The 57,671-nt window shown below is 45.7% G+C and carries 47 protein-coding genes (1 of these 47 running past the window's edge); 22 read left to right on the top strand and 25 right to left on the bottom strand.

The annotated features are described in order from the left end of the window. Positions 1 to 53 carry the end of a hypothetical protein gene (locus H9J30_RS00905; protein WP_011073015.1) on the top strand. The gene continues 382 nt to the left of window position 1, outside the view, so the window shows 53 of its 435 coding nt (coding positions 383–435); its start codon lies beyond the left edge, outside the window; the stop codon is at positions 51 to 53. A 102-nt stretch (positions 54 to 155) separates the two neighbouring features. Here H9J30_RS00905 and H9J30_RS00900 read toward each other — a convergent pair whose 3' ends face one another. The 3 genes from H9J30_RS00900 to H9J30_RS00890 all read right to left on the bottom strand — a co-directional run bounded on the left by H9J30_RS00900 (position 156) and on the right by H9J30_RS00890 (position 2,173). Beyond that, entirely contained in the window at positions 156 to 827 is a 672-nt protein-coding gene (locus H9J30_RS00900; protein WP_240129298.1) for an RluA family pseudouridine synthase, read from the bottom strand. Positions 828 to 906: 79 nt separating this feature from the next. Further along, positions 907 to 1,461 carry a protein disulfide oxidoreductase gene (locus H9J30_RS00895; protein WP_427915888.1) on the bottom strand — a complete coding sequence of 185 codons (555 nt, stop codon included), beginning with the start codon at positions 1,459 to 1,461 and terminating at the stop codon, positions 907 to 909. A 97-nt stretch (positions 1,462 to 1,558) separates the two neighbouring features. Further along, positions 1,559 to 2,173 (bottom strand): acyl carrier protein phosphodiesterase, encoded by a 615-nt coding sequence (locus tag H9J30_RS00890; protein ID WP_240129296.1) that lies wholly within the window; start codon positions 2,171 to 2,173, stop codon positions 1,559 to 1,561. Positions 2,174 to 2,357: 184 nt separating this feature from the next. Between H9J30_RS00890 and H9J30_RS00885 the strand changes: the two genes are divergently transcribed. From H9J30_RS00885 to H9J30_RS00845, 9 genes are all read left to right on the top strand, one after another. After that, positions 2,358 to 2,567, top strand: a complete 210-nt coding sequence (locus H9J30_RS00885; protein WP_240129295.1) for a hypothetical protein — start codon at positions 2,358 to 2,360, stop codon at positions 2,565 to 2,567. A gap of 64 nt (positions 2,568 to 2,631) precedes the next feature. Further along, positions 2,632 to 3,669 (top strand): tRNA preQ1(34) S-adenosylmethionine ribosyltransferase-isomerase QueA, encoded by a 1,038-nt coding sequence (queA, locus tag H9J30_RS00880; protein WP_240129294.1) that lies wholly within the window; start codon positions 2,632 to 2,634, stop codon positions 3,667 to 3,669. 161 nt (positions 3,670 to 3,830) lie between these two features. After that, positions 3,831 to 4,955: a tRNA guanosine(34) transglycosylase Tgt gene (gene tgt, locus H9J30_RS00875; protein WP_011622165.1), complete on the top strand. Its 1,125-nt coding sequence runs from the start codon at positions 3,831 to 3,833 to the stop codon at positions 4,953 to 4,955. 26 nt (positions 4,956 to 4,981) lie between these two features. Continuing rightward, complete coding sequence (gene yajC / locus H9J30_RS00870) at positions 4,982 to 5,314, top strand: preprotein translocase subunit YajC (protein WP_011073008.1); 333 nt, start codon at positions 4,982 to 4,984, stop codon at positions 5,312 to 5,314. Positions 5,315 to 5,331: 17 nt separating this feature from the next. After that, positions 5,332 to 7,182: a protein translocase subunit SecD gene (secD, locus tag H9J30_RS00865; protein WP_240129293.1), complete on the top strand. Its 1,851-nt coding sequence runs from the start codon at positions 5,332 to 5,334 to the stop codon at positions 7,180 to 7,182. 12 nt (positions 7,183 to 7,194) lie between these two features. Then, on the top strand, positions 7,195 to 8,142 hold the full coding sequence (gene secF, locus H9J30_RS00860) for a protein translocase subunit SecF (RefSeq protein ID WP_240129292.1): 948 nt from the start codon (positions 7,195 to 7,197) through the stop codon (positions 8,140 to 8,142). A 260-nt stretch (positions 8,143 to 8,402) separates the two neighbouring features. Continuing rightward, positions 8,403 to 8,720 (top strand): putative signal transducing protein, encoded by a 318-nt coding sequence (locus H9J30_RS00855; protein WP_240129291.1) that lies wholly within the window; start codon positions 8,403 to 8,405, stop codon positions 8,718 to 8,720. Positions 8,721 to 9,055: 335 nt separating this feature from the next. After that, positions 9,056 to 9,967 carry a precorrin-2 dehydrogenase/sirohydrochlorin ferrochelatase family protein gene (locus H9J30_RS00850; RefSeq protein WP_240129290.1) on the top strand — a complete coding sequence of 304 codons (912 nt, stop codon included), beginning with the start codon at positions 9,056 to 9,058 and terminating at the stop codon, positions 9,965 to 9,967. 85 nt (positions 9,968 to 10,052) lie between these two features. Next, complete coding sequence (locus tag H9J30_RS00845; protein WP_240129289.1) at positions 10,053 to 10,598, top strand: YaeQ family protein; 546 nt, start codon at positions 10,053 to 10,055, stop codon at positions 10,596 to 10,598. 44 nt (positions 10,599 to 10,642) lie between these two features. On the opposite strand, the gene H9J30_RS00840 is transcribed toward H9J30_RS00845, so the two are convergent. The 17 genes from H9J30_RS00840 to H9J30_RS00760 form a co-directional block, all read right to left on the bottom strand. Beyond that, positions 10,643 to 13,075: a S8 family serine peptidase gene (locus H9J30_RS00840; RefSeq protein WP_240129288.1), complete on the bottom strand. Its 2,433-nt coding sequence runs from the start codon at positions 13,073 to 13,075 to the stop codon at positions 10,643 to 10,645. Between the two features lie 576 nt (positions 13,076 to 13,651). After that, positions 13,652 to 14,050: a rhodanese-like domain-containing protein gene (locus H9J30_RS00835; RefSeq protein ID WP_240129287.1), complete on the bottom strand. Its 399-nt coding sequence runs from the start codon at positions 14,048 to 14,050 to the stop codon at positions 13,652 to 13,654. Positions 14,051 to 14,075: 25 nt separating this feature from the next. Further along, on the bottom strand, positions 14,076 to 14,288 hold the full coding sequence (locus H9J30_RS00830) for a YgaP family membrane protein (RefSeq protein ID WP_240129286.1): 213 nt from the start codon (positions 14,286 to 14,288) through the stop codon (positions 14,076 to 14,078). A gap of 41 nt (positions 14,289 to 14,329) precedes the next feature. Beyond that, the gene (locus H9J30_RS00825; protein WP_240129285.1) at positions 14,330 to 17,578 is read right to left on the bottom strand and encodes an efflux RND transporter permease subunit; all 3,249 of its coding nucleotides are present in this window, start codon (positions 17,576 to 17,578) and stop codon (positions 14,330 to 14,332) included. Positions 17,579 to 17,614: 36 nt separating this feature from the next. Beyond that, positions 17,615 to 18,628, bottom strand: a complete 1,014-nt coding sequence (locus tag H9J30_RS00820) for an efflux RND transporter periplasmic adaptor subunit (RefSeq protein WP_240129284.1) — start codon at positions 18,626 to 18,628, stop codon at positions 17,615 to 17,617. Positions 18,629 to 18,816: 188 nt separating this feature from the next. Beyond that, positions 18,817 to 19,533, bottom strand: a complete 717-nt coding sequence (locus tag H9J30_RS00815) for an SIMPL domain-containing protein (RefSeq protein ID WP_240129283.1) — start codon at positions 19,531 to 19,533, stop codon at positions 18,817 to 18,819. A 157-nt stretch (positions 19,534 to 19,690) separates the two neighbouring features. Beyond that, positions 19,691 to 20,077, bottom strand: a complete 387-nt coding sequence (locus tag H9J30_RS00810; RefSeq protein ID WP_240129282.1) for a VOC family protein — start codon at positions 20,075 to 20,077, stop codon at positions 19,691 to 19,693. A 105-nt stretch (positions 20,078 to 20,182) separates the two neighbouring features. After that, entirely contained in the window at positions 20,183 to 21,499 is a 1,317-nt protein-coding gene (locus H9J30_RS00805) for an OmpP1/FadL family transporter (protein WP_240129281.1), read from the bottom strand. Positions 21,500 to 21,839: 340 nt separating this feature from the next. Continuing rightward, positions 21,840 to 23,291 carry a sodium/proline symporter PutP gene (gene putP, locus H9J30_RS00800; protein WP_240129280.1) on the bottom strand — a complete coding sequence of 484 codons (1,452 nt, stop codon included), beginning with the start codon at positions 23,289 to 23,291 and terminating at the stop codon, positions 21,840 to 21,842. Positions 23,292 to 23,449: 158 nt separating this feature from the next. Beyond that, positions 23,450 to 24,154 (bottom strand): DUF3379 domain-containing protein, encoded by a 705-nt coding sequence (locus H9J30_RS00795; RefSeq protein ID WP_240129279.1) that lies wholly within the window; start codon positions 24,152 to 24,154, stop codon positions 23,450 to 23,452. Then, complete coding sequence (locus H9J30_RS00790; RefSeq protein WP_240129278.1) at positions 24,147 to 24,710, bottom strand: sigma-70 family RNA polymerase sigma factor; 564 nt, start codon at positions 24,708 to 24,710, stop codon at positions 24,147 to 24,149. The genes H9J30_RS00795 and H9J30_RS00790 overlap by 8 nt, the downstream gene beginning before the upstream one ends. Positions 24,711 to 24,776: 66 nt before the next feature. Next, positions 24,777 to 26,444: a BatD family protein gene (locus H9J30_RS00785; protein WP_240129277.1), complete on the bottom strand. Its 1,668-nt coding sequence runs from the start codon at positions 26,442 to 26,444 to the stop codon at positions 24,777 to 24,779. Continuing rightward, positions 26,438 to 28,459, bottom strand: a complete 2,022-nt coding sequence (locus tag H9J30_RS00780; protein ID WP_240129276.1) for a VWA domain-containing protein — start codon at positions 28,457 to 28,459, stop codon at positions 26,438 to 26,440. Before H9J30_RS00780 ends, H9J30_RS00785 begins: the two co-directional genes overlap by 7 nt. Continuing rightward, positions 28,459 to 29,475: a vWA domain-containing protein gene (locus H9J30_RS00775; RefSeq protein WP_240129275.1), complete on the bottom strand. Its 1,017-nt coding sequence runs from the start codon at positions 29,473 to 29,475 to the stop codon at positions 28,459 to 28,461. Before H9J30_RS00775 ends, H9J30_RS00780 begins: the two co-directional genes overlap by 1 nt. Then, complete coding sequence (locus H9J30_RS00770) at positions 29,469 to 30,056, bottom strand: DUF4381 domain-containing protein (RefSeq protein WP_240129274.1); 588 nt, start codon at positions 30,054 to 30,056, stop codon at positions 29,469 to 29,471. Before H9J30_RS00770 ends, H9J30_RS00775 begins: the two co-directional genes overlap by 7 nt. 74 nt (positions 30,057 to 30,130) lie before the next feature. Beyond that, a complete protein-coding gene (locus tag H9J30_RS00765; protein WP_240129273.1) occupies positions 30,131 to 31,114 on the bottom strand; it encodes a DUF58 domain-containing protein in 984 nt (327 codons plus the stop codon). A gap of 105 nt (positions 31,115 to 31,219) precedes the next feature. Further along, positions 31,220 to 32,176 carry an AAA family ATPase gene (locus H9J30_RS00760; RefSeq protein WP_240129272.1) on the bottom strand — a complete coding sequence of 319 codons (957 nt, stop codon included), beginning with the start codon at positions 32,174 to 32,176 and terminating at the stop codon, positions 31,220 to 31,222. A 272-nt stretch (positions 32,177 to 32,448) separates the two neighbouring features. Between H9J30_RS00760 and fadI the strand changes: the two genes are divergently transcribed. Further along, the gene (gene fadI / locus H9J30_RS00755; protein WP_240129271.1) at positions 32,449 to 33,759 is read left to right on the top strand and encodes an acetyl-CoA C-acyltransferase FadI; all 1,311 of its coding nucleotides are present in this window, start codon (positions 32,449 to 32,451) and stop codon (positions 33,757 to 33,759) included. 5 nt (positions 33,760 to 33,764) lie between these two features. Continuing rightward, on the top strand, positions 33,765 to 35,882 hold the full coding sequence (gene fadJ / locus H9J30_RS00750; protein WP_240129270.1) for a fatty acid oxidation complex subunit alpha FadJ: 2,118 nt from the start codon (positions 33,765 to 33,767) through the stop codon (positions 35,880 to 35,882). Positions 35,883 to 36,637: 755 nt separating this feature from the next. On the opposite strand, the gene H9J30_RS00745 is transcribed toward fadJ, so the two are convergent. From H9J30_RS00745 to H9J30_RS00735, 3 genes are all read right to left on the bottom strand, one after another. Next, the gene (locus tag H9J30_RS00745) at positions 36,638 to 37,303 is read right to left on the bottom strand and encodes a hypothetical protein (protein WP_275679478.1); all 666 of its coding nucleotides are present in this window, start codon (positions 37,301 to 37,303) and stop codon (positions 36,638 to 36,640) included. 109 nt (positions 37,304 to 37,412) lie between these two features. Next, positions 37,413 to 41,645: an EAL domain-containing protein gene (locus H9J30_RS00740; RefSeq protein WP_240129269.1), complete on the bottom strand. Its 4,233-nt coding sequence runs from the start codon at positions 41,643 to 41,645 to the stop codon at positions 37,413 to 37,415. A 284-nt stretch (positions 41,646 to 41,929) separates the two neighbouring features. After that, on the bottom strand, positions 41,930 to 44,719 hold the full coding sequence (locus H9J30_RS00735; RefSeq protein WP_240129268.1) for an insulinase family protein: 2,790 nt from the start codon (positions 44,717 to 44,719) through the stop codon (positions 41,930 to 41,932). Positions 44,720 to 44,888: 169 nt separating this feature from the next. Between H9J30_RS00735 and sixA the strand changes: the two genes are divergently transcribed. Continuing rightward, on the top strand, positions 44,889 to 45,359 hold the full coding sequence (sixA, locus tag H9J30_RS00730) for a phosphohistidine phosphatase SixA (protein WP_240129267.1): 471 nt from the start codon (positions 44,889 to 44,891) through the stop codon (positions 45,357 to 45,359). A 76-nt stretch (positions 45,360 to 45,435) separates the two neighbouring features. Here the strand turns inward: sixA and smrB are convergent, their stop codons facing one another. Beyond that, complete coding sequence (gene smrB, locus H9J30_RS00725) at positions 45,436 to 45,966, bottom strand: endonuclease SmrB (RefSeq protein WP_240129266.1); 531 nt, start codon at positions 45,964 to 45,966, stop codon at positions 45,436 to 45,438. An 80-nt stretch (positions 45,967 to 46,046) separates the two neighbouring features. On the opposite strand from smrB, the gene prmB reads away from it, so the two are divergent. From prmB to H9J30_RS00695, 6 genes are all read left to right on the top strand, one after another. After that, positions 46,047 to 46,991, top strand: coding sequence for a 50S ribosomal protein L3 N(5)-glutamine methyltransferase (gene prmB, locus H9J30_RS00720; protein WP_240129265.1), 945 nt, complete (start codon positions 46,047 to 46,049; stop codon positions 46,989 to 46,991). Positions 46,992 to 47,119: 128 nt separating this feature from the next. Next, positions 47,120 to 48,214 (top strand): chorismate synthase, encoded by a 1,095-nt coding sequence (aroC, locus tag H9J30_RS00715; protein WP_240129264.1) that lies wholly within the window; start codon positions 47,120 to 47,122, stop codon positions 48,212 to 48,214. 77 nt (positions 48,215 to 48,291) lie between these two features. Then, the gene (locus H9J30_RS00710) at positions 48,292 to 49,461 is read left to right on the top strand and encodes an MFS transporter (RefSeq protein ID WP_240129263.1); all 1,170 of its coding nucleotides are present in this window, start codon (positions 48,292 to 48,294) and stop codon (positions 49,459 to 49,461) included. A 63-nt stretch (positions 49,462 to 49,524) separates the two neighbouring features. Further along, positions 49,525 to 50,709 (top strand): ATP-NAD kinase family protein, encoded by a 1,185-nt coding sequence (locus H9J30_RS00705; RefSeq protein WP_240129262.1) that lies wholly within the window; start codon positions 49,525 to 49,527, stop codon positions 50,707 to 50,709. 30 nt (positions 50,710 to 50,739) lie between these two features. Next, complete coding sequence (locus H9J30_RS00700) at positions 50,740 to 51,021, top strand: YfcL family protein (RefSeq protein WP_023267701.1); 282 nt, start codon at positions 50,740 to 50,742, stop codon at positions 51,019 to 51,021. A gap of 3 nt (positions 51,022 to 51,024) precedes the next feature. Further along, on the top strand, positions 51,025 to 51,633 hold the full coding sequence (locus H9J30_RS00695; protein ID WP_240129261.1) for an RNA methyltransferase: 609 nt from the start codon (positions 51,025 to 51,027) through the stop codon (positions 51,631 to 51,633). Positions 51,634 to 51,830: 197 nt separating this feature from the next. Here H9J30_RS00695 and mnmC1 read toward each other — a convergent pair whose 3' ends face one another. Beyond that, complete coding sequence (gene mnmC1, locus H9J30_RS00690; RefSeq protein ID WP_240129260.1) at positions 51,831 to 53,948, bottom strand: FAD-dependent 5-carboxymethylaminomethyl-2-thiouridine(34) oxidoreductase MnmC1; 2,118 nt, start codon at positions 53,946 to 53,948, stop codon at positions 51,831 to 51,833. 138 nt (positions 53,949 to 54,086) lie between these two features. Between mnmC1 and fabB the strand changes: the two genes are divergently transcribed. From fabB to H9J30_RS00675, 3 genes are all read left to right on the top strand, one after another. Then, positions 54,087 to 55,298, top strand: coding sequence for a beta-ketoacyl-ACP synthase I (gene fabB / locus H9J30_RS00685; protein WP_208662232.1), 1,212 nt, complete (start codon positions 54,087 to 54,089; stop codon positions 55,296 to 55,298). A 146-nt stretch (positions 55,299 to 55,444) separates the two neighbouring features. Next, complete coding sequence (locus H9J30_RS00680) at positions 55,445 to 56,575, top strand: 4-phosphoerythronate dehydrogenase (protein WP_240129259.1); 1,131 nt, start codon at positions 55,445 to 55,447, stop codon at positions 56,573 to 56,575. Positions 56,576 to 56,577: 2 nt separating this feature from the next. Further along, positions 56,578 to 57,594, top strand: a complete 1,017-nt coding sequence (locus tag H9J30_RS00675) for an aspartate-semialdehyde dehydrogenase (RefSeq protein WP_240129258.1) — start codon at positions 56,578 to 56,580, stop codon at positions 57,592 to 57,594. Positions 57,595 to 57,671 lie beyond the last annotated feature (77 nt).

Below are 57,671 nucleotides of genomic sequence, written 5' to 3'. Positions count from 1 at the left end.
TTCAGGTTGATAAATTAATTGCAGATATCGATTTTAATCAGCGTGTAGCCTAATGAATATATAAGTTCATCAAGCTAATCAGTTGGTAGGCGGACAGATACTCAGTCTGCCTAAAGTAGAGGTCGCTTAGGGCGACCTCTTGTATTTGGCGCCGATTATTCAGTGAATGGATGCTTACTGTAAAAGTGCATAGTTTTACCCGAATAGGGATGGGTAAAACGTAAGCTTTGTGCGTGCAGGCATAATCTCGCTCTTGCCTTAATCACTTTGGCATCACCGTAAAATTCATCTCCCAAAATGGGATGCCCTAGGGCCAACATATGCACCCTAAGCTGGTGGGTACGGCCGGTTTCTGGGGTTAATTCCATTAAGGTGCTGTTTGCTCGCCTTGCTAACACGCGGTAATGAGTAAGTGCGCTTTTGGCGTTAGCTGTTCCTACAGGTTCAGTCTTTTGATAGGGCGGATGCTCAGGATCGGGGGCAATGGCTAAATCAATAATACCTGCATCCTGCTCGACCAGTCCCATGACCTCTGCAATGTACACCTTCTCGTTTTGCCTATCTTGGAATTGGGTTTTTAAGTGGGATTCCGCTTTTTTATTGCGCGCAAAAACCATAATACCTGAGGTGGCGCAGTCGAGTCTGTGCACCAGAATGGTTTCGGGATACAAGCTTTGTAGCCGAGTGAGGGCACAATCGAAGGTATGTGCTGCCCTGCCAGGATTAGACAATAAGCCCGAAGGTTTATTAATAATGATCACATCTCTATCTTGATAGCGAAGATCTAACCAAGGGACGGAAGGGGGGTGGTAATCAAATATCTGCATCGTATCCTCATCTTTTGCGCGGCCATACTAGCAAAATATCAGTCACTAAGCAGTATATTCTCAAACAATGTCATTGGCATTAAAGCTGCGCTAACCATAATCTGAACTTCATTCCCCAAGTGGATGTGACACCCGAAGTGACATAACGAATATCTCCTTGCGTATCGACAATATAGATAGCTGGAAATGCCATCGCACCCCACTTAGCACTTTGCTCGCCACTGTCATCGTTCAGCACTGGAAAACGATATTGATGATCGTCCATATAGGTTTGAATGCTGCTATCACTGCCTGAAGCTACGGCGACTGAAATCACTCGATGATCTTGGTTGATGGTCTCAACCATAGGCGAAGTTACGCGGCATACTGGACACCAAGTCCCCCAGAAATACACTAAGGTGGGCTTGCTTTGCGCGGTATCTAGCGCAAGATGACTGCCATCAATGGCGATACCGTTGAGTGTTGGGGCTTCTCCGGTGACCATATCCCGTTGTAAATAGAGGCTTACCCCATAGAGTAGTAGCGCCATAATGGCCAGATCCCTAAGCTGCTTTAGCCAAAATCTAGGGCTTTGAAGTGTTTGTCTCCACCCCTTTGATTGAGATGACGTAGCCGTTGGGGTTACACGTGTCACAGTGACTTTATCCTAGGTTTTATGAATTATCGCAAACTGGTTCGCTCAAACTCGTAGGCTTAATGCTCGTATAGTGAAGCTTAATCCTTTGGTTAAATTACTCGGGTAAGTATTCACTTGGGGTTTTACGACTCCAAATACGGGTATAGGCCATCAGTTGGGGGTAAAAGGTGCGAAATGCAGTTTCCGTTTCGATTTGCATTTTAGCTAAAATCTTATCCGCTCCGTTAAATAAGGCACTTTGTGGGTGACCTTTTGCCCTTTGCGCTAATGCCTGTTGGATGCCTTTGGCGCAAGCATAATGATTTAACCAATCTTCACGGCGCATATCGGCGATGATATTTAGGTATGGCTGAGGATGATATTCATCGGCTTTTGCGGCATATTGAGCCAGTTCAGCATAGGCTTTTTGGCTAAATTCTGGCAGTGGAAGGTGATGATATTCTTCCCAGTAGAAGGCTAAATAATGATCGAAACTGACGAACATCAAGTCTGCTGCTATGCTATATAACTGTTTAGGAAAGTGATCCATCAGTTCTTGAGTTAGTTCATGGGTCGCGCAGAGCTGATTGATTTCATGGTTTAACCAGAGGCCTTGGCGTAGTGCTCGTGGAGCATTTTCTATAGGCGCAGTGATAAAATTGCCTGCTAAATTGGCACCAAGGTGAGTTTTACTGATCTCAGCCAGATGTAAGTGTGTAAGAATGTTCATTTTTCGTGCTTGGTTAATCGCGTTAGTTCACGTTATCATGGGCAGGCGCGCTGAGGAAAGTGCAAATCGGCAAAAATAGAAGGCTTTTGTTAGGTAGCGCTTAAGTTGGTATTTTAATAGCTGGGTAAATATTGACGCTAGCGCCTGCAAATGTGCTAATCAATTAACCTGTTAAGGATCATGGATGATGTGGAACTGGTTCATCAAAATGCTCGGTAAAGACGAGCGCCCTAAACGTAAAAAAGTCCTTGTCGATATTCCTTACGAACAACATAGCTTCAGCATGGAGCATTTTGTCCGCACTCGAGCCCAATATGATGTGGATGAGGCATTGACCTCAAATACACTCAATGAGCCAGAGACTGTGGTAGAGATGGATATCGCGAATAAGTAATCTTGATCTTATGGGTCTCTAACCATAGACTAGCCGCCGTTCTAAGCTATCTAGAGGCCATTGCATGCGCGTAACAGACTTTTCCTTCGATCTTCCTGACGAACTTATCGCTCGTTATCCTATGGCGCAGCGTAATGCGTCACGTCTGTTAACCTTAGATGGCAACACGGGGACGCTCGCGGATAAACAGTTTACCGATCTACTCGGAATGATTAATCCCGGCGACTTAATGGTATTTAACAATACCCGCGTGATCCCTGCGCGCTTATTCGGCCAAAAGGCCAGTGGTGGCAAACTGGAGATTTTGGTTGAGCGTATGCTCGATGATAAACGTATTCTCGCGCATGTGCGCAGCTCAAAATCCCCCAAGGTGGATAGCATTATTCATCTCGATGGCGGTTATGAGATGAAGATGATGGCGCGCCACGATGCTTTATTTGAACTTCAACTCTTATCAGAACTCACCATTTTAGAAGTGCTTGAGGCGGTAGGGCATATGCCTCTGCCACCTTATATCGACCGTCCCGATGAGGATGCTGATAAAGAGCGCTATCAAACCGTGTATAACCAAAATCCCGGTGCGGTGGCTGCGCCAACGGCGGGCCTTCATTTTGACGATGCAATGCTTGATGCATTAAAGGCAAAGGGCGTAAATATTGCATTTGTGACTTTGCATGTGGGCGCGGGGACTTTCCAGCCAGTGCGCGTGGATAATGTGCTTGAGCATAAAATGCATTCCGAGTGGGCTAATGTGCCACAGGATGTCGTGGATTTAATTGCCAAAACCAAAGCAGCAGGTAATCGTGTGGTGGCTGTTGGCACAACATCAGTGCGTTCATTAGAAAGTGCCGCCCGCGCGAGTGCTGGTCAACTCAACGCTTTTAGTGGTGATACGGATATTTTTATTTACCCCGGTTACCAGTTCCAAGTGGTTGATGCCATGGTGACGAACTTCCACTTACCTGAATCGACCTTAATCATGTTGGTCAGTGCCTTTGCTGGCTATGAACATGTTATGGCGGCGTATCAACATGCTATCACGCAAAAATATCGCTTCTTTAGCTATGGCGATGCCATGTTTGTGACGAAAAAAGCTCACTAGACCAAGATTTTGTTTTAAAATAGCCGCCCACATTGAGTGTGGGCGGATATTTTTTTCAGCCAAAGGTTGAACCTTTTAGATCTGTCCCTATCTCTATTGTTAATCAAAATGGCGCTTGCCATTACAAATGTAGTCAGACTGTTTATCTGGCGAGGTGAAATATGAAATTTGAACTTGACACTACCGACGGCCGTGCGCGCCGTGGTCGGTTGATTTTTGAACGCGGTACGGTAGAAACACCCGCATTTATGCCTGTAGGTACTTACGGTACCGTGAAAGGCATGACGCCTGAAGAAGTTCGTGCAACTGGTGCAGATATTCTGCTCGGTAACACCTTCCATTTATGGTTGCGTCCCGGCGAAGAAATCATGCGTAAGCATGGTGATTTGCACGACTTTATGAACTGGCAGCGTCCTATTCTGACTGATTCGGGCGGTTTCCAAGTGTTTAGTTTGGGCGACATTCGTAAAATTACCGAAGAAGGTGTGCATTTCCGCTCACCAATCAATGGCGAAAAAATCTTCTTAGATCCTGAAAAATCAATGCAAATTCAACATGCGTTGGGCAGTGATGTGGTGATGATTTTTGACGAATGTACCCCCTATCCCGCGACAGAAGATGAAGCGCGCAAATCAATGCAGATGTCACTGCGTTGGGCTAAGCGCTCGCGCGATGAGTTCGACCGACTGGAAAACCCTAATTCTTTGTTTGGGATTATCCAAGGTAGTGTTTATGAAGATTTACGCGACGAAAGCTTAAAAGGCTTAGTCGAAATTGGTTTCGACGGTTATGCCGTCGGCGGTTTGGCCGTAGGTGAGCCTAAGGAAGATATGCATCGCATTCTTGAGCATGTCTGCCCACAAATTCCTGCGGACAAGCCACGCTATCTGATGGGGGTCGGTAAGCCAGAGGATTTAGTTGAAGGTGTGCGTCGTGGTATCGACATGTTTGACTGTGTGATGCCAACCCGTAACGCCCGTAACGGTCACCTGTTTACCAGTGAAGGTGTAATTAAGATCCGCAATGCGCGTCATCGTGATGACACTTCACCACTTGATCCTAAGTGTGATTGTTATACCTGTAAAAACTATTCACGGGCATACCTTTACCACTTAGATCGTTGTAATGAGATTCTGGGTGCGCGTTTAAACACCATTCACAACTTGAGATACTATCAAATGTTAATGGAAGGTTTGCGCGGTGCGATTGAGACAGGTACATTAGACGCCTTTGTGAAGGACTTCTATACCAGTCAAGGTCGTGAAGTACCAGAGTTAGTCGATTGATTTTTTGCTAATAAGAAGAGAAAACTATGTTTATTTCAAATGCATATGCAAATGCTGCTGGCACTCCACAGGGTGGTGGCACTATGGAATTGATTTTCATGCTGGTGATTTTCGGCCTGATTTTCTATTTCATGATTTTCCGTCCACAATCAAAGCGCGTTAAAGAGCACAAAAATCTGATGTCATCCCTCGGCAAAGGTGACGAAGTCCTGACCAGTGGCGGTATCTTAGGCAAGATTGCAAAGATCAGCGATGACAATGACTACGTGTTACTGAGCTTGAACGACACAACTCAAATTACAATTAAAAAAGATTACATTGCAGCTGTATTGCCTAAGGGCTCTATCCAGTCGTTGTAAGCCAAGAGGGCTCAGGCGTGTTAAATAAATACCCAATGTGGAAGAACATTATGGTGGTGCTTGTCATCGCCATAGGTTGTTTCTATGCCGTACCTAACCTGTTCGGTGAAGATCATGCGGTGCAAGTAGTGGCGACTCGAGGTGCTGAAGTCACAGCATCTACCCAAGCCAGAGTGAACGAACTGTTAGCCAGTAAGGGCATTGCGGTAAAGCGCTCTGAGCTTGAAAAAGGCCAATTGTTGGTCCGTGTACAAAGCGCGGATCAACAATTACTTGCAAAAGAAGTGATTGCCGAAGCGCTAGGTGACAAATTTACCGTGGCACTTAACCTTGCTCCAGCGACACCGCAGTGGCTCGAGTCTATGGGTGGTAGCCCAATGAAACTCGGTCTTGACCTTCGTGGTGGTGTGCACTTCCTGATGGAAGTGGATATGGGCGAAGCCATTCGTAAAATGGAAGAGGCCAAAGTGGCTGATTTCCGTTCACAATTACGTGAAGAAAAAATCCGTTATGCAGGCATTCGCATTAATGCTCAAGGGATTGAAATCAAATTCCGTGATGCAGAAAGTGTAGCCAGTGCAGAACGTTTCTTAAAATCCCGCAGCAACGATATGGTGTTCTCCGATGTCAGCAAAGGTGAAGATTTCGCCCTGCAAGCTGTGATGAGCGAAGCCTATCTTAAGCAGGTGAAAGAGGAAGCTCTGCAGCAAAACATTACCACAATCCGTAACCGTGTTAACGAGTTAGGGGTGTCTGAGCCTGTGGTGCAACGTCAAGGTGCTGAGCGTATTATTGTCGAGCTTCCTGGTGTTCAAGACACTGCCCGTGCGAAAGAAATTCTAGGTGCAACGGCATCGATTGAATTCCATATGGTCGATGACAAAGCTGACGCTAATGCGGTGCAAGCGGGTCGAGTTCCTGCGGGTTCTGAGGTGTATCAACGCCGTGAAGGCGGTCAAGTAGTGCTCAAGAAGGAAGTGATGCTAACGGGTGATCATATCACTGGCGCACAACCTAGTTTTGACCAATATAGCCGTCCTCAGGTGAGCATTAACCTCGATGCTAAAGGCGGTACCATTTTCTCTAACGTGACCAAGGACAATATCGGTAAACCGATGGCGACCTTGTTCATTGAATATAAAGACAGCGGTCAACGCAACGCTGATGGCAGCGTTAAGATGCTGAAAATCGAAGAAGTGATTTCGGTAGCGACCATCCAAGCGCGTTTAGGTCGTAACTTTGTGATCACAGGTTTAAGCCATGGTGAAGCACAAAACCTCGCATTATTGCTGCGTGCGGGTGCTTTGATCGCGCCAGTATCGATTGTAGAAGAACGTACTATTGGTCCAAGCCTTGGGGCGGAAAACATCGAAAGCGGTGTGCAAGCCATGATCTGGGGTATGGCAGTCGTACTTATCTTCATGCTGGTTTACTACCGTGGCTTTGGTTTGATTGCCAACCTTGCATTAACGGCAAACCTTGTAATGGTGGTTGGGGTGATGTCAATGATCCCTGGCGCAGTCCTTACCTTACCGGGTATTGCGGGGATGGTGTTAACTGTAGGTATGGCGGTTGACGGTAACGTGCTGATTTACGAACGTATCCGTGAAGAGTTACGTGCTGGTCGCAGCGTGCAACAGGCTATTCACGAGGGTTACGGTAACGCCTTCTCGACTATTGCCGACGCTAATATTACTACCTTTATAACAGCATTGATCCTGTTCGCAGTAGGTACGGGCGCGATCAAAGGCTTCGCGGTGACCCTGATGATCGGTATTGCGACATCCATGTTTACTGCAATCGTGGGTACCCGCACAATCGTGAACGCGATGTGGGGCGGTAAGCGCATGAAGACGCTGTCTATCTAAGGGGAAGCCATCATGTTAGAAATTTTATCTTTAAAACGTACGGTTAACTTCCTCCGTCATGCGCTGCCCATCAGTATTATGTCGGCCATTTTAGTATTGGGCTCGCTGGTTTCTCTGGCGACTAAGGGTATCAACTGGGGCTTAGACTTTACCGGCGGTACCGTGGTTGAGATGGAGTTCACTCAGCCCGTCGATTTGAACGTACTGCGTACTAAATTTTCAGCGCCGGAATTGGATGGCGCGATAGTACAAAACTTCGGTTCTAGTCGCGATGTGCTAGTGCGCCTGTCTGTCAAAGAAGGTGTAAGTAGCGATACTCAAGTTAAATCTGTCATGACAGCTTCACAACAGCTTGATGCTGGTGTGCAACAAAAGCGGGTTGAGTTTGTTGGCCCACAAGTGGGTAAGGAATTGGCCGAACAGGGTGGTTTAGCGGTATTGGTCGCCCTGCTTTGTATCATGATCTACGTTTCATTCCGTTTCGAATGGCGTTTAGCCTTCGGTTCGGTGGCGGCATTGGCCCACGACGTGATTGTGACCTTAGGGGTATTCTCTGTATTCCAACTCGAGTTTGATCTGACGGTATTGGCGGGTTTGCTCACCGTTGTAGGTTACTCACTTAACGATACCATCGTTGTATTTGACCGTATCCGTGAGAACTTCCTTAAAATGCGTAAGAGCGATCCAGAAGAAGTGGTTAACGTCTCTATTACGCAAACCATGAGTCGTACCATTATCACAACGGGTACCACTTTGGTCACAGTGATCGCATTGTTCCTTAAGGGCGGCACAATGATTCATGGCTTTGCGACAGCACTCTTATTGGGTATTTTCGTCGGTACTTATTCTTCTATCTATGTGGCGAGTTACCTTGCCATCAAACTTGGCATTTGCCGTGAGCATATGATGCCAGTTGAGATAGAAAAAGAAGGCGCTGATCAACCATCAATGATGCCATAATTTCTATTAATGGTACTGAGTTTCAGGTAGTAATATAGTTGAGGAAAATGCCACTTTTTGAGTGGCATTTTTTTCACCTAAATTTTTGGTGGGCTATTATCTGCTAGCAAACTCACATTTTTATGGATACTAATGCTGCCAAATGTAAATGTTAAATAAATTAACAACTGTTGTAAAAAACAGCACTCGACAGGCAAAGTTATTTCACAGTAGCATGTCGGTTGCCTCTATTTTTTAAGATAAATGCAGTAGGAAGTCGCATGGAAGAACGTAAGACGTTAATTGCTGGTGGAAACCTGTTACAGGCCCATACATGGAAAGGATTATTAGAAGCCTGTGGCATTCATGTTGAATTACGTGGCGAGGCTTTATTGGGGGGCGTGGGTGAGTTGCCAGCCGCTCTTCACAATGTGGAGCTTTGGGTACGAGAGTCGCAATTGGCTAAAGCGCAAGCACAGCTAAGCGCTTTAGATGTGATTAGCCCGCAATGGCAATGTCTTCAGTGCCATGAGATCAACGAGGGCAGCTTTGAATTGTGTTGGCATTGCAGTGCCGAGCGTAGCGAGAGCCATAATTAACCTATGAATCTATTAGCTTGCACATTTAGGCTAGCCACTCCCTCCCTCATTGCGCAAAGCGCTTAGATAAAAATTGTCTAACATATTCATATTATTGAGTATTCATTGTAGATTATCATGATAATCTACAATGAATGGCAGTTTCTCAACACGATAATATACGCCTAAGTATTTTCCCTAAGATAATCTATTTACTCATGTTATGGGGTTTATTGTGCGGCATAACTCGAGCTAGTCGATCCGAATGTTGAGAAAAGTTAGAACAGGGAGTAACTCTGGTACTTCTGTTAAATGATTTAAGCTTGTTTTTACTCAATATTTTGTAGGCCTAAGCGATGCAATATTTCCCGTTATTTATTGATACCGTTAATCTCAATGTCCTACTTGTTGGGGCTGGGGATGTCGCGAGTCGTAAACTCGCTTTGTTGACGCGTACCGAAGCGAATATCCATGTTATTGCGCCAGAGGTGAATACTGAGGTGCAAGCCTATGCTGATAAAGGGCGAATATTATTGTCTCAACGGTCCGTCGTACAGGCGGACATTCAAAATTACGATCTTATTTATCTCGCAACGGCTGACGATAAACTCAATAGTGAATTAGCAACCTTAGCCACAGAACGTGGAATTTGGGTCAATGCCGTTGATAATCCTGCTTTTTGCCGTTTTATCACCCCATCCATAGTGGATAGAGGGCGCCTTGTGGTGGCGATTAGCACCGCGGGGGCTGCGCCTGTGTTTGCCCGAACCATTAGAGCAAGGTTAGAAACCAGTCTGCCACAATCCCTAAAACCCTTATTTGATTTCGTGGCGGATAAACGCATCGAAGTGCAACAAAGACTGACCAAAACTGCCACCCGTCGATTATTTTGGGAACGATTTTTCGATACTAATGGCGATAGGTTTGACGCGCGCACGCTAGAACATTATCAAAATGCCTTTAATCATATCGTCAGCCGCGGAGAAATCTTATTACTGGATGAGGCTACTCCTGTCGAATTATTGCCGCTGGCGGCCATGCCCTTATTGCAACGCCTTGATTGGATTTACAGCCAAGAGAGCTTAACGAGTGAATTGTCAGAATTTGTTCGCCGTGATGCTAACCGAGGCGGATTACCCGCGCTGAGTGAAATTAGCCATGAATATGAGCAGGGCACAAGGATGCTGATTGTTGCAGATACGCAAAAAATTAATCAGCTAAAGGCACACTTCCCAGTTGCGAAGCATTTGCGCCCTGGTGCGCTTTAAGTATTTTCAATCGACTTTGTTTGAGCTGGCGGCGAGTCTTAGGTAGACTCGCCGTAATTTTTTGTCGTTAACGTTAGGACTTACTATGGCGCTTAAAGCGACCGTGTTTAAGGTCAACCTTCAGATAGCCGATATGGACCGGGGTTATTATCAAGATCATCAGCTGACATTGGCGCAGCATCCCTCGGAAACCGATGGCCGCATGATGGTTCGCCTGTTGGCTTTTATCCTCAATGCCTCCGAGACCTTAAGTTTTACTAAGGGCCTGTGCGTCGACGATGAACCCGAGCTATGGGACAAGAGCCTCTCTGGAGAAGTAGACCTGTGGATTGAGTTTGGCCAAGCGGATGAAAAATGGCTGCGAAAAGCCAGTGGCCGTGCCAAAGCGGTGCAACTCTTTGCCTATGGTGGTCGGAGTGTTCCCATTTGGTGGAAGCAGAATCAAGCGGCATTAGAACGTTATAAGAATCTGAAAGTGTGGAATATTGCCGAAGAGTCGGTGACTGCGATGGAAGTATTAGTGAATCGTACTATGTCGCTACAGGCATCCATCAGTGAGGGGCAAATTTGGTTATCCGACAATGACCACAGTGTGTTGATTGAGCCTGAAATACTCAAAGATTATCAATAAGCAAAGAGCCTGCAATTGCAGGCTCTGATGTTTTTCCGTTCTGATTATTGGAATTTCAGTTCCCAACTATCGATATAACCGGCGTCACCACGGGCTGCGTCAACGGCTTTTAGCTTCCAAACACCGCTTGATTCAACACCTGTCATATCAACGGTGTAGCTTTTATTGATATTGTCGGTGCCAGCACCTGTTCTATTGTGCAATGTTGATATTTGGCCGCTTGGGCTAATGAGTTGCACTTTTAAATCGCCGATATAGGGATGAACAATATTGACTACGGCTGTAACAGTACCTGAGTTACCCGTGCGGGTTACGGTAATGGGACTGCTGATCCCTGCTGTTTTGTTGTCTGGAATATTGTAGTTATCGGTATTGCTATAGCTTGATGGTGCCGTTGGTGGTGTACCACCATCGTTTGGCGCTGTGTAGCTTGCTGTTAGCGAGATGCCGCTAAAGGTGGAATAACCTTTAACCATCACATAATAAGTACCTGATTGGACGTTGCTGATAGGGCAAGACTCGCTATTGCCCCCTTTGTATGGACGGCAATCGTAGTTTGAGGTTGTTGGTGCTGCACCGTACTGTACGTACAGATCCGCATCTCCTGTACCACCGTTCATGACAAAACCTAAGTTGGTCGCCCCCTGTGGCACTTCAAAGGAGAAATGCAGTTCTTCACTGGCAGCGCCAGCTAATCCTGTTTTAGGCACACCATTCACCAGCACGCCATCTGTTGGTGTGGGATCAACAGGATCTGTTGGGCCATTACACGAAGCATCTAAGAAGGCTTTAGCTGCCATGGCATTGACTAAACCGTAGCCGGTTTTATCATCACGACCAGCAGTACCTAAGTCTTCTGCGGTTTGTTTCAGCGCATTACGTACTTGTGCCGCGCTACATTGTGGATGGTAGCTCCACACTAATGTCGCTACACCTGACACGTGCGGAGTCGCCATTGAGGTGCCGTTGTAGTACTCATAGTCCTTATTGCCTTGGTTGCTGACGGTTACTGTCGCCCCTAATTGATTGCGTAGTGCTAAACCGGTTGTGCGGTCAACAGAGACGGATACCATATTGATTTCGCTATTGGCATCAACGAGGAAAGGATTCTGTAATCCAGGTAGGGCGCTGTTACTGTAAACAATAACGGCGCTCGCTCCCGCAGTTTTACAGGCTTTAACAGCATTAATTTCTGGGTAGGCAGTACCTTGGTTACCTACACGCTCAACTAAACACACTTTGTTGGTCATGTTGCCGCAATTAAAGGTTGAACCGCTGACTGTACACTCGGCTAAGGTTGCCGTTGCCGTGCCATTGTAAGGATTTGGTGTATAGTTGCTGCCCGATGGCGTAAAACGATTATGCGGAACTACGCCTGAGTTAAAATAAGACTGACCACCGATAGTGATATCCGCCAAACGGCCTTCTCCGCGGGTCACGGTTGAGAGGATGGCTTCTCCGGGACCAGATATTTCAACTTGGTTAGTGTATTGAGAGAAAGCTGAATGGTCTTTGTTGCTATCGACAGACGCCACTGACATGACAGAATCGTAGGAGGCTGGATAGCTATGGGTATTGTTACCATCGTTACCAGCAGCAGCAATAAGAAGTACGCCATTATTGTAATGGGCTGCTAGAGCATTGCGCTCGGTGGTACTTGAGCCAGAACCGCCTAAACTCATGGTGACCACATTGGCGCCGTTATTTACGCAGGTATCAACTGCCGATACTAGCGAAGACGAATAACCCCAACCTGCCTCGTTAAATACTTTAATCACATGGATATTGGTATTTTGATTGGGCATCACGCCTATCACCCCATCATTGTTCGCAATTGCTGCAATGGTTCCGGCAACGTGAGTGCCGTGAGCGTTATTATTACCGGGTTCAAACCAGTTACCCGTACCAGCGTTATTGGTTCCTGTGACATTGTTACCGCTTAAATCTGGATGTGCGCGATCATAGCCAGAGTCAATAATACAGATAGTACGGTTTCCCGCTTGGCTATCACTTAATTGAGTCGCGCCAACAAAGGTTTGTCCCCAAGGGGTGGTTTCAGTTAAAAAGCGACGTGGCACGTCTTCTTCAACATACTCTACATCAGTACGTGCTTTTAATGCCTTAAGACTGGTGTTATCCAGTTTGACCGAGTAGCTGTTACTGCGGCCAATTCGTTTCATTTCTCTGGCGTTGGCTTTATTGAGCACGCTGTGCTGCGCGCTGATTTCTGCCAGCTGAGGTTGGTAATTCATGGTGGTTGGGAGTTGCTCGCTTGCTTGAACATTTTCAGTAGAAATTTGTACTGCAGCATCAGCGTTTTTAAATTTAACGATATAGCGTTTAGGCAATGGTGAGGTCTGTGATTGCATTGCAGCGGCAAAACCAAGTGCTTCTGGTGCCGCATTAACACCAGCCGAGATTGCAATCGCTAAGCTGGATAAACTTAACGCTATCTTTGTGGTTTTATCGATTCTCATATTTTTCTTCCATGTTAGATTTAGTGTTAATCATTATTATTTTTTGCTTTTAAAGAATAACTACAACATAGATGCCATTCATTTAGTGAATCTATCTTTGGCTATGAGTGTTGTAAATTAATTGTTAACGGTATGGCGACTTGTAAGGTTAGGACGTGTTTATGCAGCAATGTGGAATAAATAATCATATGTAACAAGTTGTAACGCATTTTTTTTGATATTTATGTGATAATGATGAATAAGGTTAAGCGAATTTTTATTTCCAAAAGTATCTTGCTGATGAGTTGGTGGTTTTTTAGTTGTTGAAAATAAAGCTTATACTCTTTTGGAATTAAATATATCTGCACTTATCTTTTATTTGGTGTTTAAAACGTAGACTTTTATTCAAGTGATTGATTATGCGGTTTTATTGAATTTCGGTGTCAGAGGTTTATCATTTGCCAATTTTTTGGCTTCATCATGATGAGTGAACAGTATTATTGGCTGAATGCGATGTAGTTAAAATTGTGGGTAACAAGCTGATAAGTAAAAAGCGCCAAAGGGCGCTTTTTAGAATGGTAGCAGTATAACAATCGTTTACTCTGTTTTGGGCTGGGTCTCGGCTAAGGTTTGATAGCCTCCACCGTTGTAGGTTTTGGTATAACCAGCTGCCACTAAGGCGTCGGTGGCAATACCGCTGCGTCTGCCACTGCGGCAATATAAGACCACGGGCGTATCTTTGGCTATCCCACGTTTAGCAAACTCTGCGGCCACTTGTTCAAAGGGAATATTGACAGCATTAGCTAAGTGTCCCGCAGCAAATTCCTCTGGTGTTCTGACATCGAGCACCATCGCGCCAGAGGCAATTTTTTCCCATGCAACGTGAGGCGCTTGATCGGCCGCATTTGCCGCACTAGGTACTATCGAGAGTGAGAATAGACTCAATAGGGCGACTCCAAGTAATTTTTTACTGCTAAACAGTAACTTGTTGAACACTGACGTTCTCCTTTACGAATGTTGATTAACCTTGTCTAGCGATTTCAGCTTCCGATCTGACGCCTAATTTACGTAATACCATGGCGGCAGGGCAAAAGCCGGTGAAAGCACTTTGGAATAGATTAGCGCCAACAAAGGCGGTTAACCACATAAAGTTGTGATGTACAAAAGCAGTTAATACCAAAGACACTAACACCATAAATCCAGCAAAAGCCATAATGCTACGTTCGAGTGACATACCTTGCTCCTAGCGGCAGCACAAAGGCTGCTTGTTGTTGGTTAATCGATTGTTTTAGTTAATTTTATGCTATTTTTCATTACTGAGTAGTAAAGCACTGGGATGACGATTAAGGTTAATAATGTCGAGATAAAAATCCCGAAAATTAGACTAATCGCAAGCCCATTGAAAATCGGATCATCCAGAATAAACAGGGCACCAATCATGGCTGCAAGTGCGGTAAGCATAATTGGTTTAGCACGTACTGCGCCCGAGTGGATGACTGCGCGCTCGAAGGGCACACCAGCAGCGGTTTCCTGATTAATAAAATCCACTAATAATATTGAGTTACGCACGATGATCCCTGCTAACGCTATCATGCCTATCATCGAGGTTGCGGTAAATTGCGCACCGAGTAGGGCATGCCCAGGCATAACACCAATCACGGTTAAGGGGATCGGCGCCATTATGATCAGTGGCACGAGATAGGATCTAAATTGGGCGACCACCAATAAGTAAATCGCAATCATCCCTACACCATAGGCAATACCCATGTCTCTAAAGGTTTCATAGGTGATTTTCCACTCACCATCCCACAGCACGGCCACTGAGTCCAGCCCCGTTGGTTGATGGATATAATGTTGATCGAAGCCTAACCCACCTTCACTGTCAATTTTGCTCGCCATATCGAACATACCATAGAGTGGGCTGTCCAGCGGGCCAGCCATATCGGCGACAACCATAATCATTGGGACCATATTTTTATGGATAATAGGTGCATCAATGTTGCCACGCTTAATGGTCACCAACTCAGACACAGGCACGGATTGCCCTGTTTGGCTTTGTAACTTCATGTTTAGCACTTGTTCTAAATCGATTTTAGCGCCTTCTTGCAGCTGTAGGCGGATCGGAACAGGTTGCTTTTGCTGGGCTATATGTAAGTAACTTACATCCTTGCCACCAACCGAAGTCGCAATTAAATCAACGATATTGCTATAGGGGACTGCCATGAGGCTAGCTTTCGAGCGGTCGATCATCACTTGCCACTTTTGCTGCGCGGCAGGTAAAAAGATATCGATATCGACTACATCTTTGGTTTCACGGAACAGCGATTGCATTTCATAGGCGGCCTGCTCGCGGATAGCAGGGCTTGGGCCATACACTTCAGTCACGATAGGTGACCAAACTGGAGGGCCAGGTGGTACCTCTACCACTTTAATATTGGCTTGATATGGAGCACCTATGTCTTGTAGCTCTTCTCTCACTGAGAGTGCAATGCTATGACTATCAAGTTTGCGGTGCTTTTTATCGACTAAATTGACCTGAATATCCCCTAGCTCTTGGCTATTTCGCAGGAAATAGTGACGAACTAGGCCATTGAAATTCATCGGTGCATTGGTGCCTGCATAGAGTTGCAAATGCTCAACTTCTGGCACGGTAGCAAGATAACGACTCAGCTCCTGAAGCACGCGTTGAGTTTGTTCCACCGGAGTGCCTTCTGGCATGTCCACCATCACTTGAAACTCTGACTTGTTATCGAATGGCAGCATTTTTAGCACGACGAGCTGAGCTACCGGCAGAGCGACAGCGATACCGATAAGCACAAATACGCCTGCTGCGAGTCCGATACGGGCTTTACGGGCACTTTTGCCCAGCAGGAAGGGGCCAATCAGACCCGTAAACAAACGGACCATTTTGTTCTCGGTTTCATTTGCCCCAGCTTCTTGATGGTGGCTTTTATCTGTCGAAGAAGCATCATGGTGTTTTAGCAGTTTACGGCTTAGCCACGGCGTCACCACAAAGGCAACCACGAGGGAGATCAGCATGCCCATACTGGCATTGATGGGGATTGGGCTCATATAAGGCCCCATTAATCCTGACACAAAGGCCATCGGTAATAGTGCTGCAATCACGGTAAAGGTGGCGAGAATCGTCGGTCCGCCTACTTCATCAACTGCAACGGGAATGAGTTCGCTAAAGGATTTTTTACCCAGTGCCATATGCCGATGGATGTTCTCCACCACCACAATGGCATCGTCAACCAAGATCCCGATAGAGAAAATCAGTGCAAACAGAGATACGCGGTTTAGGGTAAATCCCCACGCCCAAGAGGCAAACAGAGTGATCGCCAAGGTGATGATAATGGCAACGCCTACCACCAATGACTCGCGGGCGCCCATGGTCAAAAATACCAGCACGACAACGGCAGTGGTAGCAAAAATAAGCTTAAGAATAAGTGTATTAGATTTATCTGCCGCGGTTTCGCCATAGTTGCGCGACACTGTCACTTCAACATTATTGGGGATAAGCACGTTATCGACTTTAGCGATGCGTGCGAGCACTGCATCGGCAATATCGACGGCGTTTTGCCCTGGTTGTTTACCAATGGCAATAGTAACAGCGGGATAAATATCGGTTTTATCAGCGTGCCATACGCTTTGTGACGGAATATCACTCTTTAAACTGATGTCAGCAATATCGGCTAAATAAACGGGGATGGGTTTACCCTGTTTATCCTGCGAAACACTCACAACGAGCTGTTTAACATCATCAATGGATTGTAAAAATTGCCCAGCTTGAACCTTAATTTCTTGATTACTCTGCACTAAAGAGGCTGGCATCGAGATATGGTTATTATCATTCAGGCTTTGTCTTAATTTGTCGTAGGTCAGATTAAAGCTATTCATTTTAGCGGGATCGATCCGCACGTTAGCTACCATTTCATGTTGGCCAACGGTGTAAATTTCGCGCGTACCTGGGATACGTTTTATCTCTGTTTCCAAGCCGAGAGCGACATGGGTGAGCTGCTCAGCAGATACCTGCTTGTCCTTTGACCACAATGTCAGGCTCACAATGGGCACATCATCAATGCCCCGAGGTTTAATTAATGGCTCACCCACACCCGCGCCCTGCGGCAGTTTATCCATATTGGAATAAATCTGGTTGTAGAGGCTCACAATGGCATCGTTGCGGCTCACGCCGACTTCAAAAATCACGATGATCATCGCGCCATCGGGTTGAGAGAAAGAGTAAAGCGTATCTATCCCTTTGATTTCGGATATAACTTGTTCAGCGGGTAGGGTGACTAAGTTTTCAACTTCTGTCGGTGTCGCGCCAGCAAAGGGAATAAAAACGTCGGCAAAGGTGACGTCAATCTGGGGTTCTTCTTCTTTTGGGGTGACTAAAATAGCAAACAAGCCAAGCAAGAGCCCCAAAAGTGCCAGTAGCGGTGTGATGGCACTATTTTGAAACGCGGCCGCAATTCGGCCTGAAATGCCCAGTGTCATCGGAGATTCAGTAGCGTGTTTCATTCAACAACCTCTTCAAGCTGGATATCGCGAGGGAATTTATTGCTTTTGATTCAGCAACACTTGGTAAGCGTCCATGGCGACAATATCACCGGATTTTAGGCCCGCGAGCACTTCCACTTCACCATCTAAAGGCTCGGTGACGCGAACTTGTGTGAGTACAAACTGGTCAGCTTTTTTAAGGTACACGCTGCTGAGTTCATTCATGGTGATTAACGCAGAGGTCGGTAGTTGGATTTTTTCCCGCTCGCCATTTTTAAACAGTGCTTTTACCCATGTTCCGGGTTGCAGATTGGCTTCATCCTTGGGCAGATTTATTCGCACTTGATAGCTGTGGGTGACAGGATCGGCAAAGCTAAAAATGGTCAGATCCTGTGAGGTGAGTTCTCGGCCATCATTTAAGCGAACGATAAATTCGGGGGCGTTTTTTAACTGCTGAATGTAGCGCTGTGGTACTTGAGTAATCGCCCGCATTTGGCTAGGTGAAAACCCTGACAGTAGCGGTTGACCGACACTGACGGTTTCACCTAATTCAACTAAACGCTCGGTGACTATGCCGCTGAAAGGGGCTGATACCACAGTATATTTTAAGGACTCAGTGGCTTTAATGACCCTCGCTTTAGCCGCACTGACCGCTTGCTCGGCAGCTTTGGCATTGGCGGTGGCCTCATCCATTGCGCCCTTAGAGATTGCGCCTTGGGGAAAGAGTTCGGTATAGCGTTTATATTGGGCCTGCGCCTCTACATTTAACGCTGTCGCTTTGGCAAGATCCGCTTCATAGCTTGCTAGCTCAGCACCTTGTTCCTTACTGGTGATTTCGAGTAACGCTGCACCTTCGGGCACGACATCATTAACATCGTAATTGAGTTTGACGATACGCCCTGAGGTTTGCGCCGACACTGTCGCGGCTTTTACCGCCTCAATACTGGCGTCCAAGGTGACCCAATTAGCGTGCGGCTTGCTCATTACTTCAAGGGTTTCCAAAGACGCAGCCTGGGTAGTCAAGGTAGAAAATGCTAATAATGTGAATAGAGTACGTGAGATTGCAGTCATACCAAATCATCCCAAAAATAATTCATGAGTAAATTCTAATGGAGTTGGTATCAATAGGCAATCAATATTTATTAGAAAAATATAATGCAATCGATTTAACTAATTTAGGGAAAAGGCGAGTGAATCTTCCCTTACATCAATCGCCAATGAACATAAAATTTCAGTAATAATCTTAATCAGTTAAAATTTTAGTCGTTTAAATAATAGGTCAGCGTCGACACAATGCGAATTTGTTTGATATACGGCGTGCTGCTATCGCGGTCTGAAATGGTGAATTGGCCTTGGCTAGCACTCTTAATTTTACCTAGGCGGGATTCTGAGTCTTTGGCGAACTTTTCTGCCACTTCACGCGCATTTTGAGTGGCTTCTTGCACCATAGTCGGTTTGACGTCATTGAGCTGAGTAAATAAAAACTCAGTGCGGTTTTCATAGTCCTGGCTGGCGATAGCAATGCCTTCTTTAACCAAGTTAATCATTTGCTTACGTGAACTTAGCATTAAGTCAATTTGCGAGGTATAGACAGAGAGATTCACTTTTGCCGAATAACGGTATCTGACATTGGGGTCGACATAACCTTGAGCCTGCCGATCTTCAATCGAGGGTAGCGAAACAGTAATTTCACTGTCGCTAAAGCCGCGCTCTTTAAGGAAAGCGACTACTTTGTCGGTTTTTAGTTGTACTGTTTCATAAAGCTTGGGTAGGTTGTTGTCGACTTCGGTAAAGTTAATCGGCCAGATGGCGATATTGGCTTTGACTTCTTTTTCCGCAAGGCCTTTTACTGTGACGGTGCGCTCAAGCGCCTTCATTTCCAATAACGCTGAGTTGGCGCTCTGTCCAACATAAACCATGCCTGCACATAAAAAACCACCGAGCACGATGGCGGAAAGTAGATAATTGCGTTGCATAACAGACTCTCTTGATAGAATTCCTTAAGCTACCTTACTTCAATTAGATGGCTTTGTGCATAGATGAATGCGTAACACATTCAACTTTATACTATATGCTCAGGTGCCATTCAGGATCCGTGTCGTGTTGTTGCAAAAGTAACTTCTATTTAACCACTTAGTTGGCGGGCGGAGTTGTGCTTGGTTGCCATAATTCGACTTTATTACCATCGGGGTCGACAAACCAGCCAAAACGGCCAAATTCAGAGTCTTCAATATCGCCGATTTGCTTACCACCACCCTGGGTAACTTGAAGCAAGGCCTGCGCAAGGTCGTCCACGATAAAGTTAACCATAAAGCTTTTATCCGTCGGGGCAAAATAGGTTGTGTTGTGGTCAAACGGCGTCCATATATGGTAACCGGGAGTGGATTTATCGCGGTGATAAAACGCCGCGCCACCCCAGTTTTCGATGGGGATCTCAAGGTGAGTTTTGTACCAAGTTGCTAAGGCAACAGGATCAGTACTTTTGAAAAAAATACCACCAAGTCCAATGACTTTTGCCATAAGAGTCATAGTGTGAGTGAAAGATGAATTAACTTTAGGCAATAAATGCTTAAGACACAAAAAAGCCGCAAAAAATGCGGCTTTTTTGTGTCTTAAGCGTGTCGCTTAGAACTGGTAGCTGTACTGTACAGAGTAGTACATACCGCTTGATTCAGTTATCGCGTTTACAGGACCTGTAATGGCACTGTTTTCGATCAAGTGAACTTCTTCACCTTTGATAAAGGCGATACCAAAGTCAAGGGTGTTTTGTGGGTTGATATGATAGCTCATACCTGCTGTGTACCAGTTGCGGTCTGAGTCAGGGAATGAAATTGAGCTAATTTCGTCCACAACGCCTTGGTCATGCATATAACCTGCGCGAACAGTAAATTGTTCGTTAATGGTGTAAGTGCCACCTAGGCTGAATAACCATGAATCTTTCCATTGGTATTCTTTAAGGGCGATATCACCTGCTGGAAGCGTGATCCCCGCACCCGCTTGACCTGGGATAATCGTCGCTACGCCATCTTTAGCCGTGATTTGCTCGAATTTGCTCCACTGGGTGTATTGCGCAGTATAGTGCAGTGCAAACTTAGGTGTGATTTGATGGAAGCCCGCAACTTGGAAAATATCTGCAAGTGGAACATCTAAGCTGTCAAAGTTTGTCGCTAGGGCTGTTTTTGAACCCAAGCCAGCAGCAGATAAGTCTTTAGTGCTGATGGTATTGATATCCCCTTCAACATTCACTGTTGGGCTGAAACGGTAGCTGATACCGAAGCGGTTATCTTTATCTAACTCAACTGTGGCACCCACGATACCACCGAAAGCCCAACCGTCAGCATCCACATCAACGAGAGGTGTTGCGCCCGCGTTACGGGTTAAACGACCTTCACCGTAGATGGCATCAACACCTGCACCGATGCTGAATATATCGTTGATGCGGTAAGACACGCTGGCGTTAAAGTTAACGGTTGTCACTTCTGTTTCGCCAAGCAGATCATAAGGCGCTGGTGAGCCTGCTGGTAAATTCTTTGACAGTGAGCTGGCATCGGTACCAGTACCGAAGTTAGAGAATGCGGCAAAACCCACGGCGAATTTATCGTCGATTGGGTGAATATAAAAAATATTAGGGATAACTTTAGAGCTACCCGCATCGTCGATGCTGCCTAAGTCAACGGCACCGCTTGCAAAGTTAACGTCTTTCACATCAACGGTAATATCGGCATAGGTTAAGCCGAAAGAAATCGCATCTTTATCGAATAATGCCATCGCAGCAGGGTTACGTGACAAAACAGTGGCGTTATCGGCAATAACCGCATCCCCTGCAAAAGCACGGCCCATACCTGTAGCTGATTGGCTATTTAATTGGAAACCTGAAGCGAAAGTTTGTGAGCTAGCCAGTGCGACGGCAACAGCAAGCAGCGTCTTGTTGAATGATTTCATTATTATTCTCTCATTATTTTGATATTGGATTTTGTTCGGTCCTAGTTACCAGAACAACGCGCAAATCCTTTTATAGTCTGCGGCATGTTAGGGATTGTGTGTAACCTCAACAAGTCCGACCAGATTTTAAAATTGTTAATATTCAGTTAATTAAAACATTGCTGTACTTTAGCATGAGTGAATGGTCTGGCCAGATGCTTGGTATCTTTGGCTTTTATTTAAAGGCAGGGTTTTAATTAAGGTTAATACTTTGTGATGACGCGAGGGTTAATTAAATTATACAAATTGTAAAAAGCGTACACCTGTACGCCTTTTACAATAGGAAGGGGGTTTTGGGCTGTTACAACGCGGACTTAAATTGCTCAAATTCAGCTGTGATGTCTTCGTCGGGTTGAGAGTATTTACTCACAATTACACCAGCGATAACGGCAAACACAAATCCGGGTAATATTTCGTACAACTCAAAAATACCGCCGGAGAGATGCTTCCAAAACACCACGGTTAAGGCACCAACAATAATGCTTGCGATAGCACCATTGCGGCTATATTGCTTCCAAAACAGCGACAGAAGTACGACTGGCCCGAAAGCGGCGCCAAATCCTGCCCATGCATAACTCACTAGGTTTAATACACTGCTTTCTGGATTCAGAGCGATAATCCCGGCTATTACGGCAATAGCAAGCACTCCCATACGGCCAACCATCATGAGTTCACGGTCGTCTGCTTTTGGGCGTAACCATTTGCGGTAAAAGTCTTCGGTGATCACGCTCGAGCATACTAATAACTGTGAATCAATGGTGCTCATAATGGCTGATAAAATCGCAGCAATCAGTAAGCCTCCAATCCAAGGATTAAATGCCGCCTGTGCTAAGTGAATAAAGACAGTTTCTGCATTGGCTAGTGGTTCATTGGCAAAATACACAGAACCCGCCAAGCCTGTTGCTAAAGCGCCAAGCAGGGATAAAATCATCCAGCTCATTGCAATACGGCGTGATGTGGGCAAGGCATCTACAGTGCCGATAGCCATAAAGCGCGATAAAATATGCGGTTGACCAAAATAACCCAGTCCCCAGGCTAAGAGTGATAACAACCCAATCGTTGTGGTTTTATCGCTGATTAATGCCAGCATTGCAGGATCGATAGATCCAATTCCAGCATGACTTTCTGGGTGGGAGAATACCGCAAACGGGATGATCAGCAGGGCAATTAACATCAAACTGCCTTGGAAGAAGTCGGTCCAGCTCACGGCAAAAAAACCGCCAATAAAGGTATAACCGACAATAATGGCTGAGCCTATCACCAAGGCGACGTTGTAATCTAAGCCAAAGACCTTTTCGAACAGTATGGCACCACCCACCATGCCAGAAGATGCATAAAAGGTAAAAAACACCAAAATAGTGACCGCTGAAACCAGCTTGAGATAGCCCTGTTTATCGTGAAAACGTTTCTCGAAAAAGTCGGGTAGAGTGAGAGCGTTATCTGCTAATTGGGTATAAATGCGCAAGCGTTTTGCGACAAATAACCAATTCAGCCATGCACCTATCACTAAGCCAATACCAATCCAAGCTTCCCCTAAACCGCCCAAATATATGGCGCCGGGTAAGCCTAGCAGTAACCAGCCTGACATATCGGAAGCGCCTACGCTCAGAGCGGTGACAGCGGGGCCCATCTTACGGCCACCCAAAATATAATCATCCACAGTATCGGTGGCACGGTAAGCCCAAAACCCTATGCCCATCATCAATACTAAATAGCCAACAAATGTGATTAAAATCGGAGTTTCAATCGTCATATTGTTTTTATCCCATCTTGTTATTATTAAAAGTGGCAAGCATGCTACCAGATGTTTGAGCAAGAACCCATTAGTAGATGGATATGTGATCGAAATCCGACCTCCGAACATGAGAAAATATCGGAGGCAGATTTAAGAAAGAATTGAATATTAGAGAGTTAAATAAAGGTATTCTTGATTTCGTCTTTTACAAAGCTAAGGTCCGCTTGATCCTCTCCGATAAGCAAAATATAGGCATCGCGGGTCTCAAAACCCATTCCTTTATATTTGCCATCGGCAAAGGTATTATCGAGTACCATGCGTTTTTCGATAGGCACAATAAACAGAGTGACTTTGCCTTTTTCAGCTTGCAACACTAAATGCAGACTCTTAACACCTTGAAAATCACAGTAAGAGGTGTAGTAAACCTTGCCGGGCTGCTCGATAAATTTTGCGTGTTCGAGGTTTTTCATCGCGGCGAGCTGCGCATTCACTTGGCTGAAATTAACATTCTGATCAACCTGTAATGCCACACCTTCATGGTAAACATGGGCTAACGCATGCTCAGCCAAATCCACTGGACCTAAACGTAACAGACTAAAACTGATGCCCACGATAAAGGCGACGGAAGCGGCCATTGCCACTAAAAAGCCTGTTTGACGGCGCTGTTTATGGTGTTGTTGCAGTTGTTGGCGCAGGATCAGTTTATCAGCCAAGTCTTCCGGCACTTCTATTTTTAAGGCTTGGCTGAGTTTAGTGTCTAAGCGTTTTAGCTCGGACACTAAGGCTTGATGCTCAGGTGTAGCCTGCATTTGCTCAAGAAACTCTGGGTCTTGATTACGAGGATCTTCATAAGCTTGACGTCTAAATTTAAGCTCATCCATTGGATTGACCCCTTACCGCTGTTTTCTCAAGTAGTTCTTTCAATTGGTTCCTCGCCCGAAATAATCGTGTCATTACAGTATTACGATTTAGCTCCAACAGCTCGGCGATTTCATCACCACTAAACCCACCAATTAACTGCAGTAGTAATGGCTCCCGATATTCGATATCTAGCTTGGCAATTTGCCTTCTCAGCAAATACTGCTCAGTTTGTTCTTCAGTACTCGAGGCTAGGTGATCTTCTAAGCTCTCTTGCTCGACATCGGCATAATCAAATTGTTTGCGCTCGAATCGACGGGCATTTTCACGTCTTAAAATTGTGATAAGCCAAGCCTTCGCCGCTTTATCATCCTGCAGGGAATCTAAAGCACGCCACGCCCGCAAGAAGGTTTCTTGGGTGATGTCTTCTGCCACCTGTTTTTCGCCGCACAACCAAAAGGCATAGCGGAAAATGTCGGCGTGCAGCGCCTTGACTAGGCTGTTGTATCGTCGTTGTTTACTCAGCATGTCAGAAGAGACCGCAGGCTCAACGGATTTCTTTCGCCAGTTAGCAAACATTTTTTTGATTTTTTCTTTTTATTTTATAATTCAAATTATTACTCCTTGCTCGCACGCTTGAACTACCTACTCACTAGGGTTAAGCGGACGTAATGGGGATGGTTGATGCGCCATCGCATTGATATTAAGGTTCTTAACTGCGATTAACAGGGCTTTAACGGCCGTAGCTTGCTGTGGTTCCGTGCTAGCATTTGATTTTCCACCGTAGGCTAATGTTTGCAATTGGCGGATCGCCTCTGCTAATTCATCAGACTTAGCTGCAATTTTATCTAAGGTCATTGGACGAGCGTCCTGTTCACTCATATATCGCTGTAACTGCTTTAATATCTTACTGGTATTGCCTTCGGCACAGGCTTGCTCTAATGCTTTCAGTCCATTGCTAAGCAATTGAGGTTGGGTCGGTAGTGGCGCCATAGTCTGTACTTGGCGCTTCACTGCGCGGCGCCAAGCAATAAAGGTTACTCCCCATGCGACCAGCGTCACAAGCCAAAGCAGGGCAAAGAGATTAGCATTCCAACTGTTTTGGTTGCTGCTCACTGTACTACTTTGCGATGCGACTTGCGTTGGTGCATCAACTTCAGCGCCACCTTTAACGTTAATCGTGCGCGCGGGCAGGGTCGCGATTTCTTGGCGTTTGAGATGTGGATTCCACCAAGGGAGTTTTACCTCGGGTAAGGTAAAAGTGCCTGCTTTACTGGGCACAATCGCTGCGGTAATGCTGTATTGGGACACAATCTGGGCATCGCGCACAAAGCTATGGCGCTGAGGTTTTTCGGGATAGGATTTAAGCTCAGCGGGTAGATTTTGCGAAATATCCGGCAGACTATTTTCATCGGCATTGGATGCTAATACTGTGATAGTACGGGTAATAGGGCTACCGACAGTAAATTCTTTTACATCATCAGGAAAACTTTCTTTTAGTACCACTAAATCCGCTACAAGCCATTGGCCTTGGAAGCTGCTTGGCGCAGGTTCAACTTGAATGCTTAAGGAGGGCGCGCCTGCTTGCATTGGGCGGCTCTCATTAAAACCAAACATGCCACCACGGCGTTGGGATTCCACTAATACATCGCCAGAAAAAGTGGCGCCTTTGATATTCACTTGGCCGGGTAAATCGGGAATGATGCCATAGGTGCGCTCAATGACGCGGTAACGGCGGCCATCGATAATCTCAGAGCCGTCTTTATCTTCGCCAATTTGCTTAATCTGCGCGCCTTCGATAACGGGAGCATTAAGCACGCCCCGTTGCAGTTCTACGGCGAGGTAGAGCTTTACTTTATAGGTGATAAGCTGGCCGACATAGGCCTCATCGCTCGATACCTTGGCATCGATAAACAGATTTTTTGCTTGCTCAGGTTGCGCGCCAGCCTCGACCACCTTAAGCGGGATTTCGCTGGAGCTCACACCATCGATACTGAAGGACGGAATAGTCAGTTGGCCCTTTTGCTTGGGGGCAAGCAGCACTTGCCAGCGGGTTTCTTTGACTGCGTCAAAGTTAATGATCTGGGTGCTGCGACTGACGCTGGTACGGCCTACGATAAAATCCTTAAGTAGGATCGAGGTATCGAGTTTGCCAGTATCGACTTCATCGTCGGCACTGATATTGAGCACAAAGTACTCTCCCTCCATGACAGGATTGCGATCGACCGAGGCCTCGAGTTTACTCAAGGCAAAGGCGGGCTCAATGACCGCGATGCAAAGAATGAGGAGGATAAAAAATTGTCTGATCACCACTGTTCGTTATCCCTTGATATTTGGCCATTTTGACGGCGTTTTTGATATTCGAGTTGCATCTTGTTACGCAGCAATACTTGTGGGTCTTCACTCACGCCGCGCAGTGCCCGTTGCATGTCAGCGGGTAACGGGTCGCTGTTGCTGGGCGGTGGTTCGAGAGATTCAACGGCAGTTTGCGGATCTTTCTCTGTCGGTGACTGTTTCTCTTTATCCACATGTTGCGCTACGGCTTGTTGCTGTTCTTGTTCAGCTTTTGACTTATCATCTTCGACCTTTGCCTGCATTTTGGCTTCGTTGCTGGCTTGCTCTTGCGCATTATCTTCAGCATTGTTATCGGCGCCATTTTGCTGATTGGCTTCTTGCTGTGCCTGCTGTTGTTCATTTTTAGCTTCTTGCTGATCTGGTTGTGCGTTATCAGCATCTTGCTGTTTATCCTGCGACAGGTTTTCGTCCGCTTGGTCTGGCTGCTGCTCTTGGGGCTGCTCATCTTTAGACGGATCTTGAGCTTGGTCATTTTGCGAGGATTGCTGCTCTTTTTGCTGATCTTGCTGCTGGTTTTGCCCCTGCTGCTGATCGTTTTGGTTTTGCCCCTGTTGGTTTTGACCGCCCTGAGACTGCTTATCTTGATTATCAGCATTTTGCTGGGATTGTTGTTGCTCTAGCAGTTTTTCCGCTAACTCAAGGTTGGCCTTTGCCTGGGGGAAATCGGGCTGCTTATCGAGCGCCGTCTGATAGCGTTCTTTAGCTTTTTCGGGTTTGCCCATTTGCATCAGCGCGTTGCCTTGGTTGTAAAGCCCGTTGGCGGAGTTATCTTGCTCAAAGGCTTTTAGCGCTTGTTCGAAATCGCCGGCTTTGTAGTGCGCAGCGCCTTGCCATTGGGGCGTTTCAAACTTTTGCGCAGCACTTGCATAATCCTCGGCTTGATAGGCCTGCATCGCTTGCTGCTCTTGGGTGTGCCAGAGTGAGTCCCAAACATTAGCATGGGCTTTTTGTGGCAGTGCGCCAAGTAGTAGACTAGCAAATCCCATTAGCATCCAACTGGCGAGCATACCTTGCCTAAAGCTCAATAGGGCTGGGGCAAGTAACAACAGGGCGATATATGGGCCGAGATCTTGCCAGGTTTCGCCATCGAGATCTGTGGCTTTAGCATCGCCACTATCGCTTAACCAATGTTGAAGTTGCACAAGATCCTCACCATCGGCGCGATTGGGGATCATAATGCCATTATGGTTATCGGCTAATTTTTGCAGCAAGCCAAAGTCAGTTTTGGCGACCACGACCTCATTGCTGCTATCCCTTTGCAATTGGCCATCGGGTAAGCGAATTGGCGCGCCTTGTGGGCTACCAAATCCCATAATCGCGAGGCGATATTGGCTGCCCGTCAATACTGAATTGGCTTCATCAAACTGTTTTGGGGTGATGCCATCGGTCATTACGATAATATCGCCGCGAAGATGTCCGCCCTGTGCCAGCAGGTTTTTGGCTTGGGTTAATGCGGCGGCTAAGTTTGACCCTAGCACGGGCATAATCTCAGGGCTTAAGGTCGGCAATAAATTGAGTAGGGTGCCAGTATCTCGGGTTAAGGGGCTGATCGTAAAGGCATCGCCCGCGAAGGCGATAAGTCCAGTTTCCCCTTCTTTTAAGTTGCGCAGCAAATCTGTCGCCCTAAATTTGGCTTGGGTTAAACGGTTCGGTGCCAAATCGGTGGCAAACATGGAGACGGACATATCCATCACCAACACTCGGCCTTGCTCTGCGGCGAAAACGGGCAAAGATTGCTTATTGAGGGCCGGTCCCGCTAACGCTAAGGTGGCGATAAACCAAGAAAAGGCCAAGATATGCAGCGGCCTGCGGGACTTTTGCGAACCTTCTGTGACCAATATTTTTGCTAAATGTGGCGCAATATAACGATTCCACGCACTGTTAGTTGCATGCTGGCGCCAAAGCATCCATAAAATAAGCGCCAATGGCAGTAGGGCGAGTAACCATTCTGGACGAATAAAATGCAGGCTCATTAACGGACATTCCCCCGCGGTGTGGCTGATAAAACAAGGGTTTTAGCGCGAGTAAAAAACGGTAACTGCGCTAGTGCAATCCAGAGACTGGTGAGCAGTGCCAACGCGAGCGGCCAGTAAAATAGCTCTGCTTGAGGGCGATAACTGAGTTGATCGCGGCTAACGGGTTCAAGTTTATCGATTTCTTGATAAATCTGTTCTAGTTCCTCACTATTACGGGCGCGGAAATAGCGGCCGTGGGTGGCATCGGCAATCTGCTGTAGTTGGTTTTCATCCAGATCCATTGACGGATTCACCCGTTCACGACCAAAGAGGGTGCGTCTTTCCATCACATCGGCGCCGACACCTACGGTATAAATGGTTACTTTGCGGTTTGCTGCGATTTGGGCCGCTTGCTGTGGCTCGATATTACCGGCGTTATTTGAACCATCGGTCAATAGGACTAAAACCCTGTTACTCTCATCCATTTTATCGAAGCGTTTTACCGCCAGTGCAATCGATTCGCCGATCGCCGTTTGTTTACCTACAAGGCCAATCTGTGCCTCCTTTAAAAACTGGGCCACGGAACGTCTATCTTGGGTGAGCGGTGCTTGTAAATAGGCGTGATCGGCAAATAAAATCAAACCGATGCGGTCACCTTTACGGCGTTCAATAAACTCACTGACCACGTGTTGGATGAGGGTAAAGCGGTCGACCACTTTGCCGTCGATCACCATATCTTCAATTTGCATACTGCCGGATAAATCCACCGCCAGCATGAGATCGCGCCCTTGGCTGGGGAGCTCAATTGGATCGCCAAGCCACTGTGGACGGGCGATAGCAAGCACTAACAAGCACCACATTAACCAATAGCGCTTACGGGGTTGACGGTTTTGGCTGGTTAAGTTGGCATTGCCCGTTTGGCTAATGCCCGGTAATTGCAGGCGCCCACCTTCGGCGTGCAGCGTTTGGCGCCGCCAGAAAAGCAAAGGTAAAGGCAGTAAAATCAATACCAATGGCCATGCGACAGTTAACATTGTTCCTCCGCAGTCTTGGTGCTCGCTTGGGATAATGGTGCGCTCGCAAAGGATGTTTGGCCTGAATTAACCCGCGGTGAGCTAAATTTGGCTTTTGAGGCAAACCAGCTTTGGGCAAGGTTGTGTAACTCGCGGGCTTCATCGGCGCTAAGCGGCTTAGCTTGGTGGCGTTTATCCAATAAGGGGCCAATGCGACCACGATATTGTTTGGGTAAATGGGTGTCGAGCCAACTTGCCCAGGCATCACCATCAAGTTTTGCGATCACTTCCCTTGGCAGGTAACTCAGCGCGGTACGCTTTAATAGCTGATTGACCTCGGAAGGATAATGGCTGGAATGTAGGTCTAAGTTTACCAATAAAGCCTGCGCCGCTTTTTTAGGCGCGAGGTAGGCGGCACGTTTTTTAAGCCAAAGAATTGCGCCGATAATAAGCACCAGCAGGATAGCAAGTACCAACCAATAGCCAATTGCCCATGGCCAAGCGCCTATGGGGTCTGGCAGAATAATATCCTGTAAATCCGCCAACGCGGGATTTGGCGTTACAGCCTTATCCGAGGCTGGCGGTAAAGTTTGTGGGTTCACGCTTTGGACTCACTTATTCTTTCTGTTGCATTTTTTATGTTCAATAGTCTATTGAATCGTCTTTTAGCCAGTGGCTATTGCAGTAATGCTAATTGCTCTGCAAGGGAGCGGCCAGCATCGATAAATTGGGTGTGTACTCTTAGCTTTTGCATCATGGCGATAAAGTCATTTTGCTGCTGGTGTTGCAGCGCGAGCCATGCCTGATAGCTGTGGTGAGTTAACACTAAGTCTTGCTCTGCATCTCGGACAGGTAAACTGAACTGTTTAGGTAAGTTCAGGCTACCTTGCCTTAAAGGGTCAGTTATCAAATACGCACCAATATCGCAATGGCGCTTGAGTTCTGTCAGCGGCGCAATACATTGCGGTGTAAAATGGCTGCCATCGGTGATAATCCAAATCAATGAGCCGGGTTTAGCGATACGTTGCAAACGCTGGCAGGCACGCAATATATGGTCTGGATCGCGCGGATGACTGCCAAGTTGATTGAGTTGCTGCTCGTGCACTCGGCATAGCCCTGAGATCAGCTGCAAAATACCTTGCCTTCGACTGCGGGGCTTTAATTCAAGATGCTCCGACTCACAGGCGATTAAGGCTCCGAGCCTATCGCCGTGATTGATTGCATTCCAACCAAGCGTGGTGGCGAGATGCCCAGCTTGAACTGACTGTAACAGCAAACTCGAGCCAAAATACAGACTCTGGCTTAAATCGAGCAGCAGCAGAATAGGGCGCTCGCGCTCTTCGATAAAGAGTTTGGTGTGGGTTTGCCCTGTACGTGCGGTAACACGCCAATCAATTGTGCGGACATCGTCACCTTGCTGGTAATGGCGCACTTCGGCAAACTCCATGCCGCGGCCCTTGATTAGACTGCTACGATGACCCGCCAGATTGGCGCGTGCCCGGCTGTGACGCTCTGGGATAGCCCGAGCTATGGTCTGGCAGGCGAGCAGTTCCTTCTCGGTTAAATGCAACCCATCGGCAAACAAGGGCAAACCATTAAGAGGTAAGCCATGTTGTGCAACATCATTGTTTTGGGACGCGTTTAGCGCACTGTCATTCATTCAAAGTCACTCATTTAAAGCTATTTATTTAACGCCATTTATTGAACGTTAGTTTGTTCGCCACCTGAATACTTCGACTATGGGACTGTTCTCTGGCATTCAGGTCTAAGGCACGGCCACTTGAGTCAAAATATGGTTGATCACTTGGTCGCGGCTAACACCTTCAGCTTGTGCCTGATAACTCAGCAGTAGTCTGTGCCTTAGTACATTGGGCGCAACGGCTTGAATGTCTTCGGGTGACACAAAATCTCGTTCGTGTAGCCAGGCTCTGGCGCGGGCGCAGCGTTCAAGTGAAATCGTCGCGCGGGGGCTAACACCATACTCTAACCATTTGGCTAAGTCGTCGCTGTAACGGGTCGGCTGGCGGGTTGCCATAATAATTTCGACTATGTATTTCTCTAGCGGCTCAGCCAGATAAATTTCCATTGCTTCATCACGGGCGGCAAAAATATCCGCCTGAGCAATCGGCTCAGTGGTTGGCAGCGCGTGGGTGAGTGCTTCCTTACGGGATTGACGTAGAATTTCGATTTCAGTGTCGCCACTGGGATAATCCAAATTCAGGTGCATTAAAAAACGGTCGAGCTGGGCTTCAGGCAGCGGATAAGTGCCTTCGTTTTCTAAAGGGTTTTGCGTTGCCATCACCAAGAATAGCGGCGGTAATTTATAACTGTTTTTGCCAACAGTCACTTGACCTTCTGCCATGGCCTCTAATAACGCCGACTGCACCTTAGCCGGCGCGCGGTTGATTTCGTCTGCGAGGATTAGGTTATGGAAAATCGGACCTGCCTCAAATTCAAATGTACCGGTTTGGGAGCGATAGATATCCGTGCCCGTTAAATCGGCAGGCAACAGATCGGGGGTAAATTGGATCCGATGAAAATCCCCTTCAACTCCGTCGCAAAGGGCTTTAACTGCGCGGGTTTTGGCAAGTCCTGGTGGACCTTCTACTAATAAATGGCCATTGGCAATGAGGGCTATGAGCAGATTTTCGGTCAAAACTGGCTGCCCTAAAACAACCTTATTTAGGTAAGTGCGTAATGCATGGAAGCGACTCAAAGGCATGATGCTACTCGTTTTTAGGTTGAAAATATTGATTGAAAATACGTGTGTGGGCTTAAGACAACGAATATGGTAAAGAATTCCCTAAGGGTTTGGCTAGTGTTAAAAAAACAAACAGGTGTTTAAAACTTGCTGACAAGAAGTTAGAATCAGATCACACTTTAATGGTCAGACCTGTTATTAGGCTTTTTTAGTGCCAAACAGCAGGGCAAACATGGAAATCGATAGCGCCGCCTGAAATCTCTCAGCGATAGCGCACATAAAGAGGGTGACAAATGAGTGATAGACAACAGGTAACTAACGCAAGGGGTGAGCGTATCGCCATTGTGGCGGGCTTAAGAACGCCATTTGCGAAACAGGCGACCGCATTCCACGGTATTTCGGCCCTCGATATGGGCAAAATGGTGGTTAACGAACTGCTTGTTCGTAGCGAACTGGATCCTAAATTGATTGAGCAATTGGTGTATGGTCAAGTAGTGCAAATGCCTGCTGCGCCGAACATTGCCCGTGAAATTGTGTTAGGAACCGGTATGGATGTGTCAACCGATGCCTATAGCGTGACCCGCGCCTGTGCGACCAGTTTTCAATCCGCGGTGAATGTGGCCGAGTCAATCATGACGGGCAATATTGAGATTGGTATTGCCGGCGGCGCCGACTCTTCTTCTGTATTACCTATTGGTGTGTCTAAAAAGCTCGCCCATGCCTTAGTCGATCTGAACAAAGCCCGTACTTTGGGTCAAAAATTACAGATTTTTCGCCGTTTAGGCATTAAAGATTTATTGCCTGTGCCGCCTGCAGTGGCCGAGTATTCAACGGGTTTGTCAATGGGACAAACCGCTGAGCAAATGGCCAAGACTTACAACATCAGCCGCGCCGACCAAGATGCGCTGGCGCATCGCTCTCACACCTTAGCGAATGAAACCTGGGCTTCGGGCCATCTGCGTGACGAAGTGATGGTGGCCCATGTCCCCCCCTACAAACAGTTTATCGAGCGCGATAACAATATTCGTGAAAACTCTGATTTAGCCTCTTACGCCAAACTGCGTCCCGCTTTCGATAAAAAGCATGGTAGCGTGACTGCTGCGAACAGCACGCCGCTGACCGATGGCGCCTCGGCGATCATTTTGATGAGTGAAGGCCGCGCTAAAGCTCTTGGTTATCAACCAATTGGTTACATTAAGAGCTACGCATTTACCGCTATTGATGTATGGCAAGACATGCTAATGGGTCCATCTTATGCGACACCATTGGCATTGAAACGTGCCGGCATGGAATTAGAGGATTTAACCCTCATCGAAATGCACGAAGCTTTTGCAGCGCAAACCCTAGCCAATATGCAGATGTTTGCTTCCAAAAAATTTGCCGAAGAAAAACTTGGCCGCAACCGCGCCATTGGCGACATCGATATGAGCAAATTCAACGTACTCGGTGGCTCCTTAGCCTATGGTCATCCTTTTGCGGCTACAGGTACGCGTTTAATCACTCAGGTTTGTCGTGAGCTTAAACGTCGTGGCGGCGGAACGGGCCTGGCAACGGCCTGTGCTGCGGGTGGTTTAGGGGCTGCAATGATTGTAGAAGTGGAGTAATGGCGATGGAAAAGACATTTAATTTAACCCGCCGTGAAGACGGTATCGCCATTCTAACGATGGACGTACCTGGCGAAACCATGAATACCCTCAAGGCGGAGTTTGGCCCTGAGATCAGTGAGATCCTATCTGAGGTTAAACGCGATAGCAGTATCCGTGGTTTAGTGCTGATTTCGGGCAAAAAAGATTCATTTGTTGCCGGTGCCGATATCTCTATGCTTGATGCTTGCCAAACGGCGGGCGATGCCAAAGCGTTATCCCAGCAAGGGCATGTGGTGTTTAACGAGTTGGAAGCATTAAACATCCCCGTTGTCGCTGCAATTCATGGTGCTTGCTTGGGCGGCGGTTTAGAGCTCGCGCTTGCCTGTCATCAACGTGTGTGCAGTGATGATGGCAAGACCATGCTGGGCGTACCTGAAGTGCAGCTCGGTTTATTACCCGGTGGCGGCGGTACCCAACGGTTGCCACGCTTGGTAGGGATTACCACTGCGCTAGATATGATGTTGACGGGTAAACAAATTCGCCCGAAACAAGCGTTAAAGATGGGCTTAGTTAACGATGTGGTGCCACAAACGATTTTGCTGCAAACCGCAGTGGAGATGGCGCTCGCGGGTAAACAAATAGCTAAGCCAGTTAAAAAATCGCTAGTAAACCAATTGCTTGAAGGTACAGGCTTTGGTCGCAACATTATTTTCGATCAAGCTGCTAAGCAAGTTGCTAAGAAAACCCAAGGTAACTACCCCGCGCCTGCAAAGATTATTGATTGCGTGCGCCAAGGTATGGCCAAAGGTATGCAGAAGGGACTGGAAGTCGAAGCCAGCCATTTTGCTGAGCTGGTGGTGTCGAAAGAATCTGAAGCGCTACGCAGTATTTTCTTTGCAACCACAGAGATGAAGAAAGAAACCGGCGCCGAAGGGGCAACGCCACGTAAAGTGAAAAAAGCCGTGATCTTAGGTGGCGGTTTGATGGGCGGTGGTATTGCTTCGGTCACGACGACTAAGGCTAAAATCCCTGCGCGAGTAAAGGACATTAACGAAAAGGGCTTAAGCAACGCGCTTTCTTACGCCTATAAGTTATTGGATAAAGGCGTGAAACGTCGTCATATGACGCCTGCCGTTCGCGACAATTTAATGGCGCTGATGACAACGACGACCGAATATAAAGGCGTCAAGGATGCCGATATTGTTGTTGAAGCCGTATTTGAGGATTTAGCGCTTAAACATCAAATGGTTAAAGATATTGAGCGTGAATGCGGTGAGCACACGATTTTTGCGTCTAACACCTCATCGTTACCCATTGGCCAAATTGCACAAGCGGCAAGCCGTCCTGAAAATGTGATTGGCTTACATTACTTCTCGCCAGTAGAAAAAATGCCGCTGGTGGAAGTGATTGCCCACGCCAAAACCTCCCCAGAAACCATTGCCACCACGGTCGCCTTTGCCCGCAAACAGGGTAAAACGCCAATCGTAGTACAAGATGGTGCGGGGTTTTATGTTAACCGCATCCTCGCGCTTTATATGAACGAAGCCGCACAATTGCTGCTAGAAGGGCAGAGTATTGAGCACTTAGACAAAGCCTTAGTGAAATTCGGCTTCCCCGTTGGCCCTATCACTTTGCTTGATGAAGTCGGTATTGATGTGGGCGCTAAGATCTCTCCCATTCTTGAAAAAGAGCTTGGCGAACGTTTTAAAGCCCCTGCAGCCTTCGACAAGCTATTAAGCGACGATAGAAAAGGTCGTAAAAATGGTAAAGGTTTCTATCAGTATGGCGCTGCCAGCAAGAAAAAAGCCGTGGATGAAACCGTCTATGGCGTATTAGGTATCAAGCCTGGTGTCGATAAAGAAATGAGCGCGGTAGCGGAACGCTGTGTAGTGCAAATGCTGAATGAAGCCGTGCGTTGCTTAGATGAAGGCATTATTGCCTCGCCGCGCGATGGTGATATTGGCGCTATCTTTGGTATCGGTTTTCCACCATTCTTGGGGGGACCATTCCATTATATCGATACTTTAGGCGCGGATAACTTAGTCAAAATACTTGAACGTTATCAAACGCAATATGGCGATCGATTTGAGCCTTGCCCACGCCTTAAGGCAATGGCGGCTGAAAAAGCTCGCTTCTTCTAACACTTAGATATTATTGGTCAAAAAAGCGGCAATGCAATGCCGCTTTTTTATTGCCCTCAGGCTAATTTTTGCCTAAAAAATGTTCACATTTGTTTGGGGGATCTTATATTATTGCGTCCTATTACGGCAGTTGTGCTGTTATACCGTATGTGTATATCTGATGTTGATTAATGCTGATAAATAGCCTCGCTCGGAGTCTATTAGTAAAGCTAAATGCTATTTTTGGTTTGCAGTATCAGGATTTAGCCGATAAAGAGGTTGCAGTGGGATTGATTTTTTATGTAGTTGTTGCCTTGTCGGTGAGTTGTTCGTGGTGTTTTGGGATTGCTGCTTTTAGGGCTGGACTATCAGTAAGCTATTGGGCTGTAATGGGATTTATACTGGGTCCTTTAGCGTTTCCACTCTTTTCCTCCCATAAGCGTATAGCACTAAGAAGAGTGTGTCAGAGTTCTGACGGAAGTCTAACTGCTTAATATAGATATGATTTGTCGTAAATGTGGCCAATAAAAAAGGAGCATCAAGCTCCTTTTTATTGGCCTAGGCTGTGCGCTAGCTGAGTAGCTCTAGACTATCTAAATAATAAGGTTTCCACATTTAGATGGAATTAATTCCACCAACCCTTTGCAGGGATCACTTCAAGGTGGTTTAAGCCTTCTGGTAATTTTACTTTTTTACGAACAGGCTTTGCCAAACCAAGTGCTTTTTTGAGTGAGTTAATCATCATTAGCTCCTTGTCTCTAAAATTTATTAAACCATTAAGCCAAAGTTGTTTCTGAGAAGCGAACGTTTGGCACAGAAGCCACTTCTACAGGCTTAAAGCGAACGTTTGGCACAGAAGCCACTTCTACAGGCTTAAAGCGCACGTTTGGTACGGAAGCCACTTCTACAGGCTTAAAGCGCACGTTTGGTACGGAAGCCACTTCTACAAGCTTAAAGCGCACGTTTGGTACGGAAGCCACTTCTACAAGCTTAAAGCGAACGTTTGGTACGGAAGCCACTTCTACAGGCTTAAAGCGAACGTTTGGTACGGAAGCCACTTCTACAGGCTTAAAGCGCACGTTTGGCACAGAAGCCACTTCTACAGGCTTAAAGCGCACGTTTGGTACGGAAGCCACTTCTACAGGCTTAAAGCGCACGTTTGGTACGGAAGCCACTTCTACAGGCTTAAAGCGAACGTTTGGTACGGAAGCCACTTCTACAGGCTTAAAGCGAACGTTTGGTACGGAAGCCACTTCTACAGGCTTAAAGCGAACGTTTGGTACGGAAGCCACTTCTACAGGCTTAAAGCGAACGTTTGGCACAGAAGCCACTTCTACAGGGTTAAAGCGAACATTAGGAACTGCCGCGGTTTCTACTTGAGGTGTATGTGCCGTAAAGCCGATGGTAGACAGTAACGCAGCTGCGGTTAGAATTCCTTTCATTATTTTATCTCTCAGGGTAGTTGATAATATTTTATTTTTTGACACTGAACACTTTATTGCAGATGTTGTGCCAATGTTTCAAACTACCGACAGAGAGATAATTAGATGATCAAATAATGTTGTGGTGGGGCATGAATTTACTCCGGTCATCTTGCAGCAATTGAGTAAACTCGGTCTCATTTATCGCTTTGCTAAAGATATATCCCTGTATTTCTTCGCAGTTTAAGGCGCGTAGGATATTTAATTGTGCCGCTTGCTCGACACCTTCACCGACAACTGACAGACCCATATTGTGAGCAATGGTGATAATAGAATCGACCATCTTCAAATCACGATCTGACTTATCAATATCATCGACAAAGGCTTTATCGATTTTCAGCGTATGAATCGGGAATCTTTTTAAGTAAGAAAGCGATGAATAACCCGTTCCAAAGTCATCTAAAGCAAGGCTCACACCCATTTTGGCTAATTGCTGCATAACAGTAATAGCCATTTCTGGTTGCTTAATAACAGTACCTTCAGTTATTTCTAGCTCTAAATGAGAGGCAGGTAATTGGGTGAGTCGTAAAATTGACTCTATCCGTTGTTGTAGATCGGGTAGGGCAAATTGGCGTGACGATAAATTGACGGCGACTCGACCTTTAAATAGACCTTGCTCACGCCACTTCTGCGCGGCAAAACAGGCCTTTCTGAGTACAATTTCACCTATTTCAATAATCAATCCATTTTCTTCGGCAAGAGGAATAAAATCATTCGGTGGAATCAGTCCTAAGGTTGGATGATTTAATCTTACTAATGCTTCCATTCCTGCGACATGACCATGTTTTAGATCAACTTTTGGTTGATAATAAACTTCAAATAAATCTTCTTTTATGCCTTCACGGATTAAATTTTCAGTTTCAAGCTGTTTAATCGCATGTTCATTGAGTGATTCTGAGTAAAACTGGTAACAATTACCCCCTGCAGATTTTGCATGGTACATGGCAATATCAGCTTTTCTGAGTAAGGCTTGCTCACTTTGTTCATCCTCAGGGTAGAGAACAATACCAATGCTGACTCCTAAGACTAATTGTTCACTATCAATTTCAAATACGGTTTTAAAGGCTTCGATAACACGGCCCGCAATAGCTGCACATGCACTAATATCAGAAGCTTTATCTAGCACTATGGCAAATTCATCTCCACCCAATCGATAAATATTAGTGTTTTTAGGTACAGAAGATTTAATTCTGACTGATACAAGTTTTAGTAATTTATCACCAACTTGGTGACCTAATGAGTCATTGATACGCTTAAAGTTATCTAAATCGAGAACCATCAGTGCATGGTTTATTTCTTTATTGACTAAGTTTCCTAATGTGACTTGTAGATTTGAACGATTCGGCAAACCAGTTAGTAAATCATTGTTGGTGAGCTTTCGAAGCTCTTCTTCCTGCTGTTTACGTCTTGATATATCAGAGAAAACACCAACATAATGCGACAATTCACCTAATTCATCGTAAATGGCGTCAATTGTGAGCTCCATATGAAAATGGCTGTTATCGCCACGGCTTGCTTCCACTTCACTTGCCCATCGACCTTGCTGTTTCAGCATAGTACGAATCTGATTTGAGAAGGATTCAGGATATAATTCGAAGGTCAGAAGGTTACCAATAAAATCCGAAAGATTTCGTTGTGAAATTCTACAGCAGGCTTCGTTCACTTCTACGAAACGGTATTCACTGTCAAGAATAAACATACCTTCAGAAATATTTTCAATCGCTTTTTCGAAGAGTCTTAATTGTTCTTCTTTTTGTTTAAATTGACTGATATTTTTAATAGTGCCAGTCATTCGTAGAGCGTTATCTTTATCATCTCGTTCTACAATTTTAGCTCTATCTAAAATCCATATCCAACTATCATCTTTGCCTTTGACTCTATATGCTGCTTCGAAATGATCTGTCTCACCATAGAAGTGTTTATTTAGTGCTTCTCTAACGCGTTCTTGATCCATTGGATGTATATTACTTTCTTCATCTCGATTACCCGAGCGATGTCCATCTCGTGGAAACTCTAATGCTCCCCAAATATTCGAACGGAAAATATTACCCGTTTCTATATCCCAGTCCCACATTTCATCGCCACTTCCCCAAAGAGAAAGCTTTAAACGCTCTTCACTTAATGCTATCTGTCGTTGGATTTCTCGTTTTCTTAAAACGGCCCTAAAAATGAAGAAAATAATTAATACTGTAAGAGAAATGTATACTGTTTTAGCTATGCCAGACAACCACCAGGGAGGGGTTATATATATTTGAATAGATGTTATTGGTCCTTTATCCTTTGTGACTGGGTTTTCCCCATACACATTAAATACATATTCACCATGTGAAAGATTAGTATAAGTTGCAGAGTTAACTCCTGTTGTTGCAGGCATCCAAGAGTCACTGAGGCCTTTTAAATTATAATAATACTCAATGTTTTTGTTACTTGACTTGGGAGAGTTGAACTTGATTGTAAATGGATAGTCTGAATATTTTAGCTCTATTTTATCTAGTTTTGATATGCTTTTTGTTAATGTTTTGCCATCAATATTTACAGGCTTGTTGAATATTAATAACTCACTGATGTTTGACTCGATAGAATTCCCTTTAAGGTAAGGTAGTAATTCATTTTTATTTATGGCACTTACTCCTGAGATGCCGCCAAAATAAAATATGCCATCATTGAATAATCCACTTTGATTATTATATTCATCTTGGCTTCCATCTTCGGTTGATAATGTATAAAAGTTATTATCGTATCTTACAATTAACTCACTAATAGATGATGCAATAAAATCGTTACCATCTGTCGCAATAGAGTATATAGGCTTATTTGTACTAAAAATTAAACGTGTTTCTAAATTGCTCTTCTTTGTAGAGAAAATAGCTGTTCTTGTGCCAAAAATATATTCATCTTTCATTTCTGAAATGCAATAAACAAAGTCTTCATTGAATATGTTTTTTTCTATACCATCTTTATCAATTAAGATCAGGCCACCTTGTGTAGCCAGTAATAACTCATTAGAATCATTTTTTAATATTTGGAATATAGGATATTTGTTTTTTAATGTATATTTTGTATAGCTTTTAGTTTCTGGCAGTGTAAATGTAAAGATTTCAGAGTTATCAGTTACAGCAATCAATTTTTCTGGGTTATTTGTTTTTAATAAAGTACTTATATTTGAGTTGATTAATTGAGTGCTTATATTGTTATCAAGTTTGAATAGTCCATTATATCCACCATATATAATTGAGTTGTTTGTGGATGTAATATATTTTGGTCCATTAGTATTTGTTTTGATAACTTTATCTAGATTAAATTTGTTGTCATATATTTTTATTTCTGAACTATCATCGGATATGGCTAGTCCGTTGTTATCTAAAGTCGAAATCGACCATATGTTACCGTGAGGTTCGACTAAAGACTTTACAAGATTTCTATTATCTCTTACTAGGGTGAACCCCATGCCTAATGAAGGGATTAATATATAATTTTTTGTTCGGTATGTTTTCCTAACCGCCGAAGCAATATTCTCCGATATAAAGCCAATAGTTTCGATATCAAGAGTTTTAGAGTTTGTTCTTAATAGCTGATTGTGAGTAATCGAGGTGAGCTCATCTCTGAGTTTTTTTGTTAATGGTACTTTATTTGATATTACTCGATATCGGCCATTAGGCGAAAGTTCTAGTATTCCAATCTGAGATATTTCAATGTCTGTGGAGTTTTTAGATAAAACATCTGATTTGTTGTTTTTGTCAGTGAAAAATATTTTCCCATCATGATTTCTTACTATGTACCCATCAGAAGTTTTTATTGCCTTCTTCACAAAGTTAAAAGTGTCATTTTTATATTTTCTTTCTATCTTTAGGCTTTTTTTATCTATTTCGATTAATGTATCTTTAGTACTAATTGTATAAACATCACCATTATCATTTATTGACCAGATTGCTTCATTGATTTCTGGGTATTTTTCAAAGGTCTCTAAGTCCGGATTGTATATGTTCAGACCATTGTCAGTACCTACAAATAATGTGCCATTATCAAATAGCAAACTTTGAATAAATGAGCTGGATAAACCTGAGCGATCATTTGTAAAAAAGTGTTTAAATTCTTCTCCATCGAATCTATTGAGTCCATTTAACGTTCCAATCCATATATACCCATCAGCATCTTCAACTACTGATGTAATGGTACTTTGCGATAGGCCTTCGGGAACACCATAGGATTCTGTCTTTAGTGCTATGGGAAGCTCTTGTGCATTAGCACAAGAAAGCAATATGAGCGCAAAAACTAGAAGAATGTTTAAGAGTGCTTGAGGCATAGTGTTGTTCTTAGTATTTTCGGAGGATGCCATGAAACAATTGTGTTACATCACTTTTCCAGAAATACCCGCTTTTGTCAAAAGTGAGAATGTAAAAATTCCTTTTAATTGCAGATAGATGGAGTCTGATAGCGTACGGTTTTTCATCAGATTGATGGGGTAGGCGTGTTTTACATTAATTTTTCATGCTAAGACCATAGATAACACTACACAAATGCATTAAAGCAGCGGTTATGTTTGTTTACAACAATTACAGGATTACTGAGCTTATATCACGATTTTGATTAAAAATTAAACTTGTCAGTGTTTTGTTTAAACAATTTAAGATCGGTAATCATATTGTCAGATTTGAGTGCTGATTGCGATGTATGCTCACAACCTGTACTAAAAAGCACTAAGCGATCACTATGCTTAGTGCGCATTTTTTGCATCATAAACTTGAGTAAATCAGGGCGGGTGAGTTTACTTATTTCAGCCACAACCAGTTCCCGTTGATTGAACTGGTAATCTCGATTACCTACACTAACCCAATAACGCTGGCCACGGGTTTTCAGGTTGGCATCGTGTTCCATCACTTGATTGATGAGACCTTGTTTTGTACTTTCCCATTCTTCATTGGTAATTTGCATAACAGCATAGTTAAAGTCTGCAATAAACTCATCTATTGCTTCTAGTAAAGACAGTGGTCCTGTGGTGGGAGATTGAATATAAAAAATGAGTCCAGGATGTCGATTTAGCGGCAAATATCCAGTGCCAACCATATAGCCTAACTGTTTTTCTGTGCGCAGTTCATGGAAGAAGGTTGAAGACATTGTGTGATTAAGTAAGCTAAACAGCGCCATTTTTTCTGGCGTTGCCCTTGCTGACTGGTAATACACAATAATGGCGCTATCTTGATGATCTATCGCCAGTTCTCTTAAAAGTGTGCCTTGTCCGGTTAAATTAATTAATTCTCGGGTCGATTCGGCGCTTGGACTAGAGACAAGCGATAAAATATGTTCCAGACGTTTGCCAAGTGCCTGTGCCTCTGAGACTAACCAATCCCCGTATATTAAACCTTCAAGATAAATTTTCTCGTAAAATGCCCTTACATGGTTGTGTAGGTCATTCAAGGTGATGTTTTCAAGCGCTTGTGCCATTCTGGCTGGTTCGTAACTGCGTTTCTGTAATGTTGCCGTCAGGCTGGTAAACAGCTGAGAAATTGGCTTAGCTTGAGCCAAATTTTGCCAACTACGTAGCAACTGAGACTTGATTAATGCAAATCGTTCTTCAGTAAAATTACGTTCTCTTGCTTTATGGATAAGCAAAGCTAATAGCGTCTCTTGATTACCTGTAAAACCTGACAAATGCAGCGTTATTCCACCCTGATGCGGGTAGATGTTATAACTCAATCCTGCGACTTCCGCTTGATAAGTAGGCTCAGTCAGATAATCGAGCAACATCTCGACATACAAGCGGGTGAGGGCGGCATGTTTTGGTGTTTTACTTGCTTGCTCTGAGTCGAGTGATAAATACATATGCCCTTTAGGAACATTAAATTCATCGTCTTTTTTATGCCAAATACGATATCCCGTGGATTCAGCAACGATGACTGGGACAGCAACTTCGCTTTTATCGGGGCGAGCAATAGAATCAGCCACAATGAAGGGATTCGCTGCAGGTAACTGGAGTTCTGGGCGAATATCTGTGACTTGCCAGCGGGCGAGTGACTCAGGCTTTATCGGCAAAACTTGGTAAGGTGTGTGATACCAGCTGGCTTTACGTTCTGTTGCCACTGATTGGGCGATAAGCTGCAACCGCATGTTTTGCGGCGTCATTAGTGCCAATAATTCGAGGGTTTCGGCTACGTCTAAGCCATCCATGCGATAATCACCAAACAACAGATCTTCCACTTCATAGTGGTGCATATTGATGCTTAAGTGGCTGGCCAAATCGAGGGATTTGACTTGCTCTTGATAGCGAAATGCCATTTTCAGCAGATTTGCTCGCTCTAAATAGCGCCAGTCTTCAAGGCCTTGAGTTTTAATCAGTTCTATGTACTCAAAACAGCTGCAAACAATGTCGTCAATATTGTTCATGCCTTTGTCGGTGAGCTGTAGGCCAATACTATAGTCTTTGAAGTTATAACCATTGACTCCGCCACCTGCCGATAAATTATTCACTAAACCTTGTTCTTTAAGGTACGACAGCAGGCTGCCTTTACTCTCATTGCCGAGAATATGGCTAATATAGGTGAGCGGTTTACGTTTGTAATAGTGGTCAATGCCAGGAAAATTAAAGCTGATGCTTAAACGTTTTTGTTCCTTTAAAGGAATGATATTAACTTGCTTTAGTAGTTCATTTGCAGAAAAAAGAGGTACCTGTGGGTACTGTTTTGCGATGTTTAAGTTTCTGATATCGCTAAAATATTGCACTGCAAGTACTTGCAGTTCGTCTAATGAGAGCGGGGCGACTAAACACAGAGTCATCAAATTAGCACTGTAGTGAGTTTGATAAAACGTCAATAATTCACTTCTAACCTGCGCCTGCTCACCACCTAAAGTGACTAAGTTACCCACGGAGAATTTTGAGAATGGATGCTGTTGATTGACCGTTTCTTTAAGTACTTGATAGGTGCGGCGAATATCGTCTTTCAGCTTTAAACTAAATTCAGATTCAATGGCTTGACGTTCTCTATCCACCAGTTCCAAGTCAAATTTGGGCGCGATAAAGAATTGGCTAAACCTATCTAAGGAGTCGGCAAAGACATCGGTGTTGATGGTAAAAAAGAAATTCGTGTGCTCTGTGCCAGTCCAAGCATTGTTACTGCCGCCATGCTGATTGATAAAGGCATGGTACTCGCCGGAGTCGGGGAATTTTTCAGTGCCTAAAAAGAGCATATGCTCTAAAAAATGCGCCATACCCGGTCTATCCACAGGATCATCAAAATGTCCGACAGCAACCGCCATGGAGGCCGCAGATTGGCTAGCGTCCAAATCTTCCACCAATAATACCCGCAGCGCATTATCTAACACGAGATAACGGTACTGGCGATGATCGTTTGGACTTTTGTAAATAGACTGAGAGGCTTGCAAAGAGACACTCCGATAACGATGGCTTGTTATATATTGATAGTCTTAATGGTTTTTGGCAAATATCTCTTGTGCTTATCGACTAAAGATTAACGCTTGCAAGGTTTGTCGAAATCCATTTTAGGGCTACAATTGGGATAAAACAAAAACAAGTGTGAGTAGCGAGAGACGTATGCAGCTATTTTTGATGCGACATGGTGAGGCTGGATTTAATGCTCAGTCGGATAGAGATAGAACACTAACCGATGTTGGAAGACACCATACTGTCTTGATGAGCAACTGGTTAGCCCGAAGCGTCAGCGATTTTGATCTTGTTTTGGTCAGTCCTTACTTACGTGCTCAGCAAACTTGGCAAGAGTTAAGTCAACATTTTCCTGAGCCGCGCAAATGGCTGGTTGTCGATGATCTCGTGCCTTCCGGTGATCCTGCCAATGTCGCCGCCTTGATTTTGGCTTATGCCGAGTTATACAAAGCCGATAAAGTGTTGGTGATTTCCCATATGCCGCTGTTAGGTTATTTGGTGAGTGAGCTAGTTGCAGGTGTTGAACCGCCCTTATTTGCGACTTCTGGGATCACATTAATCGATAAACATGCCGAGCAAGCCTCTCTTATGTGGCAGCATGCTCCCCATAGTATTAGTTAATAAATTCAATATAAAACAAAGGGCCCACATTAGTGGGCCCTTTGTTTTAGTATGTTTTTTTATAAAGTTGAATAACTTAACGTCTATGGGGCTGGTCGCCAATATCAATCAGTACCAGTAATGCGGCATCGCCACCCCATTCTTTGGGGGCCTGATGAAAGGCTTTTACCATAGGATGTTGCACCAACCACATCGGCACTTGCTGTTTAAGTATGCCAGTGCCATAACCGTGCATCACACAACAACATTGGCTTTGCTGTTTTACACAGGCTTGGATCAGCGCTGCTAATTCGAGTTTGGCTTCCGACTGGCGATAACCGTGTAAGTCCAGCAGTAAATCCGGCTGATAATCGCCACGTCTTAAGCGTTTAAGCTCCAGACTATCGACACCCTCGTCGAGCCAACGCATTGGCCCCTGAACGGGCAGCAGAGGTTGATAAGTATCTGAGAAATAACTATTAGCATGCAATTGCTGCTCTTTTAGTTCAATTTCCTGTTTGGTTTTTAGGGGCGTGCGAAAATGCCGCTTATCTTGGGTGATAGGTTTTATCCCCTCGATCAGCGCCGAAAACATCGCCATGCCTTCTTTATCATCTTCTTTATTCATGGCGGGTATTCTATTGAATCCTATGGTTTCTGAACAGAGTTCAGTTACAATGTTTACGAACACACAAGCGGGAGAGCGTTTTGGATAAGATCTTTGTAGATGAAGCTGTGACAGAGTTGCGCACCATTGGTGATATGTTGCGTTGGGCGGTGAGCCGCTTTAATGATGCTAATGTGTACTATGGCCACGGGACGGATAACGCGTGGGATGAGGCGATTGCCTTAGTGTTCCATGCGCTGCACTTGCCTGAAGAAATCGGCCAACAGGTGATTTTAAGTAACTTAACCAGCAGCGAAAAACACAAAATTGTCGAGCTTATCATTCGTCGCGTTCGTGAACGCTTGCCTGTGCCATATTTAACCAATAAAGCGCGCTTTGCAGGGCTTGAGTTCTATGTGGATGAGCGCGTATTGGTGCCACGTTCACCTATCGCCGAGATGATTGCCAATCGCTTTGGTCCTTGGTTATATGGCAAACCCGTTAATCGTATTTTAGATTTATGCACTGGCAGTGGCTGTATTGCGATTGCCTGTGCCTACGAATTTGATGAAGCAGAGGTCGATGCGCTCGATATCAGCGAAGATGCCCTCGATGTGGCGCAAATCAACGTTGAAACCTTAGGGGTGATGGACAGAGTTTTCCCGATGCAATCGGATCTGTTTTCAGCCATTCCTGAAGGTCCACAATACGATTTGATTGTTTCTAATCCGCCCTATGTTGATGAAGAAGACATCGGCGATATGCCAGATGAATATCACCATGAGCCAGCCATTGGGTTAGCTTCCGGTCGTGATGGCCTTGACTTAACCAAACGCATTTTAGCGAATGCGGCTCAATACCTAACACCAACGGGCATTTTAGTGGTTGAAGTGGGTAACTCTATGGTGCATCTGATGGAACAATTCCCTGAAGTGCCATTTACCTGGGTTAACTTTGAACACGGCGGCGACGGCGTGTTTGTGCTGACTCGTGATCAACTGATCGAACATCAATCGCTTTTCGCCATTTATCGTGACGCGCAATAATCACAATAAGCACATAAATTAGGTTGAGTCTTTTCCCGCTGCCAGTTAGGCTTGCAGCGGGAAAAAGAATTGTCCAGCCATTGCTGGGCGCGGAGCGAGAAGCAAATCATTTAAGGTGTAAAAAGCGGATGTCTGGAAACAGTATTGGTCAAAATTTTGTGGTGACTACCTTTGGTGAAAGTCACGGTGTGGCGCTCGGTTGTATTATTGATGGTTGCCCACCAGGGCTCGAACTTACCGAAGCTGATATGCAACATGATTTAGACCGCCGTCGTCCTGGTACATCACGTTACACTACCGCCCGCCGCGAGCCTGATGAAGTACGGATCTTATCCGGTGTATTTGAAGGCAAAACCACGGGCACCTCTATTGGGCTTCTGATCGAAAACACTGATCAGCGCAGCCAAGATTACTCCAATATCAAAGATTTATTCCGTCCAGGACATGCCGATTACACTTATCAGCAAAAGTACGGCCTGCGTGATTACCGTGGCGGCGGCCGTTCATCGGCCCGCGAAACCGCTATGCGGGTTGCTGCAGGCGCTGTGGCGAAAAAGTATTTAAAACAAGTGCATGGTATTACCATTCAAGGCTATATGTCTCAACTTGGGCCGATTTGCGCCGAAACCCTCGATTTTAGTCAAATCGAGCAAAATGCCTTTTTCTTCCCCGATGCGACTAAGCTCGAGGCGCTAGATGAGTATTTGCGCGAGCTGAAAAAATCCGGTGACTCGATTGGCGCCAAAATATCGGTGGTGGCGACGAATGTGCCTGTTGGACTGGGTGAGCCCGTGTTTGATAGGCTCGATGCCGATATTGCCCATGCCTTAATGGGCATTAACGCAGTAAAGGGCGTCGAAATAGGTGATGGTTTTGGTGTGGTGACGCAAAAGGGTTCTGAAGGGCGTGATTTAATGTCGCCGCTGGGTTTTGAATCAAATCATGCGGGTGGCATCCTCGGCGGCATCTCATCGGGTCAACCGATTATTGCGCATATCGCATTAAAACCGACTTCGAGTATCAGTGTGCCGGGCCAAAGCATGACGGCCCAAGGAGAAATGGTGGAAGTGGTGACTAAAGGTCGTCACGATCCCTGTGTTGGGATCCGTGCGGTACCGATCGCCGAAGCTATGCTGGCGATTGTGTTGATGGATCATCTTTTACGGCATAGAGCGCAAAATCAAGATGTCCGTAGCCATACACCGATTCTTGGTATGAGATAGGCAGTAAGAAACAGCCAGCATAAGACAACAGTAATGCATAGCGGTTGTGATAACTGTGCAATAAATGGAATGCGTTAATGCTTACAATCTCTAGCACAAGCCAGCAATTACGCTGGCTATGTGCTTGTTATTTTTTCTTCTTTTCAATTCTCGGTACTATGATCCCCTACCTTGGGGTGTTCTTCGAAAACCGTGGATTTAATCCTCAAGAAATCGGTTTTTTACTCGCGATTTTAATGGCGACGCGTATCGTGGCCCCCAATGTGTGGGCTAAGGTGGCCGATCGCACGGGCATGCGCGCCGAATTGGTGAAGATGGGCGCGGGCGCCGCGATGCTGGCGTATTTAAGCTTTTTCTACCACGGTGGTTTTGTGTATATGGCGCTGAGTCTTGCGTTGTATACCTTTTTTTGGAACGCGATTTTGGCGCAGCTTGAGGTGATCACCCTCGAAACCTTAGGTGAAAATGCCAGTCGTTATGGGCAAATTCGCAGCTTTGGTAGCATCGGCTATATCTGCTTAGTCGTCGGCGCGGGTTTTGCCATTGGCCAATGGGGCACCGAGGTGCTGCCCTATATTGGTTTAGTTTTGTTTACGGGGATGCTGGTGTGTGCCTTGCCATTGCCAGCCAATCGAGCTGTGCGCCCACAAGGGCAGGAGCGCCAGCCACTTAAATGGACCAAACCTATTATCTGGTTCATGATCTCGGCAATGTTATTACAGATGAGTGCTGGGCCTTTTTACGGTTTCTTTGTGCTCTATCTCAAGCAGGCGGGTTACACCGAAGCAGCCGCTGGGATCTTTGTTGCCTTAGGGGCAATGGCCGAAATCGTGATGTTTATGTTTGCGCCTCGCTTACTTGGGCGTTATGGCGTGAATACCTTGCTTGTCGTCAGTATTGCGATGACCGCCGTGCGTTGGTTATTGGTCGCGTTTGGCGTAGAGAGCATGTTATTACTGGGCTTAAGCCAAGTGCTACATGCGTTCACCTTTGGCTTAACCCATGCGGCCTCGATTCAATTTGTGCATCGAAATTTTGATGCCAGTCATCGCAGCCAAGGGCAAGCCTTGTATGCCAGCTTAAGCTTTGGCGTTGGTGGTGCACTCGGAACGTGGATTTGTGGCTATATCTGGGGCGATGGCAGCGGGGCGGTGTGGTCTTGGGTATTTGCAGCAGCATGTGCCTTTACGGCTATGTTAGCAGTGTTTTTTATCCCAAAGGATAGGACGCAAGTCGTTGCGCCATAAGCTGACATTGATTGTGAAAAATAACTCATTGTAAAAAAAGAATAATCAACAAGAGAGGTTAAGGTGATCCGGTTTCGTTTAGGCTTAGTCATCAATCCACTGGCGGGTTTAGGTGGAAGTGTGGGTCTTAAGGGCAGCGATGGGGTGGCAGAAGAAGCCCTTGCCTTAGGCGCCGAGCCCAAGGCGATAAAGCGTATGATGCAAGCCTTAGAAGTCATTGCACCCTATGCCAATGATATCGAAATCATCACCGCCTCAGGCGTGATGGGGGAAGATGCCGCTAAAGCCTTAGGTTTTAACACCCGTGTTGTGTATCAAACCCCGGATAAAACCCAAGCCATCGATACGCAAGCCGTGGTGCGTACCTTGTTAAATGAACCCCTCGATTTATTACTGTTTGCGGGTGGCGATGGCACGGCTCGCGATGTGTATAGCGTGTTTGAACAAGCGGTTATCGACGATAAATTACCGGTACTTGGTGTGCCGGCTGGGGTGAAAATCCATTCCGGTGTTTACGGTATCACGCCCCATGCTGCGGGTATGGTGGTGAAAATGCTGCTCGATGGCGAGTTGGTTAGCCTAATGAGCGCCGATGTGATGGATATTGATGAAGTCGCGTTTCGCCAAGGTACGGTGCGTGCCAAACGCTTTGGTGAGTTGTTAGTGCCTGCTGAGCCGCGTTATGTACAAGCGGTAAAGATGGGCGGCAAAGAGGTTGACGAGTTAGTGCTCGCCGATATTGCTGCCGATGTTATCCAGCAGATGGAAGATGAGCTGTACATTATGGGATCAGGTAGTACGGTCGCCTTTGTGATGGAGGAACTTGGCCTTGATAATACTCTGCTGGGGGTTGACCTTATCCAAGATAAAGCCTTGGTGGCGAGTGATTTAACCGCCAAGCAGTTACTCAAACTTACCCAAGATAAGCCGACAAAACTGATGATTACCTTGATTGGCGGCCAGGGCCACATTCTTGGTCGTGGCAACCAGCAGTTGTCGCCAGAGCTTATTCGCCGCCTCGGTAAGGACAATATTATTATCCTCGCCACAAAAACTAAGCTAAAAGCACTTGAAGGACGCCCCTTAATTGTGGATAGTGGCGACCCTCAATTAGATCGTGAGCTTTGTGGCTATTACAAAGTGACAACGGGTTACCATGATTATGTGATGTATCAGGTGGCCAACCCCGACTATTCAGATTTATTCTCCTCGGAGATTGCAAGCACCGAGGGGCCTGCTGCCATTTAGGCGAAATACATTATTGGAGAGTTTTACCCGATGTTAGAGCAGTATGAAGATGCATTATCGCAATGGATTGAGTCCGTTGTGAGCCATGGTGATGACGATGCCTTATTTGCCTGCGGTTATCTGCAAGGCCATGTGGCGGTGGTGTTATCGCAACTTGAAGACCAAGGCGAGAGCACGCTAGAAGCCTTACTTGAAAAAATGACTGAATGTTTAGCCCTTGCTCGCCAAGAATTAAATGATGCCGATTACGCGCTGGTAGAAGCGGCGTGGGCAGAATTGCATGGCAAAATTGTTAGTCATTTAGCGGCATAATTGATGAGTTCATCTACGACGACTTTGGTTGACGAAGTGGCATCACCACAAGCTCAGCAAGCGGTTTATATCGGTTTAGTGAATCCCAAAACGCCCACCAATGTGGGCGGCATTATGCGCGCCTCGGGCTGTTATGGTGTCGATGCGGTGTTTTACACCGGAAAGCGCTATGAATACGCCGCCCGTGGGCCGCAGCAATATAATGCCGATACGCAGAGCGCCGCTGAGCGCATTCCGTTAACTGGAGTCACCTCGTTACTTGATGCGATTCCTGCAGGTACTCAACTGGTTTGCGTGGATTTAGTCTTGGGGGCGACGCCTTTGCCGGAGTTTGTCCATCCCGAAAAAGCCTTTTATGTGTTTGGGCCAGAGGATGGCACCATAGGCCAAGAGATTATCGATAGGGCCGATGCCGTAGTGTATGTGCCTACGGTGGGCTGCATGAATCTGGCGGCGTCGGTCAATGTACTGCTGTACGATAGATTAGCGAAAGCCTATCGCAAACAGGCGACCAATGCAGCTGAGTTTGATGGCGATGCCTTGATCCGCAAAAGTCGTGACAACAATAATCGTACCCGCGTTAAAACCACTAAGCGTGAGTCTTCGAAGTAGTCTTAAGGAGCAGCGTCTTATCCAAAAAGGATTAAGTAATGGCTTAATCCTTTTTTGTTTTTGTACTTTTATCTTGAGAAAATCCCCGTATTGGCGTGCTTAGTTTTCTCTGAGCGATAAAGTTTAATTGCTGCTGCAACTAAGCTCATTAATCCGGTCACCAATAAGAACCACTAAAATCACGACGCTCACTTCCATTAAAGTGCTTTGCCTTTGAGCAGTTTGCGTAACCACATTCGATTCGGGCTGAGTTTATGGAGTGTAGGCCAATCGAGTGGCAGCGGCTCACTGGTTAATTGAGCGGCTAGGCATTCTGCCGCCAATGGCCCCGAACTTAACCCCCGCGAACCTAAGCCACCAAGGATATAAAGGCCATCGTGGATAGGGGCTGGCGTGGTTTGCCAATAATGGCGGATTTGTTCGGCTTGCTGCTGATTAATTTGGTGCTGCTCATGTCTAGCCAAAATCTCATTAACATCGGGAGCACAGCCCATCATCGGGAAATGATCGCGCGTTACCATACGCACACCAACTCGGGCGCTATTGCCGCTAATATCAATATCTTCGACCCAAGCTTGATTAGGATAGCTTTGTTGCATTTTACCAAGATTTTCCAACTGCTCCAGCGGGCAAAAATCGAGGTGCTCAGCCGTTTTTACATAGCTGGCGCCGAGGCAATGCAGCCCTTGATGGCTTGGCGTGAGGTAACCGTTTGCACATAACACTGTGGCCAATTGGCTTAGCTTAAATTGTGCCGGAACATGACTTACTTGACCGCGAAACGGACTTATCTGCAAACGTTCACTGGCAGAGAACTGTGTCAGCTGCGCGCCATTGGCGAGCACGAGTTGACGGAAAGGTCCAAAACGCTGGTCTTGGCTGAGAAGATACCAGCCCTTGGCATCGCGTTCAATTTCAGTGATTTCGGTATTGAAATGGCACTGCACATTGGCAAGCTGCGAGGCTTTATCCGCCGCTGCTTTGGCGTATTCAAAAGGGCACACCCAGCCGCCGAGGGGGTAATAAAATCCAGCCTTATCAATACCTATTTTAGCAATCTTGTTGGCTTCGCTCGCATCAACGGCATAGGCTATTTCCGCCGGCCAGTCTTGGCTTTGGATGATTTTATCGAGTCGTTGTTGGCTGCGTTCATCATGGCCCGTTTGCAGCACACCACAAAAATCATGGGAAATTGGCGTCACGCTAGATGTAGCGTCCGTCCCCATCCTTGATGCAAGACTCAGCGCGGCGATTCGGCGGCGACTGAATAAAAACGCCTGTTGGAAAAAACGACTAAGCTCATCATTTTCTGGCGTGAGTAGAGGATAAATCGCCCCTTGGCGATTACCAGACGCGCCTTGCCCTAAGTCATTATCCTTACAAAACAATATGCTACTTTGGCCTCGTTCTGCTAAGGACAACATCAGATGCGCTGACGCGAGTCCGCCACCTATAATGGCAATTGGCTGCTTGGTTGAGGCTATTTGGGATGGTTTTGGTGTAAACGCTTGATGGTCATCAGCTTGCTGGCGCAGGAGCTTGCGCTCATGCAGCAGAATATCGTCTGTAATAATCTGGCTTGTAATTGAGTCATGGCTTGCAAGTGAGTCAATCTGTTCGCCACTGAGCATATCGGCAGTGATGGCAAGAGGGCTAAAGCCACAGGCTCTGGCGAGATCCTGTGCAGTTTCTGCAAGCTCAACACCGATAAAATGGGCATCATCGGCACTTAAGCGCGCCATTTGCCAGAGCATTTTACGACTCAGCTGCGGTGCCAAATGCGGCAAAACCAGCCATTGCTGAATCGGATGAGTGTCGCAGTGCGGCTGATTGACCAGCATGGTTTGCTGATCGCCAAAATCTAAATCGAGGCTGATGCGACCGTCATCAAAAATTAATCTCTGACACCCTATAATGCGCGCTGGCTTTGCTTCAATGATGGCGTTGGCAATGGGCTGTAAATGCGGATGAAAAATTAAGCTTTGCGATTGATCCCAAAGTAATTTAAGTTCGTAATAGTTAATCGGATTTGGTTCAAACACCTTCAGCAGTAAGCGCGGTAGATTTTGGGTTTTAGCCAGTGTTTGCCAGTAATGAATAAAAGAGAGCAGTTCGATTCCGTCGCCTAATCCCCATTGCCCCATCACACATAAGTGGGGGGATGGTTGCGTCAATAGCGCCGTTAAGCACTGATGTCTAAGGCGGTTTAAATTGTTGAGAGAGTGTGTAGTTGCCTGCGCGCATGAGGGATAAAGGTTGATCAATTGCGGGTAATCACGCTTAAATTGGCAAGATATGTGGGGCTTTGCAGTCAAAGAAATATACTCTCGGTCTCATAATAGGCATTATTTTACTCGCCTTTATGGAAAGCTGACCACTTAATTGAAGCAAAACAGATACTATTGGCTCAGCAAAAAGTAGGTACTGACATGTACACAATGGATAGCAATAAAATGAAAAGAGTCGTGATCACCGGAATGGGTGTTGTTTCAAGTATCGGTAATAACAAGCAAGAAGTGACTGAGTCACTTAAAGCGGGCCGTAGTGGTATTACACATTCCGCTCAGTTTGAAGAAATGCAACTACGTAGTCATGTATGGGGCAATATCAAATTAGATCCTTCTGAGCTGATTGACCGCAAAGCGCTGCGTTTTATGGGCGATGCTGCGGCATATGCTTACATTGCAATGCAAGAAGCCATTAAGGATGCTCAGTTAACTGAAGAGCAGTATTCAGATCCTCGTGTTGGCTTGATTGTTGGCACAGGCGGCGCTTCATCTTCTAACCAAGTACAAGCGGCGGATATTTTGCGCGAAAAGGGCGTAAAACGTGTTGGTCCTTATATTGTGCCTCGTATTATGGCGAGTACCGCAAGCGCCTGTTTAGCCACGCCATTCAAAATTAAAGGTATGAACTACTCAATCAGTTCAGCCTGTGCGACCAGTGCTCACTGTATTGGCCATGCTGTAGAACTTATTCAAATGGGTAAGCAAGATATGGTCTTTGCGGGTGGGGCAGAAGAGCTCGATTGGACCCTGACCATGGGCTTCGATGCGATGGGTGCATTGTCGACTAAATACAACGACACTCCAGAAAAAGCCTCTCGTACCTATGATGCGGACCGTGACGGTTTCGTGATCTCTGGTGGTGGCGGTATCTTAATCGTTGAAGAGTTAGAGCATGCGCTGGCTCGTGGCGCGAAGATTTACGCCGAAGTGATTGGTTATGGCGCATCGTCAGATGGTTATGACATGGTTGCTCCGTCTGGCGAAGGTGCTGTGCGTTGTATGCAAATGGCTCTAGCCGATGTGGACACGCCAATTGATTACATCAACACCCACGGTACTTCGACACCAGTCGGTGACGTGCGTGAGTTAGAAGCGCTGCGTGAAGTCTTTAAAGACAAATGCCCACCAGTAGCATCGACCAAATCGATGACAGGTCATGCCTTGGGCGCTGCTGGCGTACATGAAGCCATTTATAGCTTAATTATGATGGAAAACAGCTTTATCGCTCCAAGCATCAACATCGATAACTTAGATGAAGCCGCAAAAGACATGCCTATAGTGCGTGAATACCGCGATGCAGAGCTGAACACTGTGATGAGTAACAGTTTTGGTTTTGGTGGCACTAACGCAACACTCGTCATGCGAAAATATAAGTAAGCCATTATTTTCGTTAAAAAAGGAAGCTTCGGCTTCCTTTTTTATTGGCTGAAATTCAGTAATGCGACTTAAGGGTTGGGATTTATCTCTAGAGTCTTGTTAGAATCCTGAATATCTTGATATTGCTGTTTATCAGAAAGGTCTCCATGAAGATTGTTGTCGATGAAAATATGCCCTATGTCGAACCCTTATTCGGGGATCTCGGCGAGATAATTCCAGTCAATGGCCGCACATTAACGCCTGAGCAGGTGCAAGATGCCGATGTGCTGCTGGTTCGTTCCGTTACCCGAGTCAATGCTGCACTGTTAGATGCCAATCCAAAACTTAAATTTGTGGGTAGCGCGACCATTGGCACAGATCATGTGGATTTAGCTTACCTTGCCACTCGAGGCATTGTGTTTTCAAATGCGCCAGGTTGTAACGCAACAGCGGTGGGTGAATTTGCCTTTATTGCCATGCTAGAACTGGCGGCGCGGTTTAATTCACCGCTCAAGGGCAAGGTCGTGGGGATTGTTGGTGCGGGCAATACTGGCAGTGCGACGGCCAAATGCCTTGAAGTCTTCGGTATTAAAGTCTTGCTCCATGATCCCATCAAAGAGGCCGAGGGCGATCCGCGCGATTTTGTGAGCCTTGAAACCCTATTACAAGAGGCAGATATCATCAGCTTACATGTGCCAATCACCCGCACTGGCGAGCATAAAACGCTGCATTTATTTGATGAGGCGCGCTTAATGAGCCTCAAAGCGAATATCTGGCTAATTAATTGTTGTCGTGGCGACGTCATTGATAATCAAGCATTAATCAAAGTTAAGCAGCAAAGGGATGACCTTAAATTAGTCCTCGATGTATGGGAAGGGGAGCCGCATCCCATGCCGGAGTTAGTGCCTTTTGCTGAGTTTGCGACCCCGCATATCGCCGGTTACAGCTTAGAAGGTAAGGCCCGTGGCACTTTTATGCTGTACCAAAAGTTATGTGAATTGTTAGCTATTCCCGCCACTAAAGGCTTATCTGACTTATTGCCCCGTTTCAATATCAAAGCTGTTGAACTTGAACAGCTTCCCGATGAAAAAGCCTTATTACAGCTCGCAAGATTCGTCTACGACCTACGAGATGACGATGCTGTTTTCCGAAATTGCTTTGCAAATGAAAATGGCTTCGACATTATGAGAAAAAATCATAAACATCGACGTGAATTTAGTGCATTGGCGCTGGCTTATCGCGGTCAATCTGAGGTAGATTGGTTGTCCAATTTAGGTTTTTCAGGAGTCGGTCGGTAATTATGTCGCAGGAATTTAATGTTGTCGTTTTAGGTGCATCGGGCGCAGTGGGTCAAACTATGATTGAGATCCTCGAAGAGCGTAATTTCCCGGTTGCGAACTTATACCCTTTAGCCAGTAGCCGTAGCGCCGGTGAAACGGTCAGCTTCCATGGCAAACAAATTACCATTTTGGACGTAGAAACCTTCGATTGGAGTCAAGCGCAATTAGGTTTCTTCTCAGCCGGTGGTGATGTCTCTGCCAAGTGGGCACCGATTGCCGCAGAAGCCGGTTGTGTTGTCATCGACAATACCTCTCACTTCCGTTATGACATTGATATTCCATTGGTTGTGCCAGAGGTTAATCCGCATGCGATTGCTGATTTTCGCAACCGTAATATTATTGCCAACCCAAATTGCTCAACCATCCAAATGCTGGTGGCCTTAAAACCGATTTACGATACTTATGGTATTAGTCGTATTAATGTGGCGACCTATCAATCTGTTTCTGGCACGGGTAAAAAAGCGATTGAAGAACTGGCAAGACAATGCACTAAGTTACTGCAAGGTTTACCTGCAGAGGCTGAAGTGTATCCTAAGCAAATTGCCTTTAACGTATTGCCGCAAATCGATAAGTTTATGGATAATGGCTATACCAAAGAAGAAATGAAAATGGTCTGGGAAACCCAGAAGATTTTCGGTGACGATGACATTCTAGTAAACGCGACCGCTGTACGTGTTCCAGTATTCTATGGCCATTCTGAAGCGGTCCACATCGAAACTCGCCAAGTCGCCGATGCAGAAGATATTAAAGCTTTACTGCGCGATGCCGAAGGAGTGGTATTATTCGAGTCCGATGACGAATACCCAACCGCGGTAACCCATGCAGCGGGGACCGATCCTGTGTATGTTGGTCGTGTTCGTAAGGATATTTCCCATGCCCATGGTATTAACCTGTGGGTGGTGTCGGACAATATTCGTAAAGGCGCAGCCTTAAACAGTGTGCAAATTGCCGAGATCCTAGTGAGAGATTATTACTAGGCACCAAGTGTCAATTAATGCCCAATGAAAAAGCCTGCTGCCAGCAGGCTTTTTTTGTTTTACAATTGTGAACAGTA

This window comes from Shewanella cutis (assembly GCF_022410515.1).
GTDB classification, from domain to species: Bacteria; Pseudomonadota; Gammaproteobacteria; order Enterobacterales; family Shewanellaceae; genus Shewanella; species Shewanella cutis.
The sequence above is the reverse complement of the archived record's forward strand: the minus strand, read 5'-3'. Positions and strand labels throughout refer to the sequence as shown.

Bases quoted from the DNA above. Each gene is read 5' to 3' on its own strand.
- H9J30_RS00900 (WP_240129298.1), bottom strand. From the start codon at position 827: ATGCAGATATTTGATTACCACCCCCCTTCCGTCCCTTGGTTAGATCTT.
- H9J30_RS00890 (WP_240129296.1), bottom strand. From the start codon at position 2,173: ATGAACATTCTTACACACTTACATCTGGCTGAGATCAGTAAAACTCAC.
- H9J30_RS00885 (WP_240129295.1), top strand. From the start codon at position 2,358: ATGATGTGGAACTGGTTCATCAAAATGCTCGGTAAAGACGAGCGCCCT.
- queA (WP_240129294.1), top strand. From the start codon at position 2,632: ATGCGCGTAACAGACTTTTCCTTCGATCTTCCTGACGAACTTATCGCT.
- tgt (WP_011622165.1), top strand. From the start codon at position 3,831: ATGAAATTTGAACTTGACACTACCGACGGCCGTGCGCGCCGTGGTCGG.
- yajC (WP_011073008.1), top strand. From the start codon at position 4,982: ATGTTTATTTCAAATGCATATGCAAATGCTGCTGGCACTCCACAGGGT.
- secF (WP_240129292.1), top strand. From the start codon at position 7,195: ATGTTAGAAATTTTATCTTTAAAACGTACGGTTAACTTCCTCCGTCAT.
- H9J30_RS00855 (WP_240129291.1), top strand. From the start codon at position 8,403: ATGGAAGAACGTAAGACGTTAATTGCTGGTGGAAACCTGTTACAGGCC.
- H9J30_RS00850 (WP_240129290.1), top strand. From the start codon at position 9,056: ATGCAATATTTCCCGTTATTTATTGATACCGTTAATCTCAATGTCCTA.
- H9J30_RS00845 (WP_240129289.1), top strand. From the start codon at position 10,053: ATGGCGCTTAAAGCGACCGTGTTTAAGGTCAACCTTCAGATAGCCGAT.
- H9J30_RS00840 (WP_240129288.1), bottom strand. From the start codon at position 13,075: ATGAGAATCGATAAAACCACAAAGATAGCGTTAAGTTTATCCAGCTTA.
- H9J30_RS00830 (WP_240129286.1), bottom strand. From the start codon at position 14,288: ATGTCACTCGAACGTAGCATTATGGCTTTTGCTGGATTTATGGTGTTA.
- H9J30_RS00825 (WP_240129285.1), bottom strand. From the start codon at position 17,578: ATGAAACACGCTACTGAATCTCCGATGACACTGGGCATTTCAGGCCGA.
- H9J30_RS00820 (WP_240129284.1), bottom strand. From the start codon at position 18,628: ATGACTGCAATCTCACGTACTCTATTCACATTATTAGCATTTTCTACC.
- H9J30_RS00815 (WP_240129283.1), bottom strand. From the start codon at position 19,533: ATGCAACGCAATTATCTACTTTCCGCCATCGTGCTCGGTGGTTTTTTA.
- H9J30_RS00810 (WP_240129282.1), bottom strand. From the start codon at position 20,077: ATGGCAAAAGTCATTGGACTTGGTGGTATTTTTTTCAAAAGTACTGAT.
- H9J30_RS00805 (WP_240129281.1), bottom strand. From the start codon at position 21,499: ATGAAATCATTCAACAAGACGCTGCTTGCTGTTGCCGTCGCACTGGCT.
- putP (WP_240129280.1), bottom strand. From the start codon at position 23,291: ATGACGATTGAAACTCCGATTTTAATCACATTTGTTGGCTATTTAGTA.
- H9J30_RS00795 (WP_240129279.1), bottom strand. From the start codon at position 24,154: ATGGATGAGCTTAAATTTAGACGTCAAGCTTATGAAGATCCTCGTAAT.
- H9J30_RS00790 (WP_240129278.1), bottom strand. From the start codon at position 24,710: ATGTTTGCTAACTGGCGAAAGAAATCCGTTGAGCCTGCGGTCTCTTCT.
- H9J30_RS00780 (WP_240129276.1), bottom strand. From the start codon at position 28,459: ATGAGCCTGCATTTTATTCGTCCAGAATGGTTACTCGCCCTACTGCCA.
- H9J30_RS00775 (WP_240129275.1), bottom strand. From the start codon at position 29,475: ATGTTAACTGTCGCATGGCCATTGGTATTGATTTTACTGCCTTTACCT.
- H9J30_RS00765 (WP_240129273.1), bottom strand. From the start codon at position 31,114: ATGAATGACAGTGCGCTAAACGCGTCCCAAAACAATGATGTTGCACAA.
- H9J30_RS00760 (WP_240129272.1), bottom strand. From the start codon at position 32,176: ATGCCTTTGAGTCGCTTCCATGCATTACGCACTTACCTAAATAAGGTT.
- fadI (WP_240129271.1), top strand. From the start codon at position 32,449: ATGAGTGATAGACAACAGGTAACTAACGCAAGGGGTGAGCGTATCGCC.
- fadJ (WP_240129270.1), top strand. From the start codon at position 33,765: ATGGAAAAGACATTTAATTTAACCCGCCGTGAAGACGGTATCGCCATT.
- H9J30_RS00745 (WP_275679478.1), bottom strand. From the start codon at position 37,303: ATGAAAGGAATTCTAACCGCAGCTGCGTTACTGTCTACCATCGGCTTT.
- H9J30_RS00740 (WP_240129269.1), bottom strand. From the start codon at position 41,645: ATGCCTCAAGCACTCTTAAACATTCTTCTAGTTTTTGCGCTCATATTG.
- sixA (WP_240129267.1), top strand. From the start codon at position 44,889: ATGCAGCTATTTTTGATGCGACATGGTGAGGCTGGATTTAATGCTCAG.
- smrB (WP_240129266.1), bottom strand. From the start codon at position 45,966: ATGAATAAAGAAGATGATAAAGAAGGCATGGCGATGTTTTCGGCGCTG.
- aroC (WP_240129264.1), top strand. From the start codon at position 47,120: ATGTCTGGAAACAGTATTGGTCAAAATTTTGTGGTGACTACCTTTGGT.
- H9J30_RS00710 (WP_240129263.1), top strand. From the start codon at position 48,292: ATGCTTACAATCTCTAGCACAAGCCAGCAATTACGCTGGCTATGTGCT.
- H9J30_RS00700 (WP_023267701.1), top strand. From the start codon at position 50,740: ATGTTAGAGCAGTATGAAGATGCATTATCGCAATGGATTGAGTCCGTT.
- H9J30_RS00695 (WP_240129261.1), top strand. From the start codon at position 51,025: ATGAGTTCATCTACGACGACTTTGGTTGACGAAGTGGCATCACCACAA.
- fabB (WP_208662232.1), top strand. From the start codon at position 54,087: ATGAAAAGAGTCGTGATCACCGGAATGGGTGTTGTTTCAAGTATCGGT.
- H9J30_RS00680 (WP_240129259.1), top strand. From the start codon at position 55,445: ATGAAGATTGTTGTCGATGAAAATATGCCCTATGTCGAACCCTTATTC.
- H9J30_RS00675 (WP_240129258.1), top strand. From the start codon at position 56,578: ATGTCGCAGGAATTTAATGTTGTCGTTTTAGGTGCATCGGGCGCAGTG.